This window comes from Dietzia sp. 111N12-1 (assembly GCF_001658045.1).
GTDB classification, from domain to species: domain Bacteria; phylum Actinomycetota; class Actinomycetes; order Mycobacteriales; family Mycobacteriaceae; genus Dietzia; species Dietzia kunjamensis.
This window is the reverse complement of sequence record NZ_LSSV01000013.1, coordinates 57,244-113,231: the sequence shown is the minus strand read 5'-3', so window position 1 is coordinate 113,231 and position 55,988 is coordinate 57,244. Positions and strand designations below refer to the sequence as shown.

The window sequence follows — 55,988 nt, the reverse complement described above, 5'->3', positions numbered from 1 at the left end:
CGCCTTGATCTTCCTCACCATTGGGTACTGCTCCTTCCGCCAGGTGCCCGTTACACCCAGCGGAAGGAGCCTAAGAAGGTGGCTCTCAAGCCGAATAACGATGGCTCCGACGCCGTCCAAGGCGTCAAGCAGCCACCGGCTCCCAGACCCAATACGACTGCCCCCCAGAACAACGAATACTCAGTTCCGGCTCGCGCGCGGAGTCACCAAGTGCAGTGTCGACCCAGGTGCGAGCGCTCGGCCGCCTGACTCAGCGACTCCACGCGCCGGCCGGGCGACTCCACGCGCCGGCCGCGGGGGTGGTGCCAGCAGACCTCAGCCGCGCTCGGCGGCGACCCTGCCCATCCGCACGAACGCCTCGGTGAGCAGCTCCTCGGAGCAGGCAAAGTTCACCCGGGCGAAGCCCCTGCCCTGGGAGCCGAACGCGGGGCCGGGGCTCAGCGCCACCCGCCCCTCGTCGAGGAACGCGGCGGCCGGGTCGTCGCCGAGGCCCGGGCAGGCGCGCAGGTCGATCCACGCCACGAACCCGGCGTCGGGCCGCCGCCACCGGGCACGGGGCAGGTGCTCGGCCAGCAGCGTCTCCATGAGGTCGAGGTTCGCGGCCAGCGCGGCGTTCATGTCCTCGAGCCAGTCCAGGGACCCGGTCAGCGCTGCCACCGCGGCCAGTGCACCGAAGTGCCCCACGGCGCCCGACAGCGCGGAGCGCCGCACCTCGAACCGCTCCGGGTTGCCGCTGACCACGAACGCGCACTTGAGCCCGGCCAGGTTGAACGCCTTGGACGCCGACGAGATCGCGAGCCCCACCTCGCGCGCGGTGTCGGAGGCGGCGAGGAACGAGGTGAACTCGACCCCGGGCATGGTCAGGGGCGCCCAGATCTCGTCGGAGACCACCACGGCGTCGTATCGCGCAGCCAGCTCGGCGAGCTCGGCCAACTCGGCCTGCGAGTGGAGGATTCCCGTGGGATTGTGGGGGTGACTCAACAGCACGGCCCGGGCCCCGTCGGCCAACGCACGCTCGATGCCGGCCAGGTCCAGGCGCGGGTCCTCGCCGTCGTGGTCTACCAACGGCACCGCGATCGGGGACATCCCCACGCGCCGGATCCACGGCCCGAACGGCATGTACACGGGCGGCGTGTACACGACGCCGCTCCCGGCCGGCAGGATCCGGGCCAGTGACTCGCGCACCCCCACGCCCACGTCGTTGACCGGGACCACCGAGTCCGCCGGCACCTCGTAACCGAACCGCGAGTAGTAGCGGGCGCACACCCCTGACAGGTGCTCGATCTCGGCGAAGTACCCGGTGTCACCGTCGGCCACCGCGGCGGCCAGGCGCTCCCGGATCGCCGGGGCCAGCAGGACGTCGGTCTCCGCGACGAACAGCGGCAGGACGTCCTCCGGGTACGCCACCCACTTCTGGCTCCGCCGCCTACGCAGCTCGGACTCGGGGACATCCAGGGGAAACGGCACGGCTACGGATCCTTTCGGCCGGGGTGGTCGGGACCCAGGCTAGTTCGACGCCGTGCGCGGTCAGCTACCGGGAAGGAACCCGGGGGCCACCCACACATCGGCGTCGGCGGAGTCGCCCCCCAGCGGCATCATGGTCGAGTAGGTGGTACCCGATCCGGTGGGCACGTGGATTCCGCCCGAGTTGCAGTCCCAGCCCCGGTCGATGGCGAGCTGGTACCCGGCCCGGTAGGCGTCCTGTCCCCAGGGCGCGGACGAGCCGTCCCACAGGTCGCTGGCGAAGGAGATCCGGCGCAGTTCGGTGGCCTGCCCGTCCGGCCCCACCTGCCAGCACCGATGCCCGGGTCTGCTCCAGTAGCCGCTGCACCAGGTGGGTGAGTCGACGGGCGCCGGGGAGACTACCCGCATCTTCAGTGGTCCGGGCACCCAGAACGCCGGGTCGCCGGCGTCGACGGTGGCCTGTCGGTCCACGAACGTCACATCCGCGGGGATGGGCGCGGGCGGCGGGAACGGGGCCCTCCACGTCTGGACGGGTTGCGCCGAGGCCGCGGGTGCGAGGCCCGCGGCGAGTGCGGCGGCGGCGACGACGCCGAGGACGCGGGGTGGTGAACCGGGGTGGTCGGGACCCAGTTCACCACGGCCGCAGGCCCCTCACAGTCCGAATCGCTATACGTGAGTACACCGTGACGGGACCGTCACGACGGGTAGCGCGAGGGAAACAGCGGATTCCTACGATTGCGTGGCACAGGGTGCCGAGGGGGCACCCGTTAGCCGGGGAGGGGCCAAAGAGATGACACGCTCACACGTGATCGAGAACTGGGATCCGGAGGATGACGCGCAGTGGGAGTCAGGCGGCAGAAAGACCGCCATGCGCAACCTCTACTGGTCGGTGTTCGCCGAGCACGTGGGGTTCTCGGTGTGGACGCTGTTCGCGGTGATGGTGCTGTTCATGCCGGAGGACGTCTACGGGCTGGACGCGCCGGACAAGTTCCTGGTCTCGGCGGTGGTCACCCTCACCGGCGCCTTCCTGCGCATCCCGTACACGCTGGCCACGGCGACGTTCGGCGGTCGAAACTGGACCATGTTCTCCGCGTTCGTCCTGCTCATCCCTGCCGGCGCGATGCTGTGGATCATGGCCAACCCCGGCCAACCCCTGTGGCTGTACCTGGTGGTGGGCGCCCTCGCGGGCCTGGGCGGCGCCAACTTCGCCTCGTCCATGACCAACATCAACGCCTTCTTCCCGCAGCGCATGAAGGGCTGGGCGCTGGGCCTCAACGCGGGCGGCGGCAACCTCGGCGTGGCCACCATTCAGGTGGTCGGGCTGCTGGTGATCGCCGTGGCCGGTAACCGCTCCCCGCACTGGGTGATCGCGGTCTACCTGGTGCTGCTGGTGGTCGCCGGCATCGGCGCGGCGCTGAAGATGGACAACCTCGAGCACCACAGCGTCGACGTGGCGAGCATGAAGGACGTGTCCACCGATCGCGACGGGTGGGTCCTGTCGCTGCTCTACATCGGTACCTTCGGCTCGTTCATCGGCTTCAGCTTCGCCTTTGGCCAGATGCTCACGATGACCTTCACCGGCAACGGGCAGTCCCCGGCCGACGCCGCCCTGCACGCCGCGCAGATCACCTTCCTCGGCCCGCTGCTGGGATCGCTGACCCGCATGATGGGCGGGCGCCTATCCGACCGGTTCGGCGGCGCCCGGGTCACGTTGGTGACGTTCCTCGCCATGGCCGTCACCACGGTGGCGTTGATCGTCACCTCGAGCATCCAGGCGGCCGACGGGGGCCGACTCTCGGGCGGGGCGCTGGTCCTGTTCTTCGTGGCCTTCCTGACGCTGTTCGCGCTCACCGGGATGGGCAACGCGTCGGTCTACAAGATGATCCCCAGCGTCTACGAGGCCCGCAGCCATGGGTTGGACCTGCCGGAGGCGGCCCGCGCGGCGTGGTCCCGTGCGCACTCGGGCGCGCTCATCGGGGTGGCCGGCGCGGTCGGCGCCTTCGGCGGTTTCCTCATCAACATGACGCTGCGCAGCTCCTACCAGTCGTCCGGGTCCGCCACCTCGGCGTTCGTGGTGTTCACCGTCTTCTACGTGGTGGCCGCCGTGATCACGTGGACGGTCTACTTGCGGCGCCCGACCGCGGCCAAGTCCGGACCGGTCCGTGCGACGGTGGCGGGCGGAGCGGCGCCGGAGAAGACCCGGGCCGGGGCCGGTGGCGCCGAAGCCGGTGGCGCCACGGAGGAAGCGGTACCCACCGCGCGCTGACCGGTGGACACGAGGGGCGACGACGACGAGGAGACCACCATGACGACCGTCCGCAGCAGCCCGGCGCTGCCGAACCTGACGACGGTGCAGGAGCCGGCGGTGACCGGCCCTACCGAGGCCATCCCCGCCGAGGCCGGCCTTGACGAGGGACGGCCCACCGGCGGAGGGCCCGGCCACACCCACTGCCCCTACTGCGCGCTGCAGTGCGCCATGACGGTGACGCCAGTGGCCGACGGCACCACCGAGGTGGCGCCCGCGTGGTTTCCCACCAACCGCGGCGGGATGTGCCGCAAGGGATGGACGGCGGGCGAACTCCTCGGCCACCCTGACCGGCTCACCACTCCGCTCGTCCGCCGCGACGGCCGCCTACAGCCCTGCGACTGGGACACCGCCCTGGACCGGGTCGTCGAGGGGATCCGCCGGGCCCAGGACGCCGGCGGGCCGGACGGCGTGGCCGTGTTCGGCGGCGGCGGGCTGACCAACGAGAAGGCCTACCAGCTGGGCAAGTTCACGCGACTCGCGCTGGGCAGTCGGCTCATCGACTACAACGGCCGCTGGTGCATGTCCAGCGCCGCGGCGGCCGCGAACCGCAGCTTCGGCCTGGACCGCGGGCTGCCGTTCCCGGTGACCGACCTCTCCGACGCCCGGGCCGTCCTGCTGATCGGCGCCAACCCGGCCGACACCATGCCTCCGTTCCTCCAGCACCTCGACACCGCGGCGCGCTCCGGCGGGCTCGTCGTGGCCGACCCCCGGCTCAGTGCCACCGCGCGGCGCGCCCTCGACGGGGGCGGCGTGCACCTGCGTCTGCGTCCCGGCACGGACGCCGCACTCGCCCTGGGGCTGCTGCACCTCGCCGTCGTCACCGGCGCGGTCGACACGCAGTACATCGCCGAGCGCACCAGCGGATTCGAGGACGCGTGGGCGCAGGCCGCGGCCTGGCTGCCCGACCGCACCGAACGCGTCACCGGCGTCTCGGTGGCACAGCTCGAGCAGGCGGTGACGCTGCTCGCCGCCGCGCGCGACGCCGGGGCGGGCAGTTACATCCTCACCGCCCGCGGCGCCGAACAGCACGCCGACGGAACCGCCGTGGTGGGCGGGGTGATCGCCCTGGCCCTGGCGCTCGGACTGCCCGGCCGGCGGGGGAGCGGCTACGGCACGCTCACCGGCCAGGGCAACGGGCAGGGCGGGCGCGAACACGGCCAGAAGGCCGACCAGCTGCCCGGGTACCGCTCCATCAGCGACCCCGCCGCCCGCGCGCACGTCGCCGCGGTGTGGGGCGTCGACCCGGCGCAGATCCCCGGCCCGGGCCTGTCAGCGTTCGAACTGCTCGACTCGCTCGGGCAGCCGGACGGTCCGACCGCGATGCTGCTGCACGCATCCAACCCGGTGGTCTCCGCACCCGACGCCGACCGGGTCGCACAGCGGCTGCGCGCGCTGGACACGCTGGTCGTGGCCGACTTCGTCCTCTCGGAGACCGCGGCCCTGGCCGATGTCGTGCTGCCCGTGCCGCAGTGGGCGGAGGAGGAGGGCACGCTGACCAACCTCGAGGGCCGCGTCCTGCGACGTCGCCGGTCGATCACCCCGCCCGCCGGGGTGCGCGACGAACTGTGGATCTGGCACGAGCTCGCCCGCCGCCTGGACCGCGGGCCCGAGCGGTTCCCGACCGATGCGCGCGAGGTGTTCGGCGAGCTCACCCGCGCCTCCGCGGGCGGCAAGGCCGACTACTCCGCGATCGATTGGGACCGGCTCGACTCCGGCGAGGCACTGCACTGGCCGTGCGGCGCCGACTCGCCGGGGGGCACGCCGCGGTTGTTCCTCGACCGCTTCGCCACCGCCGACGGGCGCGCCCGGTTCGTCGTCGACGAACCGCGGTCGCCCGCCGAACCACCCGACACCGCGTTCCCGCTGCTCGGCACCACGGGCCGCCTACTCGCGCACTACCAATCCGGGGCCCAGACCCGGCGGGTCGTCGAACTCGACGCCGCCGAACCACGGATGTGGGTGCAGGTCCATCCCGTCGTGGCGCGCTCCGCCGGACTGGCGGACGGAGATCCGGCGCTCGTGGTCTCGCGGCGTGGCTCGGTCGCAGCGGTGGTGCACTGCGACGAGGACATGCGCACCGACACGGTGTTCCTGCCCTTCCACTTCGGTGATGACGGCCGGGCGAACCTGCTCACCCTGCCCGAGCTCGACCCGCACAGCCGGATGCCCGAGTTCAAGGTGTGCGCGGTCCGGCTGGAGGCGGCGTGAGCGCGCGCCGTGTCGTGATCGTCGGCGCCGGGATGGCGGCCGCCCGCCTCGCCGAGGAGCTACGTGTGGGCGAGCCGGACCCGCAGCGGTTGTCGGTGACCGTGCTGGGCGCCGAGCCGGAGGAGCCGTACAACCGGATCATGCTCTCCCACGCCGTCGCGGCTCCCCCGGCGGGCCCGGCGGGGACCTCTGCGGCAGGCCCGACGGGGACCTCTGCGGCAGGCCCGACGGGGACCTCTGCGGCAGGCCCGACGGCGGCCCCCCCGGTTGCGTCGGCGGTGGCCCGGCTCAAGCCGGCGGGCTGGTGGGCGCGCAACCACATCGAGGTGCGCACCTCTACGTCCGTCGCGGGCATCGACCGGGCGACCCGCGAGGTGGAACTCGCCGGCGGCGAACGCGTGGCCTACGACCACCTGGTCCTGGCCACCGGCGCCGCACCCCGCGTCCCGCCAGTAGACGGCATCCGCGGCCCCGGCGGCAGCCTGGCGCCCGGGGCGTTCACCCTCCGGGACGCCGCGGGTCAGCGAGAACTGACCTCTCATCTCGCGGCCCACCCCGGCCCCGTCGCCGTGGTCGGTGCGGGCTTCATCGGCCTGGAGATCGCCTGCGCTCTCGCCGCGTCGGGGCGCGACGTCGTCGTCGTCCACCCCCGCGACCGGCCCATGAACGCCTGCCTCGACGTCGGCGCCGGCGCCGTACTGGTCCGGGCGCTGGACTCGCTCGGGATGCGGGTGGTGACCGGCGCGCGCGCCACAAGGTGGGACGGGAGCACCCTGACGCTCGACGACGGCGAGGTGCGCTGCCGAACGGTCGTACTCACCGCCGGGTCCGCGCCCAGGTCGGACCTCGCGCGCGACGCCGGACTGGAGGTGGGCCACGGCGTGGTCATCGACGACGAGCTGACCACCAGCGACCCCGAGATCTCCGCGATCGGCGACTGCGCCGAGCACCGGGGCGTCGCCAGCGGGCTGGTCGCGCCAGCGTGGGACCAGGCGGTGGTGTTGGCCGCCCGGCTCAGCGGCGCGGACCCCGACGCCCGGTACCTCGGCGGCACCCAGGTCACCAGACTCAAGGCACACGGGATCGACGTGGTGGCGCTGGGTTCACTCGCGGCGGACGTCTACGGTTCGCGCTGCCCCGACACCGGCGCCCAGATCGAGGTCACGACGCTCTGCGAACCCGCCCGCGGCCGGTACGCGCGCGTCGACGTGGCGGGCGGCCGCGTCGTGGGCGCCGCGCTGATCGGCCACCCGGAGCCGGTCGGGATGCTCACCCAGATGTACGAGGACGCCCTGCCGGTGCCCGACGACGTGGTGTCGGTCGTGCTGGGCCGGGCCGAGGCGGTGGCCGCGCAGACGCCGTCGACCATGCCGGCCGCGGCAGTGGTGTGCCGCTGCAACGGCGTGAGCAAGGGCGACCTGGTAGCGGCGTGGACCGACGGGGCCCGCGACCACAGCGCGCTGTCCGAGCGGACCCGCGCCGGGACGGGCTGCGGCGGGTGCTCGCCGGCGGTCGACGGGATCTGCGACTGGCTACAGGAGGCCGGATGACGCAGGACGGACGGACACAGGAGGCGGCATCGGCCGCGGCCGACGCGAAGAAGGGAAACCTGCCGGACACACGCCTCGGCCATGATGGGTGTGTGACCGACTCCGACGTGACCACCTCCGGCCCCGACCTGCCGCTGCTCGGACGCACCGTCGCCGTCACCGCCGCCCGACGGGCATCCGAACAGCGCACACTCCTCGAGCGACGCGGGGCGACCGTCCTGCACGCCCCCGCGATGCACATGATCCCCATCGCCGAGGACACCGTGGTGCGCGAGGCCACCGAGAGTCTGCTCGCCGCGCCCGCCGACCTGATGGTGCTCACCACCGCGGCCGGGGTGCGCTGGTGGCTGCAGGTGAGCGAGGAATGGGGCCTGGCTGACGACCTGCTCGCGCTGATGGGCCAGACCCCGCTGTACTCGCGCGGGCCCAAGACCACGGGCGCGATCCGGGCCGCCGGCCTGCGCGAGCACGCCTCCGCCAGGAGCGAGGCCAGCCCCGAACTGCTGGCGATGCTGCTCGAGCGCGGCGTGGAGGGCCTGACGATCGGCGTCCAGGTGCAGGGCGCCGGCGCCGGGTGGAACCCAATGGCTGTGCTGCTCGACGGGCTGCGCGATGCGGGAGCCGACGTGATCGAGGTGCCCGTCTACCGCTGGGAGCTTCCTGAGGACCGCGCAGCACTCGACGAGCTGGTGTGCACCATCGCCCGACAGGGTGTCGACGGCGTGACGTTCACCGCGGCGCCGGCGGTGGTGTCGGTGCTCGAGCGGGCGCAGGCGCTCGGCGTGTACGACGACCTGCTGGACGCGCTGCGCGGGCCCGTCGCCGCCCTGTGCGTGGGGCCGGTGACCGCGGCGCCGCTTGCCGAACTCGACGTGCCCTTCACCAGCCCGGATCGCATGCGGCTGGGATCGCTCATGCGGCACGTGACCGACGAGCTCGCCGCCCGAACCGCACCGATCGACGTGGCCGGGCACGAGCTGACCGTGTGCGCGGCGGCGGTGCTGGTCGATGGCCGGCTCGCGGAGGTGACCCCGGCCCAACTCGCGCTGCTGCGGGTCCTCGCCCGGCGCCCCGGGGCCTGCGTGAACAGGGATGACCTGCTGGCGGCGCTGCCCGGCGACGGCACGGACCCGCACGCCGTCGAGACCGCGATGGGTCGTCTGCGGCGTGCACTCGGGGTGCCGGACCTGGTCACCACCGTGGTCAAGCGCGGGTACCGGCTCAACGTCTGAGGCACCCGCGGTCTCGGCCAGCGGCCACTGTCATTCGGCCCCGCGTCGGGCAATTCGGACCCTGCGGCTGGTGGCTGCGGTCGGCATCCGCGGTCAGCGGGCTCGGTCGGCCGCAGTTCGTCGCCGCGGGCTCAGCGGGCCTCGGCCGGGCGGCCGTCGGGCGGGGTGGGCATTCGGCCAGCGCATGTGCCGCCGGATGCGCTGGCTCTTTGGCTTGCGCGCCCGGAGTGGTCCATTTTCCCGGCGTAACCCCGATCTGAGTGTGGATTCGGGCATCGCAAACCAAAGGGGCAGCACATCCGAGAGCGGGTGTGCTGCCCCTTTGTCAGGTGCGGGCTGGACGCGGCCCGGGCGGGCCCGGCGGCGGGCTGCTCGAGCCCGGCGGCGGCCGGTTCGGACCGGGCGGCGGGCGGATGGGGCCCCGGCGGCGGCGGGTTCGGACCGGGCCGCGGCGGCGGCGGGCGGATGGGGCCCGGCGCCTAACCTAGGCTGCGGTCACACGGGCGTGGCGGAAGGCGGGCTCGGTGGCCACGAACACAGTGCCGTCGGCGTCGACCCAGGCCGGGAACACCGAGATGCCGCGGGCGGGGTCGTCGAGTCCGCGACCGTCGGCCAGCGCGTAGGCCTGCTTGCCGATCGGCGAGATCACAGCGGGTTCGCCGGCGCGGTCGCCCACCAGTCCGCGGCTCATCACGGCCGCGCGGGCGACGGGATCGATGTTGCAGACGGCGCGTACCTCGTCGTCGTCGATCCTGTACACCGCCACCTGGCGGCCGTCGGGCAGCAGGGCGGCGACCCCACGCCCCGGGATGAGGCGGCCGACCGGGCAGACGGCGATCTCGGCGGGGCGCGCGGCGCCCGATGCGGGAGCGGGGCGGGTGGCGGTGAACAGCTGGGTGGTGGTCATGACGGATCTCCTCCTGGTGGGCGGAACTGGTGAGCGGAAGTCGTGGGCGGAAGTAGTGGGCGGAGCTGGTGAGCAGGAGTCGTGGGCGGGGTGGCCGGCAGAGCTGGCCGGTGTCCGGCGCGGGACCGTCAGACGCGGGCCGGCATGGACGGCGAACCGAGCAGGACCGGCACCTTGCGGCCGTCGCGCTCCTCGAACTGCACGGTGGGGTCGGGCGCCTCGGGGGCGTTGATGAAGGAGACGAACCGGCCGAGCTTGTCGGGGTCGTCCAGGACGGCCGCCCACTCGTCCACGTACCCCTCGACATGCGATTCCATCCGGCCCTCGAGCTCGGCCGCGAGCCCCAGTGAGTCGGAGCAGACGACCTCACGAAGGTGGTCGATGCCGCCTTCGAGCGACTCCAGCCACGGTGCGATCCGCTGCAGGCGCTCGGCGGTGCGGACGTAGAACATCACCGTGCGGTCGATGTAGCGGATGAGCTGGTCGTCGGTGAGATCCCCGGCCAGCAGCTGGGCATGCCGCGGCGTCGCGCCACCATTGCCACCGACGTAGAGGTTCCAGCCGGTCTCGGTGGCGATCACCCCGACGTCCTTGCCGCGCGCCTCGGCGCACTCGCGGGCACAGCCGGAGACGCCCATCTTGATCTTGTGCGGCGCCCGCAACCCGCGGAACCGGGTCTCGAGCAGGACCGCCATCCCCACGGAGTCCTGCTGGCCGTAGCGGCACCACGAGGTACCCACGCAGCTTTTCACCGTGCGCAGCGACTTGCCGTAGGCGTGACCGGACTCCATGCCCGCGTCGACCAGGCGTCGCCAGATCTGCGGCAACTCCTCCACACGCGCGCCGAAGAGATCGATCCGTTGGCCGCCGGTGACCTTGACGTACAGGTCGTGGTCGCGTGCGATCTCGCCGATCACGATGAGCTGATCGGCCGTGACCTCCCCGCCGGGCATCCGCGGGACCACCGAATAGGTGCCGTTCTTCTGGATGTTGGCCAGGAAGTGGTCGTTGGTGTCCTGCAGCGAGGCCTGCTCGCCGTCGAGAACATGGTCGGAGCTGGTCGAGGCGAGGATCGAGGCGACGGTGGGCTTGCAGATGTCGCAGCCGGAGCCGCGGCCGAAGCGCCCGATCAGGCCGGAGAAGGTCCGGATCCCGGTGACGGTGACGATCTCGAACAGCTCCGAGCGGGACTGGTCGAAGTGCTCGCACAGTGCCGTGGACTGCTCGACGCCCTCGGCCTCGAGCACCTGACGCATGAGCGGCAGGCACGACCCACACGAGGTGCCGGCGCGGGTGCACGCCTTGAGTGCCGGGACGTCGCACGCCCCGCCGCAGATCGCGTCGCGCAGCGTGCCCTTGGTGACGGCGTTGCAGGAACAGATCTGGGCGTCGTCGGGCAGCGACTCGACGCCGACACCCCCGCCGTCCGCCGCGGCGCCGGGAGTGATGAGGGACAGGGGATTGGACGACGGCAAGGTGCGCCCGAGCAGCGGCTTGAGCAGCTGGTACGGGCCCGCGTCCCCGACGAACACCCCGCCGAGCAGGGTCAGGGCGTCGTCGCTGAGGACGAGTTTGGAGTAGGTGCGCGTGACGGGGTCGTCCACCACCAACTCGAGGCAGCCGGGCGTGCGCCCGTGGGCGTCGCCGAAGCTGGCCACGTCGACCCCCATGAGCTTGAGTTTGGTGGCGAGGTCGGCGCCGGTGAACTCGGCGTCGGCGTCCGGGCCGTCGCCCAGCCGGGCGGCGACCACCTCGGCGGAGGCGTACCCGGGCCCGACCAGGCCGTAGCAGGTGCCCTCGATGGCCGCACACTCGCCGATCGCGAACACGTGCGGGTCCGAGGTGCGGCACGCCCGGTCGGTCAGCACGCCGCCCCGCTCGGCCAGTGCCAACCCGGCCCCGCGGGCGAGCTCGTCACGGGGGCGCACACCGACGGAGAACACCACGACCGCTGCCTCGACCGCGGTCGTCTCGCCGTCGTCGGAGGTCAGGGCGACCCGCACCCCGCCGGTACCGTCAGCACGGTCCCCCTGCTCGATCACCGTCTCGGTCACGCTCAGGTGCACGTCGATCCCGCGGTCGCTGATGAGATCGCGCAGGAGCGCGCCGCCGCGAGCGTCGACCTGGACGGGCATCAGCCGGTCGCTGCGCTCCACCACGTGCGGGGCGAGCCCGAGCATGCTCAGCGCGTTGGCGGCCTCCAGTCCCAGCAGCCCGCCGCCGATCACCACGCCGCGCGCCCCGGCCCCGGCGCGCTCGGCGGCGGAGCGGATCGCGTCCAGGTCGTCGAGCGTGCGGTAGACGTGACAGCCGGGCAGGTCGTGACCGGGCACGGGCGGGACGAACGCGCGCGAACCGGTGGCCAGGACCAGCGTGTCATAGTCGATGCGCTCGCCGGAGTCGAGTTCGACCTGCCGCGCGGCGCGGTCGATCGTGGTGACCAGGTGGCCGGAGCGGACGGTGACGCGCGGATCGCCCGAGTGCCGGGCGTCGTCGAGGTGCAGGGCCCCGCGTTCCCAGGCGCCGACGTAGGCAGACAGGCCCACGCGGTCGTAGGCGGGGTCGGGTTCCTCGCCGATCACCGTGACGGTCAGGTCGGCGTCGGCGTAGTGCGAGCCGAGGGTGGAGACGAAGCGGTGGGAAACCATTCCGTGCCCGACGACGACGATGTGCTCAGTCATTCCTGGACCTCCTTCGAGCCTGTACCGAACAGGTTAGGAAGGCGGTGTTGCAGGGCTGTGGCGTCGGATCACGGTCCCGTGACGCTTAGTTCACACGGGACCCGGCGGCGGGTGAGGCCGCGGACGGGCTACGGGTGCGGGCGTGCCGAGGGCGCGCGGATGCCGGGAACCGGGTGAGGGCGGTCGCTTGCGCAGATGCCGGGGGAGGGGGGCCGCTCAGTCGAGGGGGAGCAGGCTCGTCGGCGTGGCCGAGACCTCGTCCACCCGGTCGAGGTTCTGGCGCACCCGCTCCCACTCGCCGGAGGGGATCTCCTTCTCGAGTCGGCGCAGGACGGCCTTGTCGGAGGTCGCCCATGCAACGGGCATGGGTGAGATGAACTGGTACAGGTTGTCGCCGCCGCGGGCGCTGCGGTTGCCGACCACGGCCACGCACGGCACGCGCTCGCCCACGCGGACGTCGTGACCCGGGAGCTTCTCGCAGCTGCGGACGGCCAGTGCGGGGAGCTTTCCGGCGGAGCGGTCGACGGCACGGTCGACCAGCGCCAGGAGGGTCAGCCCGCGGGGGCGCACCTCGGCGATGATGGCCGGGACGAGTTCCGAGGTGGCGTAGGTGCGCTGCATCGAGCCCATCTTGCGCGGGATGTACCCGATCATCGCCAGGCATCCGAGAGCGAAGACCCCGGCCAGCGCGGCGACGATCCAGGCCCAGGCCTCGAAGCCGGAGTAGATGAGCAGGCCCACGGTCGCGCCCAGGACGAGCACACCGAGGATGCCCGCGGACCACTGCAGCCGCCGCACCTCGGCGAGGCTCTCGTTGTGCTTGCGGACCCAGGCGTCGTCGACGGGGATGTCGGCGAGGCGGTACTGCTCGTGCGGGGCGCGGGGGGTGCGATCGGCGGCCATGGGTCCAGTATCCCAGGAACCGTCCGGACCGGACCCGCGGGTGGCCGCCGGCGTCAGCCGACCTCGGGGATCGGCGGCCCCAGCAGGTCGTCGGCGTCGATGATCCGGTAGGCGTACCCCTGCTCGGCGAGGAACCGCTGCCGGTGCGCGGCGTACTCGGCGTCGAGGGTGTCGCGCGAGACCACCGAGTAGAAGTGTGCCTGGCCACCGTCGTGCTTGGGCCGCAGCAGCCGGCCCAGCCGCTGCGCCTCCTCCTGCCGGGAGCCGAACGTCCCCGACACCTGCACGGCCACACTGGCCTCGGGCAGGTCGATCGAGAAATTGGCGACCTTGGACACCACGAGCGTGGAGATCTCCCCGGCGCGGAACGCGTTGAAGAGCTTCTCACGCTCTTTGTTGGAGGTGGAGCCCTGGATGACCGGGGCCTCGAGCTCGTCGCCGAGCTCCTCGAGCTGGTCGAGGTAGGCACCGATCACCAGGGTCGGGGCGCCGGCGTGCTTGGCGAGGATGCTCTTGACCACAGGGATCTTGGTCCGTGCGGTCGAGCACAGCTTGTACTTGTCCTCCGCCTCGGCGGTGGCGTAGAGCATCCGTTCGTTCTCCGTGAGCGTCACCCGTACCTCGACGCAGTCGGCCGGGGCGATCCAGCCCTGCGCCTCGATGTCCTTCCACGGGGCGTCGTACCGCTTGGGTCCGATGAGGGAGAAGACGTCACCCTCTCGGCCGTCCTCGCGCACCAGGGTGGCGGTGAGCCCGAGCCGGCGCCGGGACTGCAGGTCCGCGGTCATCCGGAACACCGGCGCGGGCAGCAGGTGCACCTCGTCGTAGATCATCAACCCCCAGTCGCGGGAGTCGAACAGCTCCAACGCCCGGTGGACGCCCTTGGTCTTGCGGGTGACCACCTGGTACGTGGCGATGGTGACCGGGCGGATCTCCTTGCGCTCGCCGGAGTACTCGCCGATCTCGTCCTCGGTCAGCGTGGTGCGGGCCAACAGCTCCCGCTTCCACTGCCGACCGGCGACGGTGTTGGTCACCAGGATGAGCGTGGTGGCCTTGGCCTTGGCCATCGCGGCCGCCCCGACCATCGTCTTGCCCGCGCCGCAGGGCAGCACGACGACACCCGAGCCGCCCGCCCAGAACGAGTCGGCGGCCATCTGCTGGTAGTCGCGCAGCTCCCAGGGCTCGGTCTCGGTGGACAGGTCGATGTCGTGGGCCTCGCCGTCGACGTACCCGGCCAGATCGTCGGCGGGCCAGCCCACCTTGAGCAGCTCCTGCTTGAGGCGGCCGCGCTCGGACGGGTGCACCACGACGGTGTCGGTGTCGATGTCGGCGCCGAGCATCGGGGCGATCTTCTTGTGGCGTTTGACCTCGGCGAGCACTGCGGAGTCCAGGGAGACCAGGGTCAGTCCGTGGACCGGGCTCTTGACCAACTGGAGCCGGCCGTAGCGGGCCATGGTCTCGGCGATGTCCACCAGCAGCGGCTGCGGGACGGGGAAGCGGGAGAAGTTGACCAGCACGTCGACCACCTGCTCGGCGTCGTGGCCGGCGGCCCGGGCGTTCCACAGCGCCAGCGGCGTGATCCGGTAGGTGTGGACGTGCTCGGGGGCGCGCTCCAGCTCGGCGAACGGGGCCAGCGCCTGGCGCGCGTCGTTCGCCTGCTCGTGGTCGATCTCCAGCAGCACGGTCTTGTCCGACTGGACGATCAGCGGTCCACCACTCACTTCGGCCCTCCTCGGGGTCTCACCGGACCCGCGTGGGTCCGACCCTCCATTGTCCAGGAATCCGGGTCAGCGGGTCGGGTCGACGTCGGAGACGGAGATCACGCGGTGCAGCGGCAGGGTGACGGGCTCGGCGGAATCCGGCTCGATCCCCTCGATCCGACCCCCACCGACGGAGGCCGGCACGAGCAGTCGCGCGGTGGACCGGCCCTGGGCGTCGACGACCGAGACGGTCACGGCGGTGCCCGTGCTCGCCGCGTCGTGCAGGCGGGCGATGGCGGCCTCGCCGGTGTACGCGCCCCCGGAGGCGCCCCGCGCCGAGCGCACCCGGTCGGCCGAACGCATCGCGGCGACGGCCGCCCGCAGTTCGGAGGGGGTGGCCGTGCGAGTGGGGACGCGGGGCGCGCGGGTGATGCGGCTCTCCCGGACACGGGCCACCGGCCGGGACAACGCGACGACGGCGCCGGTCGTGTCCTCGACGACGGGGGCGAACCCGTGCTCGCGCAGGGCCTCCACCAGGTCCAACGGCCGGGCCTGGGAGATGAGGACGGTAGGCGCGACGGTCCGCAGTGCGCAGTTCTCGGCCACCGGGGAGCTGAGCACCTGGGCGACCAGAGACGGGTCGTCGCACCGGACGAAGGACAGGGCGGTACCCACCCGCAGCCGACCGTGACGACGGGCCACGTCCTCGATGAGGTAGTCCAGCGACTGCGGGACGGGGGTGACGGAGGTCCGGGCGAGCAGGTCCCGGATCCCCGCCGCCGTGCGCCCGGCGTCGAGTGCGCGACGCACGGAGGTCTCGGTGACGCGGTAGGTGGTGGCGGCGCCGGCCGACTCGACGTCGGCCAGGAGCGCGAACTCCGCGGCGAGCTCGGGCACGAGCGGGCCGGGGGCGAGGATCGTCAGGTCGGCCTGGACGATGACCTCCGAGACCGGGTCTGGCAGGGCGGCGACGAGGACCGGTTCGAGGTCCTCGACGCCGGGGGCGGGGGTGCCGTCATGGGTGGTGGCGGTGTGGGTGGCGGCTCCGGCGACGGGTGCGTGGGTGTCGCCGGCGAGGGCCCTGGCCGCGCTGGTGGCGGTGGTCCCGACGACGAGTCCCATCAGGCGCGCCTCCGCCACGGTCTCGGCCACGGGCCGGGAACCCGCACGCGAGAACCACACCGGCGAGGACCAGCGCACCACCTCCGTCAGCAGTGTGGCGTCGGGTTCCGCTGCGGGGTCCAGGGCGGCCAGCGCCTTCAGGACCCGGACCCGTTCTGTGGGACCGGGCGGGCCGATGGGCTCACCCAGTGCCGGCACGGTGCCGCCGCCCTCGATCTCGGACCCGACCCTCCAGGGAGTCCGCGGCATGGACCACCACGCGAGGACGAGCTCGGCCCAGCGGCGTGCGGGTTCGCGGGCCGACCACACGTCGGCGGCCTCGGTGGGGGCCCACACCGAATCGAAGGCCACGTCGCCGACATCGGCGTCACCGACAGCGATGAGTCCCGCGGCCGCGAGGACCTCGAGCAGCAGGGGGAGCTCGCCCTCGACGAGACCGGCGGCGCGGGCCACCCGCCGCAGTTCGCGCACCCCGACACCGCCCGCCTTGAGGGTGGCGGCCGGGGCGGTCGACAGAGCGGAGAGGACCGAGTCGCAGCGGTGCAGCAGTTCGAGGGCCGCGACACCGCCGGAGGCGTCGACCCGGCCCGCCCCGCCCGACGCCGCCCCGGCCCTCGGGGCGGCCCACGCAGGGGCGTGGAGCAGCGACGATCCCTCGTCCCGGGCGCCGTGGCGGGCCCGGTCCAGCGCGTGGGCACGGGGGACGACGACCTCGCCGTCGTCCCCACCGGTCACCTCCGCGAGTCCCGCGCCGGCCAGCTCGGTCGCGGCGGCACGCACCGGCTCCGACGCCCCGGCTCCGAGAGCCCCGACGGGGGTGCGCCCGCGGGCGATCGCCTCGAGCACCCCGACCGCCGCAGCCGACAGACCGCCCCAGGCGACGTCGAGGTCGGCGCCCGCGGGCTCGCCGGGGTGCGGCGCCACCACCGGGGCCGACCGGACGGCCACCGCCGTGACCGGCACCATCCGGACATGACCCTCCCCGCCCCAGAGCAGGGTGAGGTCGCGGAGACGGGCGACGGCGGCGTGGAAGACGGGCTCGTCGTCGTCGACACCCAACCGCCCCGACACCGCACCCAGCGGCACCGTCCCGGAATCGGCACCCACCGCGGCGGCGGTGGACAGGACCACGAGCTCCGGCCACGTCAGGGTCCCCAGCGCGCGGGCGGTGGACGCCGGCAACCGCAGCCTCGACGCGAGCACGTCGACCGAGGCCGGGGGAGGGGTGGCCACATCCGGACGCAACTCGCACACGCGGACGAGCGCGTCATCGGACAGCCCGGCCAGCCACGCGGGGAAGTCCGGTTCGTCGCCGGCGGCACCGGGGGAACCAGCACTGCGGGGGGCGACACGGCGGGAGGAGGCTCGGGAACTCGGCATGATCCGTCCCAGCCTAGTGAGATCGCGGCGGCGGTGAGGACCGTCCGGGTCCGATACGACCCGGATGCTGACGGGACGCCCGCGAGGTGAGACACTGGACACGTGGCTGCCAAGAAGAATCTGACCCATGACAACCCGGGATGGCCCGACGCCTCGTTCGGCGAGCACCCGGTGACCGAACTCGCCGCGCTGGTCGCGGGAGGCCTGTCCCCTTTCGGGCAGGAGACCTTCCCGCTGCCGCAGCATCGGCTGGGCTACCTCCACCCGGAGACGGTGGTCAACAGGACCGTCCGCACCCGCTGAGCGCGACGCACTCACACACCGCGACGCACTCACACACGAGGAAGGGCCGCCACTCCCTGCAGGGGGTGGCGGCCCTTCCTCGTGGTCCGTGGACCGGGGCTGCGCGGGTGACGCGTCAGTTGGCCAGGTAGGTGGCGAAGAAGCCGTCCACCAGGTCCTGGTTGCCGGCGTAGGCGGCGTCGACGGCGTCCCGGTTGGCCTCGTAGGTGTCGGCGATCGGCAGCACGATGCCGCGGCCCTCGGCGAAGGAGGACAGGGTCGCCACGTGATCGGCGGCGGTGACCGCCTCCGGGGCGGCGGGCGCGGCCGGGGCGTGGGCACGCGGGGCCGGCGCGGGCGCCGGGTTGGACAGGTCGCGCGGGGTCGGCGCGGAGTTCAGGCCCAGCTTGGCCGAGCAGGCGGGCCAGGCGCCCCAGCCCTGACCGGCGAGGGTCTTCTCGGCGATCGCGATCTGCTGCTCGCGCGTGGCCTGGTTGGCCGTCGGGGCGTACTGCGTACCGCCGTAGGCGGCCCAAGTGCTCGGCGAGAACTGCAGGCCGCCCTGGTAGCCGTTCCCGGTGTTGATGCCCCAGTTGCCGCCGGACTCGCACTGGGCCAGGCGGTCCCAGTCGGAGTCGGGGGCGGCGTTGGCGGCCGGCGCGAGGGCCAGGCCGGCGGCGGAGAACGCGGTGCCCGCGAGGACGACCTTCACAGCGTTCCTGGGCGCTGAGGAGGCGGCGGCACGGTGGCGTCCGGTGTAAGAGGTCATGTCGTCAGTCCTTTTCACTCTGTGCCTACGGGGTGAGCTGTCGGGTTCGGACGAGTGCGTCCGGCCGCCGGTGGCGGCTTCACCCCAAGGCGACCATCGGTCGCCGGGCCGTGGTGGGCCCTGTCGGGTCCCCCGTCCCCGCCCGGGTAATGGTCACTGTGGCATCGGCCGCTGGGCGGGGTTCGGTAGGTGCGTCCGATGCCGACTCGCTGACGAGTCTGCTACGAAACTGTAGCGGTCCGATGCCGGATCGTCACCATTCTGAAATAAACCGAGGCAGTCTGGGTCTGACGTGCGTGCCGTTATCGGCTCGTTACCAGCGGTGTTCGCGGGAGGGTGTGGTTGATCACACCGAGGGCGGTCGCGAGCCGAGGATGGCGTAGAGCAGCCCCAGTAGGAACCCGACCGGCGTGAACAGCATCGCGCCGAGATACAGGAGGGTCGGCGCGTCGCGGCCGAGCACGAACGGGGTCAGCGCCGCCGCGACGGTGAACAGCACCCCGATCGTGAAGATGACGAGCGCCGTCACGAACAGGCCCCGGCGTCGTGGCCGCACGGGGTCGGCTGCCCGGGTGGACGCCGCGGCGTCAGGTGTCCAGGGGTCGTCGGCGGGGCGTCGATCGTCGGCGGTCACACGGGGAGGTTACCGCTAGCCTCGCGGTGGGCACCAACGCGCACGAGGGTAGTCTCGGGGCATCAGTCATGGTTGTCGGTCGCGTATGCCGCGTCCGGTCGGAAGGTGGTTCGCGGTGCCCAGCGGCAAGGTCAAGTGGTACGACGCGGAGAAGGGCTTCGGCTTCCTGTCCCAGGAGGGCGGCGAGGATGTCTACGTGCGCTCCGAGGCGCTCCCCGCAGGGGTCGAGACGCTGCGTCCGCGCCAGCGCGTGGAGTTCGACATGGTCTCCGGGCGCCGCGGCCCCCAGGCGTTGCGCGTGGTGGTCCACGACGAGCCGACGGTCGCGGAGGAGCGGGCCCCGAGGAGCGGGCCCCGACGTTCGGCGGACGAGCTGCACGGGATGGTCGAGGACATGATCAAGGTGCTCGAGTCGACCGTCCAGCCCGAGTTGCGCCGTGGTCACCGTCCGGAGGCCAAGGTCTCGGGCCGGGTGGCGTCGGTGCTCCGCGCGGTCGCGCGCGAGCTGGACGCCTGACCCACGGATCAGTCGGCGTAGGTGAAGCGCACCGACCACTCGCCGTTGAGGATCGACTCCGACCCGTCAGCGGCATAGACGATCGCGACCGCACGGATGGCGAGGCCGTCGATCCGGCCCTCCTCCGGGGTGGTCACGGGCACCAGCAGCTGGCCCGGCCCGCCGGCCTCGACGGTGTAGTCGCGGGAGCCGTCGGCGCGGATCTCGTAGACGTCCATCGTCGACGCACGCAGCTCTCCGGGCAGCCGGACGGTGAGGACGTCCTCATCCTGCACCCGGAACTCGCCGACCGGATTGGTGAAGGTGTTCCCGTCCAGGTCGGTCGCGGTGAACGGCAGCACGGTCACCTGGCTGCGATCGCTCGCGACGGTCACCTCGGGTAGTGCACCGTATCGGGCCTCCGAACCCTGCCAGGCGCCGACGATCGCGGCGATCATGATGATCATCCACGCCGCGATCGCCCAGGTGATGGGACGGATACGGGAGCCGGTCGACGGGGTCTCGTTGCGGGAACTCACTCCCTCATTCTGCCGAGGGGCCGGGTGTCGGCCACACCCGGGTCGCGCGGCGGGCCCGGGAAGCGCGGCCTGTTGCCGCCTAGGCCGGGGACGAGGGTCGACCCGCGGCCGGTCAGGTGCGATTGCGCGAACATCAGGGCGCCGACCACGGCGATCACCGAGAACCCCACGGTGAAGTCGGTCGGCAGGAGGACGCCCAGTGCTCCGCCGAGGACCCACGCCACCTGCAGGGCGGTCTCGGAGCGACCGAAGGCCGAGGAGCGTGCGGCGTCCGGGATGTCCGTCTGGACCGACGCGTCGAGGGCGACCTTGCCCAGGGCGCTGCACACCGCCGCGACGAGCGCGAGGACGGCCGCGGCCCAGATGGTCCCGAGGAACGCGGCGACGACGGCCGTCGCCAGGGCCGCCCCCGCGGCCGTGCCGGCGATCCGGTCGGGCCGGCCCAGCGGGAGCCGCGCACCGACGGCGTTGCCGGTGAAGGTACCCAGCCCGCCGGCGGCGCCCGCCATCGCCAGGAGGCCGGCCTGCTCGATCGCGGTGGCGTCCTCCTGGGCCTTGGCCATGAACGCCAGGAACAGGGTGAGGAAGCCGGTCATGAAACGCAGGAGCGACACCGCCCACAGGTTCGCCAGGACGTTCCTGCCCAGCGGCCGCGTGAGGACCGCCCGGAGGTCACCGGTCAGACTCGGGCCCCGCTCCATCCGCAGGGTGGCGGACTCCTCGTCCCGGGACGCCTCGGCGTGCGCGGGGATGGTCACGGCGACGTAGGCCGCGACGAGGGCGACCGCTGCGAGCAACCACAGGGCGGCGTCGGAGTCCCACAGCCATGCCACGGCGCCGGCTGTCGCCCCTGCGATGAGGCTGCCGCAGACGTGCCCCAGCACGGTCAGGCGGGAGTTGGTGCGGACCAGGTCCAGGGTCGGGGGCAGCACGTGGGGGGTGATGGACGCCTTGACGACGCCGAACGTCTTGGACAACACGAGCATGCCCAGCGCGAGGGGGTACAGGAGCCAGGAGTCGAAGTTCAGCGCGAGGACCACCGCCAGCACCGCACGCAGGGTGAACGTCAGTGAGACGGTGAGACGTCGGCCCCGGTGGAGGCGGTCCAGGGCGGGGCCGATGACCGGCGCGATCAGCGCGAACGGCGCGACCGTGACCAGGAGGTACAGCGCCACGCTGGCGCGGGACTCCGCGGTCGCGGCGGAGAAGAACAGGGTGTTGGCCAGGGCCACGGCGAGAATCGCGTCGCAGGCGAAGTTGGCGACCGTGACGTAGCTGAGCGGAGCGAGTCCCGAACGGTCCGCGCCGTCGGCGTGGAAGACCCGGCGCACGCCCCGTCCGGCGGAGGAGGCGGCGCGGCGCGCGGGACCGGCGGTACGCTCACCCAACGAGGCGCACCTCGTACATGGTCGGCCACAGCTTGCCGGTGAGCAGGACGTTCCCGGAGTCCGGCAGTGCCGCGATCCCGTTGAGCACGGCATCGGGGTCGGCGGGCCGCGGTTGCTGGAGCTGCCCGGCGTCGTAGATGGCGGTGACCTGCCCCGTGGCGGGGTCGATCCGCACGATCTCGTCGGTCATCCACACGTTCGCGAGGACCGAGCCGTCCGCACATTCCAGTTCGTTGAGCCGGGTGACCGGCGTGCCCCCCGAGGTCACCGACACGCGTCCGGTCGGCTCGAAGGTCGTCGGGTCGCGGAAGGTCAGGGTGTCGGAGCCGTCGCTCATCACCAGCGCCGTGCCGTCGGAGCACAGGCCCCAGCCCTCGCCCTCGTACGGGACCTCGGAGCGCACCTCGAGGGTCTGCGGGTCGCGGTTGTGGGCGATGCCCTTCTGCCAGGTGAGGGTCCACAGGGTGTCGGGGGTGACGGCCAGGCCCTCGCCGAACTCGTCCCCCGCCATGGCGACGGTCACCGCGGGCTCGCCACCCCCCAGCGGTCGACGCTGGACCACGGAACTGCCGACCCGCCCCGTCGACTCGTAGATCTCGTCGCCCACCACCTGTAGCCCCTGGGTGAACAAGGACGGGTCGTGCTCGAGCGTGCGCACGACCTCCACCGAGCCGCGCGCGGGTTGCGGGTCCGACGGCCCGACCGGCACCCGGGGGGCCGCCGAACTCCCGGCGGCCGAGCCGGCGGGGACGCTCGACGAGGCCAGGGAAGCGCCGGCGGTGGTGGCGGGCGGTGCTCCTCCGTCGTCCGAGGAACACGCCGTGAGTGCGGCGACGAGGCTCAGGGACACGACGAGGGGGCCGACCGGGCCGAGGGCGCTGCGCATGCCCCCCAGGATGCCGCACGACGGGCCGGGCCGTGACCTCCACGCGGAGATGCGCATAATGGGAGGGGTGAACACCGAGGTAGGCACGGATCAGGGGTCGGATTTCGACGGCGCGCTGCGTGAGCGGCTGGCCTCCGGCGTCGACGTGGCCCGGTCGGCGGTCGAGGAGTTCGCCGCGGAGGGTGTGGGGGAGCACCTCGGCAGCACCGTCGAGGCGGAGTTCACAACCACGCACCGGTTCGCCTCCGAGCTGCCCGGGTACCGAGGTTGGTACTGGGCCTGCGTCCTCGCGCTCGTGCCCGGTGGTGACCTGACCGTCGACGAGATCGCGCTCCTCCCGGGAGCGGACGCGCTGGTCGCCCCCGAGTGGGTGCCGTGGGATCGGCGCATCCGGCCCGGGGACCTCGGCGCCGGGGATCTGCTCCCGCCGCCCGAGGACGACGACCGGCTCGTCCCCGGCTACACGCTGAACGGCGACGACGAGCTGGACGACGCCGCGGGGCCGATCGGTCTCGGCCGACCGCATCGCCTGAGCTGGGAGGGGCGGGCCGCCGCCGCCGACCGGTGGACGGTCGAGCGCGGACCGGACACCGAGATCGCCCGGGCCGCCAAGCACCACTGTGGGACCTGTGGGTTCCTGGTGCCCGTGGCCGGGTCCCTGGGCGCCCTGTTCGGCGTCTGCGCCAACGAGTTCTCCGCCGACGGGCAGGTCGTCCACCTCGAGTACGGCTGCGGCGCCCACAGCGAGGTCGAGATCCCCTCCGACACCGGGCCGGCTGTTGCCTACGCGTACGACGACGCCGCCGTCGACGTGGTGGTCCTGCCCCAGCAGCTCGCCGCGACCGCACGTGCCCGCTCCGCCGCCGATGACCGCACGGACGATCAGGCCGCGTCCGGCCACCCCGCGTCCGGTGCGGCCGCCCCCCACGAGGGTGGGGACGCCGAGACGTCTGTCGACGAGCCCACGTCCGCGGACTGACCCGCTCAGTCCAGGTCGTAGTCCAGGCCCTGTTGGGCACCCGCGCTGCCGCGTAGTACGGCCCGGCGCTGCAGTGCGTAGACGATCGTGCCGACCGCCCCGACGCCGACGCCGACCGCGCCCAGGATGACCGAACGCATGTCGACCTCCTCCATGAGCATGTGGGCCAGGAGGGCCAACGTCCACGCCAGGGTGCCGATGATGACGACGGGTCGGGGGTCCAGCAGGTAGGCGGGAATCCGGGGGACCCCCGGGTCTGTCGACTCGTCCGTCATGACCGCGACGCTACCGCAGGCGGCGGGGCGGTTACTCTATGACGGTTCCTCACCCACAGCTCAGGAAGGTCACCAGATGTCGCAGAGCACCGGGGCCCCGTCGCAGCCCCCCACCAAGGTCGGGGCGCTCGATCGCTACTTCAAGATCAGCGAGCGCGGCTCGACGGTGTCCCGCGAGGTCCGCGGCGGGCTCGTCAGCTTCTTCGCGATGGCCTACATCATCATCCTCAACCCGCTGATCCTCGGCTCGGGCACCGACGTCGAGGGCAACCAGCTGTCGATCGTCGAGATCGCCGCGGTCACCGCCTTCACGGCGGGCGTGATGACCATCGCGTTCGGTGCGATCGCGCGGTACCCCTTCGCATTCGCCACGGGCCTGGGGATCAACTCGCTCGTCGCCGTCACCATCGCGCAGCAGGTGACCTGGGCCGAGGCCATGGGCCTGGTGGTCATCGAGGGCATCATCATCGTGATCCTCGCCGTCACCGGGTTCCGCACCGCCGTGTTCAACGCGGTGCCCGGCGAGCTCAAGGCGGCCATCGCCGTCGGCATCGGCCTGTTCATCGCGATGGTCGGTGTCGTCGACTCCGGTTTCGTCCGCCGCCTCCCGGACGCGGCCGGCACCACCGTCCCGGTGGGGCTCGGCATCAACGGGTCGATCGCCTCGTGGCCCACCTTCGTCTTCGTCGTCGGTCTCCTGCTCTGCGGAATCCTCGTCGCACGCCAGATCCGCGGCGGCCTGTTCATCGGCATCGTCGTCACCGCGGTCTTCGCGGTGATCGTCGAGGCCCTAGCGGACGCGGGCCCGTCCTTCGTCGACGGTGAGCCCAATCCGACCGGCTGGGGCCTCGCGGTCCCCGGCATCCCCGATTCTCTCGGGGGCATCCCGAACCTGTCGCTGATCGGCCAGGTGGACCTCATCGGCGCGTTCGTCCGCATCGGGCCGCTGGCCGCGGGCCTGTTCGTCTTCACCCTGCTGCTCGCCAACTTCTTCGATGCCATGGGCACTTTCACCGGCCTCGGCAAGGAAGCCGAGCTCATGGACGACAAGGGCAACCTGCCCAACATGAAGGCCGCGCTGGTCGTCGAGGGATTCGGTGCCGTCGCCGGCGGTCTGACCTCGTCGTCGTCGAACACGGTGTTCCTCGAGTCCGCCTCCGGCATCGCCGAGGGAGCCCGGACGGGCCTGGCGAACGTCGTCACGGGCGGGTTGTTCCTGCTGGCGATGTTCTTCACCCCGCTGTACGAGGTCGTCCCGGTCGAGGCCGCCGCGCCCGCGCTGGTGATCGTGGGTGCGCTGATGATCTCGCAGATCAAGGCGATCGACCTGACCAACTTCGCGGTCGCGCTACCGGCGTTCCTCACGATCGTGGCGATGCCGTTCACGTACTCCATCGCCAACGGCATCGGGATCGGTTTCATCGCCTGGGTCGTCATGGCAACGGCCACCGGCAAGGGCCGCACCGTGCACCCGATCCTCTGGATCGTCGCGGTCGCGTTCGTCGTGTACTTCGCGATCGGTCCCATCACCGACGCGCTGGCCTGACCGGCCGGCGGGAGGAGCGACCGAACCGTGCACGTCGTCGACGTCTCCGACCCCGCCGACCCCAGGCTGGACGACCTCCGCGACCTCAACAACTCCGACCGGCGGCCCGACCTGCCCGGCGGGCGGGGACTGGTGATCGCCGAGGGCACGTACGTCGTGGGCCGCATGCTGCTCTCGCGCTTCCGGCCACACGTCCTCCTGGGTACCGACGCGCGGTTGCACCAGTTGCGCAGGGAGGCCGCCGCCGAGGGGTGGGACGCCGACGAGCGCGCGGGCGACGCGGTGTATCTGCGCACCACCAAGGACGTCCTCAGCGAGGTGATCGGCTTCCGGTCCAGCCGCGACATCCTCGCCGCCGCGGACCGGCCCGCACCACTGCCGGTCGAGGAGGTGCTGGACGGCGCGCGGACGCTCGTCGTGCTCGAGGGCGTCAACGACCCCGAGAACCTCGGCGCGATCTTCCGCAACTGCGCTGCCCTCGGGGTCGACGGCGTGCTGTTCGGGGCGGCGGCCGGGGACCCGCTCTACCGGCGGGTCGTGCGGGTGTCGATGGGACACGTGCTCCGCCTGCCGTTCGCCCACCTGCCCGGCACGCCCACCACCTGGCAGCGTTCGCTCGAGGACCTGCGGGAGCGGGGCTTCCGGACCGTCGCCCTGACGCCGTCCGCCGACACCCCGCTGTCCCGGGCCGTCGACGCCGACAGGGTGGCGTTCGTGCTCGGCGCGGAGGGCCCGGGGCTCACCGAGCACGCGATGCGTGCCTGCGATGTGCGGGCCGCGATCCCCATGACCGACGGCACGGATTCGCTCAACGTCGCCACCGCCGCGGCGGTCGCGTTCTACGAGCGGTCCCGCCGGGACTGACCCGCTCGCGACGGGCCGCGTCGACCCGCTAGCGGGATCCGCCGTCGCGACGGCGGCGGGACACCGAGTCCGCGCCCCGGCGCACGGCGTCACCGACGAGGCCGGCGATGCTCCGTATCCGGCCGCCGCGCGCACCCCCGCCCGGCCCGCGGGATCCGGAGGGGAGCCGCTCGTAATCGTCGTCGGCGTAGGGGGAGGGCCCGCCGGCGGCGCTGTCGCCATCGGCGTCCGTGTCGGACCCGACGCCGGCGGCACGCCTCGCGGCCGCGTGGAGCTCGGCGCGGCCCGGCATCCCCACGACGTGCAGTGCCGGCCCGGAGAGCGGGGTGTGCTGGCGTACCTCGCGGCGACCGTCGGTGGCGAACCCGTGGACCGGCACGTCGAGACCCCCCGGCTCCAGGTCGAAGCCGAGCCAGTCGCGGTGGGCGGCGTGGAGGAGTGACGACGGCGAGAACGGCAACGCCAAGGGGGTGTCGGTCGCCGTGTCGAGCGGGAACTCGCCGGCCCAGTAGGGCCTCTCGAACGGCAGGGGCATGCCCTCGTCCTCGACGATCCGGTCGTCGGCCCCGGCGAACGCCCGCACGAGCCGCCCCGACTCCCACCGGGCGAATCCGCTCACCCCGTCCTCCGCATCCTGGGCGAACAGCAGGATGGTGGGCGCCTCGACCAGTTTCAGCCACGACTCCGGGGTGGCGGACGGCGTGATGGGCCCCTCCATCGGGATCTGGACGACGGTGAGTCCCGGGAACGAGCCCACGTAGATCTCCCCCGGCCCGGCCGAGGCCGAGCGGTTGAGCGGGAACGCGCCCAGGGACGCCACCGTGACCGTGGGGAACAGCCGCGACAGCAGACGTCGCGCGAAACCGGGGTCGGACGGCTGTCCCGCCCGGATCGGTGCGGCGGGATCGTCCGTGGCCAGATACCAGAAGGTTGCGACGTGGTGTCCCATGACCGGACTCAGTCGTCCTTACCGCGGACCCCGAGCAGGACGTCCTCCCACGAGGGCATCGTGGGATGACGGCGCGAGGGGCGTCGTTCGGGTTCGGTGGGCGTGGGCTGGAGGAAGTCCTCGTTGTCGGTGTTGTCGTCGTCGTCGTTGTCGTTCCCGCCTCGCACCCCCGCGGGGCGCGAGGCGCCGGACGTCGGCTCCGACCGCCCGGACGACACCGGTCCCGTCCCCGCGGGAGGGGCGGATGCGGCGGGGGTGGACGGTCCGGCTGGTGTCGACGATCCGGCTGGGGTGGCCGGCGCGGCGGACGGCGCGGGGACCGCGCGGATCGGCGGCGGGCCCGGCGGCAGCGGGGGAGGAGACGAGACCGAGCGCAGCGCCGTCGCGCGCGAGGGGTCGAGGATGTTCTCCGCCTCGTCGTCGAGGGCCCGGGCCGAACCGCCGTGCGAGTCGGGGACGAACGACCACGTCGCACTGGCGTCGTCGGACAGGCCCGCCGGCCAGGAGGTACGGACGACCCACCCACCGGACCGGTCACGCCAGGCGTCCCAGACGACCAGGTCCGGGTCCACGCCACGGCGGTCGAGGGCGGCACCCACCCGGTCGGCGAGCGTGTTGAGGGCCGGGCCGTCCGGCAGCACCGGATGGGCGCCCTTGGCCATGTCGGCGGCGTTGGCGCGTTCCAACAACACCGGCACGGCGAACCCCTGGATCCGCGACAGTGACACGCCGGCGTCGGCGGCGACCTCCTCCGGGGAGGCGCCGTGCCGGATGCGGTCCTGGATCTCGCGGGGGCGCAGCGTACCGGTCACGGGAGCCCGACCGGACCCACCACCGGGCACGAACTCACCACGGGCGGCCGCCCGCAGACGATCATCGAGTGGGAGGGAGAGCTTCTCGCCGGAGTCCGGGACCTCGCATTCGACGACCGACGACTCGGTGTCCACACCGACGATCCTCAGCTTCCGCATGCCGCCTCCTCGACTCCTCGCGGTCCCGTGGGCGGCTCGAGGGGTCGAGTGGCGCGCACCCGGGTCCTGGGCGTTGATCCACATGGTAGGTCAGCACAGCCCACCCGGCGCGCGGACGGGCCGGGTGGGCTGCGGAAAACTGCAGACGATGCTGCGCGGGTGGCCCCGGAGGACGCCGATCAGGCGAGCTGGCCGACCACGTGGTCGATGCAGCGGGTCAGCTGCGTGACGTCCTCCGGCTCGATCGCCGGGAACATGCCGATGCGCAACTGGTTGCGGCCCAGCTTGCGGTACGGCTCGGTGTCGAGGATGCCGTTGGCGCGCAGCGTCTTGGCGACCTTCGCGGCGTCGATCTTCTCGTCGAGGTCGATGGTGCCCACGACCTGCGAGCGGTGGGCCGCCTCGGTGACGAACGGGGTGGCGTAGTCGCTGGCCTCGGCCCAGTCGTAGAGGCGCGAGGACGAGTCCTTGGTGCGCGCGACGCACCAGTCCAGACCGCCCTGCGAGTTCATCCACTCGATCTGCTCGGCGAACATGATCAGCGTGGCCACGGCCGGGGTGTTGTACGTCTGGTTCTTGCGCGAGTTGTCCACCGCGGTCGGCAGGGACAGGAAGTCCGGGCACCAGCGGTCGGTGGCGGCGATCTCGTCGACCCGCGCGAGCGCGGCCGGGCTCATGATCGACACCCACAGGCCACCGTCCGAGGCGAACGACTTCTGCGGGGCGAAGTAGTAGACGTCGGTGTCGGCGATGTCGACGGGCAGCCCGCCGGCGCCGGAGGTGGCGTCGATCGCCACCAGCGCGTTGTCCGAGCCGGCCGGACGGCTCACGGGGAGCATGACGCCGGTCGAGGTCTCGTTGTGGGCCCAGCCGATGAGGTCGACCGACGGGTCCGAGGTCGGCTCGGGGGCCGAACCGGGCTCGGCGGAGATGACGATCGGGTCGGCCAGGAACGGCGCACCGCCGGTGACCTTGGCGAACTTGGAGGAGAACTCACCGTAGGTCAGGTGAAGCGACTTCTCGCGGACCAGTCCGAAGGCGGCGGCGTCCCAGAACGCGGTGGTGCCGCCGTTGCCCAGCACGACCTCGTAGCCGTCGGGCAGGGAGAACAACGAGGACAGGCCGTCGCGCACGCGGCCCACGACATCCTTGACCGGGGCCTGCCGGTGACTGGTGCCCATCACGGTGGTGGCGGCGTCGGACACGGCCGCGATCTGCTCGGGACGGACCTTGGACGGGCCGCAGCCGAAGCGGCCGTCGGCGGGCTTGAGGTCGGCGGGGATGGTGGGCAGCTGATCGCTCATGCTCTTGGGGTGCCGTTCGGTCGGGGTGTGGGACGTGGTCCATCGTAGTCCGGCCCGTCCGTGGCCCGGAGTACCGTCTGGGTCATGGAGGAACCCGCCCTGGAACCGGCCGATTTCGACGTGATGCGGGTCGGGTACGGCCTGCATCCGCGCTTGGACGTCGCCGACCTGGACGACGGGTGGCTGCCGCTGTTCACCGCGTGGTTGGAGGAGGCGGGGCGCCGAGGTGTCCGTGAGCCCAACGCGATGGTGCTCGGCACCGTCGGTGCCGACGGCCGGCCCTCGACCAGGACGGTGCTGTGCAAGGGCGCCGACGAGCGGGGGGTGACGTTCTTCACGACGACGACGTCCCGCAAGGGCACGCAGTTGGCGGAGACCGGGTACGCGTCGGTGACCTTCCCGTGGTTGGTCGCCGAGCGTCAGGTCCACATCGAGGGTCCGTGCCATCCGGTTGACCGGGCGGACAGCCTCGACTACTGGCGCACGCGGCCCCGGGGGTCGCAGGTCTCGGCGTGGGCTTCGGAGCAGTCCCGACCGGCCGAATCCGTCGAGGAGCTGGAGTCGCTGTACGCGACCGCGGAGCGGCGACTGGCGGGCGTCGACGAGATCCCCATGCCGGACAGATGGGGCGGGTTCCGGCTGGTGCCCGAACGGGTCGAGTTCTGGCAGGGCGGTCCGGACCGCTTCCACGACCGCGTCGAGTGCCTCCTGGCGGGGGAGACGTGGACGGCCCGCAGGCTCCAGCCCTGACCACCCGCGTCCAGACAGGCTGTGGGGCCGTGGGGGGGAGCGTCTGAGAACTCCCTTCGAACCGTGGTCCGCCCTCACGGTAGGGTGTGGCACAGCACATTCGTGGCGGGATTCAGGCCGCCGGGACCAGTCGTCGGAGAGGGAATCGCGTGACCGCAGGCTCGAACGGTTCGGACCGCAATGCAACACTGTCCTACCCCGGCGGTGAGCTCGAACTCGATGTGGTGGAAGCGACCTGCGGAAGCGACGCGGTGCAGCTGGGTTCCCTGCTGGCGAAGACGGGGATGACGACCCTGGACGTCGGGTTCGTCAACACCTCCGCCTGCACCTCCTCGATCACCTACATCGACGGCAACGAGGGCATCCTCCGTCACCGCGGGTACCCGATCGACCAGCTCGCCGACAACGCGTCCTTCCTGGAGGTCTCGTACCTGCTCATCTACGGTGAGGACCCCACGGAGGCCCAGCTCGCCGAGTTCACCGAGAAGGTGCTCGCCGAGACGACGCTGCCCGGCCAGATGATGCCGCTGCTGCAGGCCTTCCCCCGGGACACCCACCCGATGCCCGTCCTGTCGGCCGGCGTGAGCCTCTTCGGGACCCACGGTGACGACCTGGACATCGACGACCCCAAGGCCGTCGACCTGGCCACCGCCCGACTCCTCGGACGCGGCCCGACCCTGGCCGCCGCGATCGAGCGCATCCGGGGCGGCAAGAACGCCATCGACCCGGACCCGTCGCTCGGGTACGTCCGCAACTTCCTGCGGATGACGTTCGGCCCGGACTACGAGGTCACCGACGAGGTCGCCGACGCCCTCGACATGCTCCTCGTGCTGCACGCCGATCACGAGCAGAACTGCTCCACCTCCACCGTCCGCATGGTCGGTTCCTCCGAGGCCCCGCTCTACGCCTCGATCACCGGGGGCATCAACGCGCTGTACGGTCCGCTGCACGGTGGCGCCAACCAGGCCGTGCTGGAGATGCTCGAGCGGATCGACTCGGAGGGCGGCGACGCCACCGACTACATGGACCGGGTCAAGAACAAGGTCGACGGCGTCAAGCTGATGGGCTTCGGCCACCGCGTCTACAAGAGCTACGATCCGCGCGCGCAGATCGCCAAAAAGCACGCGCACGCGCTGCTGTCGCAGAGCAACGACCCGCTGCTCGAGATCGCGCTCAAGCTCGAGGAGACGGCGCTCGCCGACGACTACTTCGTCGAGCGCAAGCTCTACCCGAACGTGGACTTCTACACCGGCCTGATCTACCGCGCGATGGGCTTCCCGACGGAGATGTTCACCGTGCTGTTCGCGCTCGGCCGTATGCCCGGGTGGATCGCGCACTGGCGCGAGATGCGCGAGGATCCGTCCACCAAGATCAACCGCCCGCGTCAGGTCTATACCGGCCCGGCCGAGCGGAGTTTCACCCGGATCAGCCAGCGCTGAACCCGGGAACCTGACTCCAGGAGGAGACACCATGGACAAGCCCGAGATCGACATGCCGACGGGCCCCGCGCCCACCGACCTCGTCGCCGAGGACATCACGGTGGGGGACGGTGCCGAGGCGGTCGCCGGCGGCAACGTCACCGTCCACTACGTGGGGGTCGACTACGAGACCGGTGAGCAGTTCGACTCCTCCTGGGACCGCGGCGAGTCCATCACCTTCCCGCTCAACGGCCTGATCCAGGGTTGGCAGGAGGGGATCCCGGGGATGAAGGTCGGCGGTCGCCGCCAGCTGGTGATCCCGCCGGACAAGGCCTACGGCACCTCCGCGGCGCTGCACCCGCTCGGCGGCAAGACCCTGGTGTTCGTCATCGACCTGCTCAACGCCTGAGCCCTCCTCCCGTAGCCGGGAGACCCGATCGCCCCGTCCTCCCCACGGAGGGCGGGGCGATCGGCGTCGGTAGGGGGGCCGGCAGGGCGGAGATGGCGGGGCGGACGTCGCACGCCTCGCCCGGGCTGACGCGCACCGTGGGGAGCCCGGGGTGTGTGCCCGTTCTGCCCGCATAGACGGGGGCTACGCGCCCGGACTGGTCCCAGGCGGACGCGCACCCCCGCGCAGCCGTGCAGAACCGGCGCGTAGGTCCGGGTTACTTCCTCGGTCGCAGGAAAGGCGCCAGCGCGTCCAACACGGCCGGGTCCTCGATCGTCGAGGGCACCACCACGTCCTGCTGGCCGTCGGCGATCTGCCGCATGGTCTTGCGCAGGATCTTGCCCGACCGGGTCTTGGGCAGCCCCTGGACCACCGTGCAGTCCCGGAACGTGGCCACCGCCCCGATCTCGTCACGCACCATCGCCACCAGCTCGGCCCGCAGCTCCTCGGGGTCCCGGACCTGGCCGGACTTGAGGACCACGTACCCGACGGGCCGCTGGCCCTTCAGCTCGTCCCTGACCCCGATCACGGCGGCCTCCGCCACGGCGGGGTGGGTCGCGATGACGGCCTCCATCGACCCGGTCGACAGGCGGTGGCCGGCCACGTTGATCACGTCGTCGGTCCGGCCCATCACGTAGACGTAGCCGTCGGAGTCGATGTACCCGCCGTCCCCGGTCGAGTAGTACCCGTCGAAGACCGACATGTACGAGGAGACGAACCGTTCGTCGTCCTCCCACAGCCCCGCCAGCGTCCCCGGTGCCATGGGCAGCTTGATCGCGAGATTGCCTTCCTCGCCCGCGGGCAGCGGGTTGCCCTCGCCGTCGAGAACGTGCAGGTCGTACCCGGGCACGGCGACGGTGGGCGAGCCCGCCTTGATCGGCATCGGCTCCAGACCGCGCAGGTTGGACGCGATCGGCCACCCTGTCTCGGTCTGCCACCAGTTGTCCACCACCGGCGTGCCGAGCTTGTCGGTGGCCCACTGGTAGGTGTCGGGGTCCAGGCGCTCACCCGCGCAGAACAGCGTGCGCAGGGAGGACAGGTCGTACTTGTCGACCTCGGCGCCCTCCGGATCCTCCCTGCGCACCGCGCGGACGGCGGTCGGGGCGGTGAAGAGCGCGGTGGCACGGTGCTCGGAGATGACCCGCCAGAAGGCACCGGCATCCGGCGTGCCGACCGGCTTGCCCTCGTAGATGATGGACGTCGCACCGATCAACAGCGGTGCGTAGACGATGTACGAGTGGCCGACCACCCAGCCCACGTCCGAGGCGGTCCACCACACCTCACCCGGCCGGACCCCGTAGACGTTCCACATCGACCACGCGAGCGCGACCGCATGGCCACCGTTGTCCCGCACGACGCCCTTGGGCAGGCCCGTGGTACCGGAGGTGTAGAGGATGTACAGGGGGTCGGTGGCCTTGACGGGCACCGGGGCCGCCCGCTCGGACGCGGCGACGGCGTCATCCCAGTAGCTCCAGGTGGTGCCCGGCGTCTCCGGGAAGGCCTCGTCGGGGAACTGCTCGTGACGCGGGGCCACGATCACGGCGCCGGGGGTGTGCCGGGTGAGTTCGAGAGCCTTGGTCACCATGGGGAAGTACGGCACCTTGCGGGTCGGCTCGATCCCGCCGTGGGAGGTGACGATGACCTTCGGGCGCGCGTCGTCGATACGAATCGCCAACTCCGGGGCGGCGAAGCCCCCGAAGACGACGGAGTGCACCGCACCGAGCCGGGCACACGCGAGCATCGCGACGGCCGCGCGGGGAACCATGGGCATGTAGATGACGACCCTGTCGCCCCGCCCGACGCCCTCGGCGGCCAGCGCTCCGGCGAACTCCTCGACCCGGTCCAGCAGCTGGGCGTAGGTGATGGTCTCCTTCACCCCGGTCACGGCGGAGTCGTAGATGAACGCGGCCTGGTCCCCCCGGCCCGCCTCGACGTGGCGGTCCACGCAGTTGTAGGAGGTGTTCAGCTCCCCGTCCGGGAACCAGCGGTAGAACGGCGGGCGAGAGCGGTCGACCGCCGTGGTCGGAGGCGTGGTCCAGTCGATATCCGCCGCGACGTCGAGCCAGAACGCGTCGGGATCGCTGATCGAGAGCCGGTGGGCGGCGGCATAGGACGAGGCGGTGGAGTCCGACATCGGGAGTTCCCCTCACAGGTGGCAGCGTGCCCGCCGGCCGGGCCGACGGGCTGTGACAGGACTCACTCTAGTGGCAGGCCGAGCTCCCGATACCTCATCATCCGCTCGGCATACCTCCGCTCAGGGGGGCGCCTGCGGACCTCGAGGAGGGCCGCGGCGACGGCATCGGCCATCCGGTCGCAGAAGGAATCCGGTTCGTCGGCGGCGTCGGGCCTCTCCGGGACCACCACGTCCACGATCCCGGCTCCCAGCAGGTCGGCGGAGGTGATCCCCTGCGATCGGGCGACCTCCGGCGCCCGGGAGGTCTCGTGGTGGAGGATGGCGCTGGCGCCCTCGGGCGGGAGCGGTGCGAGCCACCCGTGCCGTGCACACAGGACCCGGTCGGCCGGGAGCAGCGCGAGGGCGGCCCCGCCGGTGCCCTGGCCGAGTATCACCGAGACGGTCGGGCTGGACAGCGTGACCAGGTCCGCGAGGCTCCGGGCGATCTCGCCCGCGAGGCCGCCCTCTTCCGCCTCCCGGGACAGCGCGGCCCCCCGGGTATCGATGAGCAACACCAGCGGAACGCCCATCTCCGCCGCGATCCGCATCCCACGGCGGGCCGACCGCAACGCGGACGGACCGAGCGGGCTCGTCTCGTTCTCCGCATCGCGGTCCTGGGCCAGGACGACCGCGGACTGGCCCCGGAAGCGCGCCAGGGAGAGCAGGAGGGACCCACTGTCCTCTCCCTGCCCCGTCCCCGACAGCGGGACGCGGGTGGGTGCGACCCGGTCGAGGAAGGCGCGGGCGCCCGGGCGGTCGTGCCGGCGGGACCGGGTGATGGCGTCCCAGGCGTCGGGTGGGGTGCCGTCGTCGGGCTCCGGCTCGGGTACGGGGCCGGGCGGTGGGGCCGGCTCGTCGTGGGAGGGCGGGTCCTGGCACAGCACCCGCAACGCCCGCGCGGTGAGGTCCCGCAGGCCCTCGGGAGGGAGGACACCGTCGATCATCCCGCGGCGTGCGAGGTTCTCCGAGACCTGGACGCCGTCGGGGAAGGGGGCGTCGTAGAGGGCCTCGTACACGCGGGGTCCGAGGAACCCGATGAGTGCTCCGGGTTCCGCGACGGACACGTGCCCCAGTGAGCCCCAGGACGCGAACACGCCGCCGGTGGTGGGGTGCCGCAGATAGACGAGGTAGGGCAGGCCAGCGGTCTTGTGTCCCGCCACCGCGGCCGAGATCTTGACCATCTGCAGGAATGCGATCGTGCCCTCCTGCATCCGGGTACCACCGGAGGTGGGGGAGGCGAGGATGGGCAGGCCCTCGGCGGTCGCCCGTTCGATCGCCGAGACGATCCTCTCGGCGGCGGCGATCCCGATGGAGCCGGCGAGGAAATCGAACTCGCATGCGATGAGCACCACGCGTCGACCCAGCAGGGTTCCTTCGCCGGTGATGACGGACTCGTCCACTCCCGATTTCTCCGCCGCCCGCCGCAGGGAGTCCTCGTACCCGGGCACCGAGTCCACGTGGGGCGGGCGTACCGGAGCGCCGTCCCACGGTCGGAACGAACCGTCATCGAGGACCAGGTCGAGGATCTGCAGTGCTCCCGTTCGCGCCATGACCGCATCGTACGGTGGGGGCGACTACCAGCCGGTATCCTCGGCGCAGGGGTGCGCCGCCGCACCCCCCGTCCCGCAGAGGAGGCCCCGTCGCCATGATCGTCACCCGCAGGGACGGCGCAGTCGTCGTCGTCACCATCGACCGTCACGAGACCCGCAACGCCCTGGACGCCGAGGTGTGTACCGCGCTGCGGGAGGCCGTCGAGGCCGCCGGGGTTGAGGCCGAGTCCGAGGATCCGGTCCGGGCGATCGTCATCACGGGCGCGGGAACCGCGTTCTGCGCCGGGGCCGACCTGTCCGGCGGGGTGTACAACTCGAACTTCTACGACTGCCACGCCGGGATGCTCCGGGCCGTCGAATCGGCTCCCGTGCCGGTCATCGCAGCCGTCAACGGACCGGCCGTGGGCGCCGGTGTGCAGCTCGCGCTGGCCGCGGATCTCCGGGTGGTGGCACCGGGCGCGGTCTTCGCCGTCCCGGTCGTCAAGGTGGGGCTGGCGCTCGACAACTGGACGATCAAGCGGCTCGCCAACGTCGTCGGCGGCGGGCACGCCCGCTCGGTCCTCATGACCGCGCGCCCCGTCGGCGCGGAGGAGGCGGCCCGGATCGGCCTGGCGAACGAGATCGGTGACATGGATTCGGCGATGGAGCTCGCGGCGGAGCTCGCCCGCTCGGCGCCGCTGAGCCTGCGGCACATCAAGACCGTCATCAACGACGACGACGCCCGGCTGCTCCCGCGGGACGAGCACACCGAGCTCCAGCTCCGGGCCTGGGGCAGTGAGGACATGGCCGAGGCCCGGGCCGCGCGCGCCGAGAAGAGGCCCCCCGTCTTCCGCGGACGCTGACGCGCCACACCAGCGGTGGGGCGCGCCGCGGCGGCTCCCACGTGTCGGCCCCACGTGGACCCCGGCCCGGGTACGATTCCAGCGCCCGACCCGGATCCGCCTGACGTGGGCGTCTGGCACGGCCCCGGGTAAATGACATCCAGGGGGAACGCCAGCGATGGCCAGGCACAGTGCGTCGCCGCAGAGTGGGAATCCGACGGCCCGCAGGGTCGTCCTCGTGGGAGCCGCACTCCTCGCGGTCGTGCTCGTCGCGGTATTGGTGCTCGCCGGGCTCTCCCGGGCTGGTGTCGGCGGATTCTGTGGGGACGACATCCGGATCAGTGTCGCCGCCGAGCCCGACATCGCCGACCACGTGGATGCCCTGGCCGAGGGTGCTGACGGGTGTTACTCCTTCGATGTCGTCCCGGTCTCGTCGGCTGACCTCGCCTGGCGTGTCGCCTCCCGTGAGGCGCTCCCCGACATCTGGGTCCCGGACTCGTCGGTGCGGCTCGCGCAACTGTCGCGGGACGTGCAGATCCCCTTCGACACGGTGGTGAACTCGCTCGCGTCCACCCCGGTGGTCATCGCGTTCCGCGACACCCCGGTCGACATGTCCACGTGGACCTCCGCCCTGGCGGCCCCGGGACTGATGATGGGCGATCCCGTCCGGTCCGGGATCGCGGATGCTCCGATCCTCGCCGCCACGGCCGAGGTGGAGATCATGCGGTCGACCTCGGAGGCGCTGGGCGCGTCCATGGCGATGCTGGCGCAGGGGCAGATGAGCCGCATGGAGGTTCCCCCGAGCTCGCGCGAGATGCTCGACCGGGTGGTCTCCGGGGGCGGCGCGACGATCGTGACGGAGCGTGAGGCGGTGCTCGCCCGGCGTGAGGCCCCGGACGCGGGGCTCGAGATCGCCGCTCCCGCAACCGGGGCGGTGTTCCTCGGGTACCCGCTGGCGGTGACCACCCAGGACCCGACCCGGCGAACCGAGGTCGCCGGTGCCGCCGAAGCACTCCGCGACGCCACGGCCTCGCCCGACCACCGCGATGGTCTCTCGGCGGACGGCTTCCGGAAGTCGGACCGCGCGCCCCTCGCGGACGGGGCAGGGGTGGGCGAGATCGAGATGCTCGTCGTCCGCGACCCCGACCGCCTCCACGGAGCCCTCCAACGGTGGCGAGTGTTGGCGATGCCCGGGCGGTCCCTGGTCCTGGTGGACACCTCGGGATCGATGGGTTTCGGGATACCGGGCACGGACCGGACCCGGATCGAGGCGCTGGTCGCCACGGCGGGCGCCGGCCTCGGACAGTTCCCCGGCGACGCCGCTCTCGGGCTGTGGGCGTTCGGCGGGGCCGCCGGCCGGGATGGCGTGCCCTACGCGGAGGTCGCGGCACTCCGACGACTCGACGAGGTCGGCGCCGACGGTTCGCACCGGGAGGCTCTCGGCGACGCGCTGGCAGCCCTGCCCGGTCTGGTGGGCGGCGGAACCGACCTGTACCGGTCCGTGCTCGACGCCTACGCCCTGGTGCGTTCCGACTATGACCCCAACATGGTCAATTCGATCATCGTGATCTCCGACGGGGCCGACGACGCCACCTCGGACCTCGACGAAGGGGAGTTCCTCGCCCGACTACGCGGCATGGTCACCCCGTCGCGCCCGGTGATCGTCGTGACGATCAGTCTGCTCGACGACGCCGCGTCGGGCACCCTGGCGGAGATCTCCCGGGTGACCGGCGGCAGCAGCCACGTCGCGCGGACGCCCGACGAGATCGTGCGGGTGTTCGCCGACGCGGTGGGCCGTCGCGGAGCGGCGCCCGGCGCCTGACTCCCTTAACCCCGGATAGAGGTAGCTGCCCCCTCGGATGGGGGTGCGGCATCCTCCGGTTTCCAGGGAATCGACCGCGTTGCCTGAGAGTCTCCGCCGAGAACTTGTGTTACGTGTCACACTTCCTCCGTCACTAGCTGTGAGGCGCATCACTACAGGGGTGCGCTGATGAGAACCCGAAACGGAGGACCTCCGTGTCCCAACCAACTGATCCGCCGACGGGGGGCGCATCGCGGCGAACCCCGGGAACGGCGGAGTTCACGGCGATGCAGTCCAGCCCCGCCTTCCAGGAGTTGCGCAGCAAGTTCCGGGCGTTCGTCTTCCCCATGACCGTCGCCTTCCTCATCTGGTACTTCCTCTATGTCATCCTCGCCGTCTACGCCACGGACTTCATGGCCACGAAGGTCTTCGGAAACATCACCTGGGGCCTGATCATCGGGCTGGGGCAGTTCGTGACCACCTTCCTCATCACGTTCCTCTACATCCGGTTCGCCAACCGCGTGATCGACCCCCGTGCGGAATCCATCCGCCTCGAGCTGGAAGGTGAGGCTGTCTGATGGATTGGCTACTCAACATCAATGAACTCACGCCGGGTGAGCAGGTCGGCAGCACGCTGCTCAACATGGTCGTGTTCGGCATCTTCATCGTCATCACGATGACGCTCGTCCTGAGGGCGTCCAAGTCCACGAAGTCGACGAAGGACTTCTACACCGGTGGGTCGAGCTTCACCGGTCCGCAGAACGGGTTCGCGATCGCCGGTGACTATCTGTCGGCGGCATCCTTCCTCGGTATCGCCGGGGCCATCGCGATCAACGGCTACGACGGTTTCCTCTACTCGATCGGATTCCTCGTCGCCTGGCTCGTCGCCCTGATGCTCGTCGCCGAGCTGATGCGCAACACCGGCCGGTTCACCATGGCCGATGTGCTCAGCTTCCGCCTCAACCAGCGGCCCGTCCGGATGGCGGCAGCCCTGGCCACCCTCGCGGTGTGCCTGTTCTATCTCATCGCCCAGATGGCAGGCGCGGGTGGCCTCGTCGCCCTCCTGCTGAACATCAACGACTCCACGGGGCAGGCGATCGTCGTCGCGGCCGTGGGGCTGCTCATGATCGTCTACGTGCTGGTCGGCGGCATGAAGGGCACCACGTACGTGCAGATGGTCAAGGCCGTCCTGCTGGTCAGTGGCGTCCTCATCATGTGCCTCATGGTTCTCGTGGCCGCGCGCGGCAACTTCTCCGCGCTCCTGGGGGAGGCCGTCGCCAATTCGGGCAAGGACCTGTTGCAGCCCGGTCTACAGTACGGCGCCACCGAGACCAGCAAGCTCGACTTCGTCTCCCTGTCGATCGCACTCGTCTTCGGTACCGCCGGCCTCCCCCACGTGCTCATGCGCTTCTACACGGTCCCCACCGCCAAGGAGGCCCGTCGGTCCGTCACCTGGGCGATCGCCCTCATCGGCGGCTTCTATCTGTTCACCCTCGTGCTCGGCTTCGGTGCCGCGGCGATGGTCGGTCCGGAGGTGATCGAGGCGGCGCCCGGTGGCGTGAACTCGGCGGCACCGCTACTCGCATTCGCCCTCGGCGGTGAGATCTTCCTCGGCATCATCTCCGCGGTCGCCTTCGCGACGATCCTGGCGGTGGTGGCCGGGTTGGCGATCACGGCGTCGGCATCGTTCGCGCACGACATCTACAACGGCGTGATCAAGCACGGCAAGGCCACCGAGAAGTCGCAGCTCCGGGTCTCGCGGATCACGGTCGTCGTGATCGGGCTCCTGTCGATCGTCATGGGTATCGGCGCCATGGGGCAGAACATCGCCTTCCTCGTCGCCCTGGCCTTCGCGATCGCCGCATCGGCGAACCTGCCGACCATCCTGTACTCGCTGTTCTGGAAGCGGTTCAACACCACCGGCGCACTGTTCTCGATGTACGGCGGGCTCATCAGCACCCTGGTGCTGATCGCGCTCTCGCCGGCGGTCTCCGGTGGCGAGAAGTCGATGATCACCAGTGTCGACTTCTCCCTGTTCCCGCTCTCGAACCCGGGCATCGTGTCGATCCCGCTGGCGTTCCTGCTGGGCATCGTCGGCACGTTCATCGGGAAGAAGGACGAGTTCCCGGAGAAGCGGGTGGAGATGGAGGTCCGTTCCCTCACCGGTGTCGGTGTGGAGAAGACCATCGCTCACTGACGTCTCCTCGGCGGGCCCACCACCACAGGCCCCCGCCGGGTCCGCCCGGTCGTCCTCGGACGACCGGGCGGACCTCGTCGTGGGCCGGGAGGGACTACCCTCAGTGGGCACCACACCGATTCGGAGGCGGTAGAGATGTATCCCGGACAGGACGACCAGACCCGACGCATGGGGCAGCAGCCCGACTCGCGTGCCTACTCGCGGATGGGCGACGACCAGGCCTACGACCCCGCCTATGACGACGGCTACGGAGCCGACGGGGGATACGCCGCCGCGCCCGCGGCGAAGCGCCGTGGCCCCGCCCTCGATGTGGGCAAGTTCGCCGGCAGCGTGGTCGCGACCGCCCTTGTGGCGGCCATCGCCGGATGGCTGATCGCATGGATCGTGGAAGCGGTGTTCGCGCGTTTCGGCCACCAGTGGGCCAACGGCGGGAACACGCCCACGATGTACGCGGTCTACGGGGCCGTCGCCGCGCTCCTCGCCGGGCTGCTCTGGTACCTGCTGCTCGTCGGCACGGCCAACCCCCAGCAGTTCTACTCCTGGACCGTCGGGCTGCTCATCGTCGCCGCCGTGGCGCTGCCGCTGCTGGTCACGGTGCCGTTCCTCGACGGCCTGGCCGCCGCGATCGTCCACCTGTTCATCGGGTTGCCGATCCTGGCGCTGACCAGCGCATTCTCCGCCACTCTCCGGCGATGACGCGCCTGCGGCGGCCGTGACGGCCGGCCGCTGTGGGTGGTGCCCCCGAGAGGAATCGAACCTCCGACACCGGCTTTAGGAGAGCCGTGCTCTATCCACTGAGCTACGAGGGCGGGAACCGGGGAGAGTCTAACCGATGGGCAGGGGATCGTGATCGCCGACTTGGAGAGAGTGGTCCCGGCCGGTAGTCTTGACCGTCGGCGTCCATGTCGTCCCCTGGTGGGGCGGTGGACCACCTCGCGCGGGTCACCACCGGCCGCCGTTCGAGGGGGAGGGCGCCCGCCCGGCCGGCAGCCCACTAGACAGACAGAGGTATCGCCTGTGTCCACGTACACCCCCAAGCCCGGGGACGTGACGCGCGCCTGGTACGTCATCGACGCCACTGATGTGGTTCTCGGTCGACTCGCCGTCCAGGTCGCCAACATCCTCCGTGGCAAGCACAAGCCGCAGTTCGCCCCGAACGCCGACACCGGCGACTTCGTCATCATCATCAACGCCGACAAGGTCGCGATCTCGTCCAACAAGCGTGACCGCGTGGTGCAGCACCGCCACTCCGGTTTCCCGGGCGGCCTGAAGTCGCAGACCCTGGGCAAGGCCATGGACACCCGTCCCGACCGCGTCGTCGAGAAGGCCGTCAAGGGCATGCTGCCGAGCAACAAGCTCGGCCGTGCCGTCGCCTCCAAGCTCAAGGTGTACGCGGGTCCCGATCACCCGCACGCCGCCCAGCAGCCCGTGCCCTTCGAGATCAAGCAGGTGGCCCAGTGACCGACGAGAACATCACCCCCGAGGCCGAGGTCGCCGACGACGTGGTGGCGGACCTCGCCGCCGAGGTCGCCGAGGACTACAGCGAGGCCGACTACGCCGGTGGCACCGACTTCGTCGCCGACGCCGACGCCCAGCTGGGGTCGACCGTCACCTCCGGTCCGGCCCAGGCCGTCGGACGTCGCAAGGAAGCCGTCGCCCGCGTGCGCCTGCTCCCCGGTTCCGGCCAGTTCACCCTGAACGGCCGCACCCTCGAGGAGTACTTCCCGAACAAGGTGCACCAGCAGCTCGTCAAGTCGCCGCTGGTCCTCGTCGAGCGCGACGAGCAGTTCGACATCGTGGCACTGCTCCACGGTGGCGGCCCCTCGGGTCAGGCCGGCGCGCTGCGTCTGGCCATCGCCCGCGCGCTCATCCAGTACTCGCCGGACGACCGCCCGGCGCTCAAGAAGGCGGGCTTCCTCACGCGCGACGCCCGTGCCGTCGAGCGCAAGAAGGCCGGCCTCAAGAAGGCCCGTAAGGCCCCGCAGTACTCGAAGCGCTGATCCACCCGGGTCGCGTCACCGGAGCAGGCCCCTGCGTATGCGGGGCCTGCTCCGGTCCATTTGCCCACTGCACTGTCGGTCGGGGTTATCCTGACCCGGCCATTCACGCCCACCGTCCGCGGCGGGGCGAACCACCACCCCCGGAGGACCACACGATATGACGCGACTGTTCGGCACCGACGGGGTCCGCGGACTCGCCAACCGGACCCTCACCGTCGACCTGGCCGTGCGCCTGGGGGCGGCCGCCGCGGCGGTCCTGGCGACCGAGGTCGAGCCGTCGCCCCGCCGGGCCGAATCCCGGCCCGTCGCCGTCGTCGGCCGTGACCCCCGTGTCTCCGGGGAGATGCTCGAGGCCGCCCTGGCCGCCGGCCTGGCGAGTCAGGGCGTCGATGTCCTGCTCGTGGGCGAGTTGCCGACCCCGGCCGTCGCCCACCTCACGGCCCAGCACGAGGCCGAGCTGGGTGCCGTGATCTCCGCCTCGCACAACGCGATGCCGGACAACGGCATCAAGTTCTTCGCCGCCGGGGGCCACAAGCTGGCCGACGAGGTGGAGGACCGTGTCGAGGCCGCCCTCACCGACGGTGCCATCACCGGACCGACCGGCTCAGCGATCGGCCGTATCTCGCGGGCGACGCAGGAGGACGCCCTGGACGGCTATGTCCGGCACCTGCTCGATGCCACGCCGGGCCGGTTGGACGGGCTCGTCGTCGTCGTCGACTGCGCCAACGGCGCCGCCAGCGCGGCGGCCCCGCGTGCCTACCGCGAGGCCGGCGCCACGGTGATCGAGATCCACGCCAGCCCCGACGGCTACAACATCAACGACAACTGCGGTTCCACCCACCTCGACGACGTCCGCGCCGCGGTGCGCGCGCACGGCGCCGACCTGGGCCTGGCGCACGACGGCGACGCGGACCGGTGTCTGGCCATCGACGCCTCCGGCGAGGTTGTCGACGGCGACCAGATCATGGCGATCCTGGCCCTGGCGATGCGCGACTCCGGGGAGCTCGTCGGCAACACACTGGTGGCCACCATCATGAGCAACCTGGGGCTCAAGGTCGCCATGCGGGAGGCCGGGATCGAGATCACCGAGACCAAGGTGGGCGACCGCTACGTTCTCGAGCGTCTGCGCGAGGGTGGGTACAGCCTCGGCGGCGAACAATCCGGGCACCTCGTGCTGCCCGCCCACGCCACCACCGGTGACGGCGTGCTCACCGGGTTGCGCCTCATGGCCCGCATGGCGGAGACCGGCAAGTCGCTGGCCGAGCTCGCCGGGGTCATGACCGTGCTGCCGCAGGTCCTCGTCAACGTGCCGGTCGAGGACAAGGCCGCAGTCGTGGCATCCGGGGCGGTCTGTGACGCCGTGGTGGGGGAGGAGCGCAGGCTCGGCTCCACAGGCCGCGTGCTTCTGCGTCCCTCCGGCACCGAGCAGCTCGTCCGCGTGATGGTCGAGGCGGAGGACGCGAACCTGGCCGGCGAGGTCGCCGAGCGCCTGGCGGGCGTGGTCGCCGCCGTGTGACCGTCCGGGCCCGTGCGCTCTCCGGCGCCGGGCCCCGGCGACCGGGCCCCGGCGACCGGGCACCGGAGGGCGATCAGCCGCCCGTGAAGGACTTGACCAGCTTGAGCATCGGCGGGGCGCTGGCGAGCAGGTCGTCGGCCTCCTCGTCGAGCATCTCGTGGGTGACCGTGACGGTGCCCTTGAACTCCGCCTCCGGATCGGCGAACGCGGCATAGGTGTCGTCGTCGGTCAGGGTGGCCAGCAGGTACCCCGCCAGCAGCGGGCGCACGGCCCGATGGGTGCGGAGGTCGGGGTCCGCCAGCCCGACCCGCTCGAGAAGCGGGTTGCGCTCAACCAGACCCGTCTCGATCGCCTTCTCCAGGCGTCGGTGTACCAGGTCGCCGCGCCACAGGCGCTGCAGTTCGCGGGCGTCCTCGGAGTGGACCCCGCCCGCACCCGAGAGCAGCAGGGCGGGGGCGTCGACGGTCATCGCCCGATCGGCGGCCGAGGGCACGGTCTCGGTGGGGAAGACCATGACCACCCCGTCGATGTCGGTGCGCTGGGAGGCCAGCAGCGCGGCGACCCCGCCGCCGAGACCGTGCCCGGCCACGGCGATCCGGTGTGGATCGGCCCGGACGGCCCCGCGGCCCAGGGTCGCCTGGAGGACATCCTCCAGCGCGGCCGACAAGTGATCCGCGTAGTGCTGGTGGTTCGGCCTCAGGCCGCGGTCCGAGGCGGGCGCCACCACCACGAACCCCCACGACGCGAGATGCTTGAGGGTGTCGACGTAGTGCTCGGGCCCCCTGGTCCAGTCGTGGGCCCAGCCCACGAGCGGGGCCGGCGACGGAGCGCCGCGGGGGACGAACACGACCCCCGGCGTCCCGGTGAAACCGAGGTCGCCCCTGTCGACACCGTAGGGGCCGCGTCGGGACACCCGGGCGAGCAGTTCCTTCGTCTTCTTGGCCACGATGGCCACAGTATCGCCTCGGGGGCGACGAAGGGGCGAGGGTCCCCGGACTGCGTGGCTACACTTAGCGGCCATGTGCGGAATCGTCGGATATGTCGGGCACAGGCCCGCCCTCCCTGTCGTCGTCGAGGCCCTGCGGCGGATGGAGTACCGCGGCTACGACTCGGCTGGTGTCGCCGTGCTCGACGGCGCGGGCACCTCCCGGGTCGAGAAGAAGGAGGGCAAGCTCGCCAACCTCGAGGCGGAGCTCACGGCGGCGGGCGGGGACGGGTTCCCGGGTACCACCGGCATCGGCCACACCCGCTGGGCCACCCACGGTCGCCCGAGCGACCGGAACGCCCACCCGCACGTCTCGGGCGACGTCGCGATCGTGCACAACGGCATCATCGAGAACTTCGCCCCGCTGCGCGCGGAGCTCGAGGCCGCCGGGGTCGATCTGGAGTCCGACACCGACTCGGAGGTGGCTGCCCACCTGGTGCGGTGCGAGATGGAGTCGGGCCGCAGCGGCGGTGACTTCGTCGCCGCGTGCCGCACCGTGCTCCGCCGCCTCGAGGGCGCGTTCACCCTGGTCTTCAGCCACGCGGCCCACCCGGACGTCCTGGTGGCCGCGCGCCGCTCGACCCCACTGGTGCTGGGCGTCGGCGAGGGCGAGATGTTCCTCGGTTCCGACGTCGCGGCGTTCATTGAGCACACCCGCGAGGCGGTCGAGCTCGGCCAGGACAACGTCGTGGTGTTGCGGGCCGACTCCTACGAGATCACCGACTTCGCCGGAGAGCCCAGCGAGGGGCGCCCCTTCCACATCGACTGGGATCTCGCCGCCGCCGAGAAGGGCGGTTACGACTACTTCATGCTCAAGGAGATCGCCGAGCAGCCGCAGGCGGTCGCCGACACGCTGCTGGGCCATTTCCAGAACGGCCGCATCGTGTTGGACGAGCAGCGGATGACAGACCAGGACCTGAGGGACATCGACAAGGTGTTCATCGTCGCCTGCGGCAGCGCCTACCACTCCGGCATGGTCGCCAAGTACGCGATCGAGCACTGGACGCGCCTGCCATGCGAGGTCGAGATCGCCTCGGAGTTCCGTTATCGCGACCCGGTCCTGGACCGTTCCACGCTGGTGGTGGCCATCTCCCAGTCCGGCGAGACCGCGGACACCCTCGAGGCGGTCCGCCACGCCAAGTCCCAGAAGGCGCGCGTCCTGGCCGTGTGCAACACCAACGGCTCGCAGATCCCGCGGGAGGCCGACGCCGTCCTGTACACGCACGCCGGTCCCGAGATCGGTGTCGCGTCGACGAAGGCGTACCTGGCGCAGATCACCGCCAACTACCTCGTGGGCCTCGCGCTCGCGCAGGCCCGCGGCACCAAGTACCCGGACGAGGTGGCCGCCGAGTTCCGTCAACTCGAGCAGATGCCGCACGAGATCCAGAAGGTCGTGGACTCCCTCGACCCGGTCCGTGGGATCGCCCGGGAGCTCGCCGGCGCCAAGTCGGTGCTGTTCCTGGGGCGCCACGTCGGCTACCCGACGGCCCTCGAGGGCGCGCTCAAGCTCAAGGAGCTCGCGTACATGCACGCCGAGGGCTTCCCGGCGGGCGAACTCAAGCACGGGCCCATCGCGCTCATCGAGGAGGGCCTGCCGGTCTTCATCGTGATGCCGCCGGTCGAGGGCCGCGGGGTGCTGCACTCGAAGCTGGTGAGCAACATCCAGGAGATCCGGGCCCGCGGCGCGCGGACCATCGTGATCGCCGAGGAGGGTGACGACGTGGTCCGGCCGCTGTCGGACTACTTCATCCCGATCCCGGCGTCGACCACGCTCCTGCAGCCGCTGCTGGCCACCATCCCGTACCAGGCGTTCGCGGCCGAGGTCGCGGCGGCGCGGGGGTACGACGTGGACAAGCCGCGCAACCTCGCCAAGTCCGTCACGGTCGAGTAGGACGGCGGGGGCCACGGCAATGAGGCGCGCTCACCCGGTCGGGCAGATCAGGGATGCCGAGCGCCCGCTCATCGCCGCCGCCGCAGCCTCCGGGGACCCGGATGCGGTGATGCGCCGTGCCGCGGCCGGGGTGGCCCACCACACCGCCGTCCTCCTGAGGGAGCGCACCGGGGGCCTCTATGGCCGGACGGTGCAGTTGCTGGTCGGTGCCGGCGACAACGGGGGCGACGCGCTCTACGCCGGCGCGATGCTCCGGGCCCGTGGCTGTCGCGTCGACGCCGTGATGCTCGACCCGGTCCGCGCACACTCTCGCGGCCTGGTCGCCCTGCGCCGTGTCGGCGGGCGGATCCACGACACGGAGTCGGTGGGCTCTCGTCTTCCGGTCCCGGATGTCGCCGTCGACGGCGTGGTGGGCCTGGGCGGACGCGGACCGCTGCGCCAGCCGGCCGACCGGATCGTCGACGGCCTGGCCGCGGCCGGGGTTCCGTGGGTGGCAGTGGATCTGCCCAGCGGGGTCGACGCCGACACCGGCACCGTCCACGACGCCCACGTTCCCGCCACCCTCACCGTGACGTTCGGGCTGCTGCGGCGGGCCCACTTGCTGGCTTCGCCGGTGTGCGGCCGCGTCGAGGTGGTGGATATCGGCCTCATCGATCCCACGGATCCCGTGCAGGCGCGTCGTCTGCAGATGCAGGAGCGCGTGCCGGACTATCTGAGCGCCGGTCCGGACACTGTCGTCGCCCACTCCCGCGCCGAGGTGGGGCGCACGTGGCCGGTGCCCGGCCCGGCCGACGACAAGTACACCCAGGGCGTCGTGGCCGTGCGCGCTGGATCCGACCGGTATCCGGGGGCAGCGGTGCTGTGTGCGTCCGCCGCCGTGGCGGCGACGTCGGGGATGGTGAGGTACGTCGGATCCGCCGCGGGGGCGGTGCTCGCGGCCCGACCGGAGGTGGTGTGCCACCCGACGGTGGCCGAGGCCGGCACCGCCCAGGCGTGGGTGGTGGGGCCGGGCGGCGGGACGGGGACCGACGCGGTGGCCGACATCGACGCGGTCCTGTCGACGGGACGGCCCACCGTCCTCGACGCCGACGCCCTCACCTGCATCGCCACCCACCCCGTGCTGCTGCGCAGCGCCACCGCGCCCGTACTGCTCACCCCGCATGCCGGCGAGTTCGACCGCCTCACCGGTGGATGGGACCGCGGGGACCGCCCCGGCGCGCTGCGCCGCTTCGTCGCGGGTCTGCGCGAGCGCGGGATCGGGGCGACGGTGCTGCTCAAGGGGCGGGTCACCCTGATAGACGACGGCGAGACGACGTTCGCCGTGGATGTCGGTTCCTCGTGGGCCGCGACAGCGGGTTCGGGCGATGTCCTGGCCGGGATGGCGGGCGCGCTGCTGGCGAGCGGCATGGGTGTCGGTGGCAGGGGGGTGGGCGGTTCCGTTCCCGGGGAGTCGTTGGCGTGGCCGGCGGTCGCGGCCGCGACGGCGCACGGGGAGGCCGCACGGCGGGCCGCGCACCGCCAGGGAGTGGCGGGTGCGCCGATCGGGGCCTCCGATCTACTGGCAGCAGTGCCGGGAGCGATCTCCGCCCTGCGGGGGGCGTGAATCGCCCACCGGTGGTGGTTTTTGGCAGTATTGACGAAATGGGTCCAGTTGTCCCCCCGGCGCCGTGCCGCGCCGAGATCGATCTGGACGCGATCGAGCACAACAGTCGCGTCCTGGTCCGAGCTGCGCGCGGGGCGCGGGTCATGGCCGTGGTCAAGGCGGACGCCTATGGTCACGGGGCCGTCCCGGTCTCACTGGCCGCACTGCGGGGTGGCGCGCACGCCCTCGGCGTGACGACCATCGCGGAGGCGACGCAGCTGCGGTCGGCGGGGATCGGGGCCGAGATCCTGGCGTGGCTCTACTCGGCGTCCGATGACGTCCGGTCGGCCCTGGAGGCCGACATCGACCTCGCCGTCCCGAGCCCGGGTCACCTCGACACCGTTCTCGAGGCCGCCCGACGTACCGGCCGCCGCGCGCGGATCACCCCCAAGATCGACACGGGTCTCGCCCGGTCGGGCATCGCGTTGGAGGACTGGCCGGCCGTGCTCGAGCGGCTGGTCGCGGCGACCGCCGGCGGTCTCGTCGAGGTGACGGGGTTGATGGCGCACTTCGCCCACGCTGATGACCCGGGCAACCCGGTGATCGACCTGCAGGTGGCCCGGCTGCACGAGTGCGTGTCCCTCGCGCGTGCCGGGGGGCTGGAGTGCCCGGTCAACCACCACGCCAATTCGGCGGCGACCCTGACCCGCCCCGAGGACGGCTTCGAGATGGTCCGGCCGGGGATCGCGCTCTACGGTCTCAACCCGGTCGAGGGCCTGGAGGCCGACCTGGTCCCGGCCATGACGTTCTCGGCGGAGGTCCTCCTGGTGAGGCGCGTGGCCGCCGGTCAGGGCGTGAGCTACGGGCACACGTGGCACGCCCCCCACGACACCACCGTTGCCCTGATCGCTGCCGGTTACGCCGACGGGGTGTGGCGGCTGCTGTCGGGCCGGATGGACGTCACGATCGGCGGACGCCGGTATCCGAACGTCGGCCGCGTCTGCATGGACCAGTTCGTCGTCGACCTCGGCCCGGAGCCCGCCACGCCGGTCCGGGTGGGGGACACCGCGGTGCTGTTCGGGAACGGGGCCGACGGCGGCCCCACGGCCGCCGAGTGGGCCAGGACGGTCGGCACCATCCACTACGAGGTGGTCACCGCGGTGCGGGGGCGAGCCGAGAGGCACCACGTCCTTCGTGCGTCACACGGTGCCGACCGGGGGCGGGAGGCCGCGATATGAGCGAGGACGACGACGACGGCGAGGTGACCGGTCGCAGCGGAAGGCCCCGGATCCGTCTGCCCAGACGCCCGGCCCGGTCCGCGGCCGAGGAGCCGGTGGAGATCCGACCACCCGAGGTCGTGGGGGGCGCGCCCGGGGATCTCGAGGCGATCAGGGAGCATATCCGGACCCCGGGAGGGCTGCGTGCGGGCCTGGGAGCCCTCGGTGCGGCCACGCTCGGTTCGGTGGTCACGCTGCTGCCCGGTCGACGGGCCAACGACCCGTGGGCAGGCGAGGACATGTGGGAACTCGGAGTGGACCGTGGCTCCATGGTCGCCGCCTCCGACGGTGTGCCGCTCGCGGTGCGGGAGGCCGGCCCCACCGATGCGCCGATGACCGTCGTGTTCGCCCACGGCTACACCCTGTCGATGGACAGCTGGCACTTCCAGCGGCGCCATCTCGCGGACCGGTTCGGCTCGGAGATCCGGATGGTGTTCTACGACCAGCGTGGACACGGGCTGAGCGGGATGAGTTCGAGGAAGAACTCCACCATCGACCAGCTGTCCCGGGACCTCGACACCGTCATCTCGGCGACAGCACCCACCGGTCCGGTGGTGGTGATCGGGCATTCCATGGGCGGGATGACCGCGATGGGCTATTGCGCCCGCCACCCGGAGGCCGTGCGGGAGCGCGTCCTGGGGGTCGGGCTGGTCGCCACCGCCATGGCCGAGCTCTCCGAAGCGGGGCTCGGCGCGGTGCTCGACAACAAATCCGTCGCGCGGCTCGCCGGTCTCGCGGGCCGGAGTCCCGGGGTGTTCACCAACGGCCGGCGGGCCCTCGGGGCGCTCATCTCACCGTTCATCTACGGCGGTTCATTCGGTGACCCCGCAGCGATGAGCCCGACCGTCGCCCGGTTCGTGGACAAACTCATCGGCTCGACCGACGTGCTGACCATCGCCAACTTCTTCGAGACCCTCACCCAGCACGACGAGTCGGCCGCCGTGCCCGTCCTGCGGGACGTCCGCACGACCGTCCTGTGCGGTGACCGCGACCTGCTCACCCCGCTCGACCGGTCGGTCGACATCGTCGAGGAACTGCCGGACGCCGAGTTCGTGGTGGTCCCGGGAGCCGGGCACATGGTGATGCTGGAGGAGCCCGCCCACGTGTCCGAGGTTCTGGGGGACCTGGTGGCCGACGCGATCATCGAATGGCGGGAGAGGGAGCGTCGCGCCGGCGGCGTGGGCCGCGGCGCCACGCCCCCGCCGGACCGGGACGCCGGTGGGGAGACGGCCCCGTCCACCGACCACGACCGGGCCTCGTGACGATCCGCGTCCCCGGGGAGCGCGACCTGCCGACGGTGGAGGACACCCGAGCACTGGGCGCCGAGCTCGCCGGCCTGCTCCGGGCCGGCGACGTCGTGGTCCTCGACGGGCCCCTCGGCGCCGGCAAGACCGCCCTGACCACCGGGATCGCCGCCGGCCTGGGGGTACGCGGGCGCATCACCTCGCCGACCTTCGTCATCGCCCGTCGCCACGCCCCGGCGACGCCCGGCCGTCCGGGGCTGGTCCACGTCGACGCCTACCGACTGCTCGGCGGCCAGGACCCGGACGGTCCGCAACCGACCAGGGCCGACCTGGCCGACGAACTGGAATCGCTCGACCTCGACACGGCACTCGACAGCGACGTGGTGGTCGTCGAGTGGGGCGCCGGATTCGTCGACTCCCTCGTCGAGGCGCCACTGGTCGTCACCCTGCGTCGGCCCGACGGCACCGACGGCACCGACGTCCGGACGGCGAGCTGGCGCCGGGACGCCTCGGACGGTCCCGCACCCGGCCCGGCGGTACCCTGACCCCGTGCTCGTCCTCGCCGTAGACACCTCCACGCCCTTCGTCACCGCAGGGGTGTGCCGACTCGTGCCCGGCGACCGGGACCCGCAGGTGGATGCACTGGCCACGCGGGTCACCGAGGACGCCCGCGCCCACGCGGAGCTGCTCACCCCGCACATCCTCGAGTGCCTCACCGCCGCGGGCCTCACGCCGCGCGAGCTCGACGCCGTGGTCGTGGGCATCGGTCCGGGACCGTTCACCGGCCTGCGCGTCGGGATGGCGACCGCAGCCGCATTCGCCGACGCCATCTCCAGGCCGGTCCACGGGGTGTGTTCGCTGGACGGGCTCGCGGCCACCGCGCGCGCCGCCGGGGCGACCGGAGACCTCGTCGTCGTCACCGACGCCCGCCGCCGGGAGGCCTACCACGCCCGCTACTCCGCGGACGGCGCACGGACCTCGGGCCCCATGGTGGGCCCCGCCGCCGGGATCGACTCGGACGGCGTCGACCACCTGGTCGGCGACCCCGTACGCCTGGGAGAGGTCACCGCCGCCGGCCACGCCGCCGCGGGGATCCTCGAGGCGGTCACCGCGCCCGACCCCGCCGGCCTCGTCGCCGTCGCGGCCCCCGACCTCCTCGCGGGCACGGCCCCGGCGCCGCTGGAACCGCTCTACCTGCGTCGGCCCGACGCCGTCCCGCCCCGGCGCGCCGCACCCTCGACCGCGCTGCGGGGGGTCCGGCGGTGACCGGGACGCCGCCGGACGCGATCGTGCACGACCATCTGGTCGCCGACGACGCCATGCGCTGCGCCGACCTCGAGAGGGTGCTGTTCCCCGCCGACGGTCCGTGGTCGGCGGCGGCGTTCCTGTCGGAGATCGGCTCCCGGCACACCCACTGCTTCGCGGCGCGGGCGGACGGGGTCCTCGTCGGTTACGCCGTGCTGGCCGTGCTCGGACCCGAGGGGGACCGTGAGTACGAGGTGCACACCATCGGGGTCGATCCGGCCCACCAGGGGCGGGGGATCGGGCGCACGCTGCTGCGCCGCATGCTCGACGTGGCGGACGCGGACGCGGCGCCGGTGGTGCTGGACGTGCGGACCGACAACGTCCCGGCCCGCACCCTGTACGAGGCCCACGGGTTCGAGGTGGTGGGGCTGCGTCCCCTGTACTACCGGCCCAGCAGGGCCGACGCGCACCTCATGGTGCGGCCGGCGGGAGCGCGAGGACAGAACGACGGAGGGAAGGTGAGCGACCGGTGAGAACCGTCATGGGGATCGAGAGCTCGTGCGACGAGACGGGGGTCGCCGTCGCGCGCGTGCACGACGACGGCCGCGCCGAGTTGCTGTCCGACGTGGTCGCCTCGTCGATGTCCGAGCACGCCCGGTTCGGCGGGGTCGTCCCGGAGATCGCCTCCCGCGCCCACCTCGAGGCGCTCGTGCCGACCGTTCGCGCCGCCCTCGCCGAGGCGGGGCTGGAGCGGCCGGACGCCGTCGCCGCCACCATCGGACCCGGCCTGTCCGGGGCGCTGCTCGTGGGGTCGTCCGCCGCCAAGGCCTATGCGGCCGCGTGGGGGGCCCCGTTCTACGCCGTCAACCACCTCGTCGGCCACGTCGCCGTCGCGGGCTTCGACGGTGACCCGCTTCCCGAGTGCGTGGCCCTGCTGGTCTCCGGTGGGCACACCCAGCTGCTGCACGTCCGCTCGCTCACCGAGCCGGTCGTCGAACTCGGGTCGACCGTCGACGACGCGGCCGGGGAGGCCTACGACAAGGTGGCCCGGCTGCTCGGCCTGGGGTACCCGGGCGGGCCCGTGATCGATCGGCTCGCGGGCACCGGTGACCCCACGGCGATCGCGTTCCCGCGCGGGATGACCGGACCACGCGACGCCCGGCACGACTTCTCCTTCTCCGGGCTCAAGACCTCGGTCGCCCGACGCATCGAGGCCGCCGAACGCGACGGCGAGAAGCTCGACGTGGCGGACGTCGCGGCCTCGTTCCAGGAGGCGGTGGCCGACGTGCTCACCATGAAGGCTGTCCGGGCCTGCACCGACCTGGGCGTGGACACCCTGCTCGTGGGTGGCGGGGTCGCCGCCAACTCGAGGTTGCGTGACCTCGCCGCGAGCAGGTGTGCCGACGCGGGCCTGACCCTGCGCGTCCCGCGGCCGCGGTTGTGCACCGACAACGGCGCGATGGTGGTGGGGGTCGCCTCCGCGCTCCTCGCCGCGGACGCGGACCCCAGCCCCCTGACCGTGGCGGCCGACCCCGGGCTGCCGGTCGAGGTCACCCAGGTCGCCTAGTAGCCGAGGAGTGCCATCCCCACGGTGGTGAACGTGAACGCCATCAGCAGGAACGCGGCGACCGCGGCCAGGCAGAGGTAGCCGATCACGAGGGCGGACACGGCCATCTCCCTTCCGGCCTCGCCGCTGCGGGTGATCTGCCTGAGGGACGTGTGTCCGATCGCGACCACGACGACCGCGACGGCGGCCGGGACCAGCGGCACGAACAGGCCGAGGAACGAGCCGAACACCACGTTCGCGACGGCGATCACGAGGGCGACGACGGCCAGTGTGTTGGTCCCGGGAGGGTGGAACGATCCCGGCGTGCTGTCGGACCCGGTTCGGCGGCGCGGCCCGTCGGGCCGATCCCCTGGCTTCTCGGGTGGGTGCATACGAGGAGGTCACTCCCGGGGTGGGTTGGGATGGCCCGCCGGTGCCCCGGGGGAGCGGTCGACCCGCGTCCGTTGCGCGAAGTACAGTCCCAACCCCGCTAGGGTGATCCCGCCGATGAAGTTACCGACATGCACCGGGATCTGGTTCCACAGCAGCCAGTCGGCGATGCTCACATCGGCCCCGAGCATCATGCCCGCGGGGATCGTGAAGTGGTTGACGACCGCGTGCTCGTAACCGAGGGCGAAGAACGTGAGGATCGGCAGCCAGATGGCGAGGATCTTGCCCGAGGTGCTCGTGGAGGAGAACGACATGATCACGCCGAGCGCGACCAGCCAGTTGCACAGCACGGCGCTCAACGTCACCCAACCGAGTCCGGTGACGACGCCGGCCTCCTTGTAGGCCACCGTCTTCTCGACAGCGAGGTCCACCAGGCCCTGGGCCCCGGTGGCGTCGGGTTCGGTCCCCATCCCGGTGAGCACGGAGGTCAGCATCCACGCCGCCGCGAGCCCGCCGACGGTGTGCCCGAGGATCATCCAGCCGAAGATCCGTAGGCAGTCGCGCACCCGGATGCGGCCCTCCATCGCGGCCAGCGGGACCAGCCCGTAGGCGCCGGTGACGAGTTCCCAGCCGAGCAGGACGACCATGGTGAGGCCCAGTGGGAAGAGCACGGCGCCGAGGATCGCCACTCCGGTCGCCTCGGTGGCCACGACGGCCAGAAGGGTGGCCGCTCCGAGCAGGTAGACGGCGAGGAAGCCGCGGAGGGCCAGTTGCCACCCCGGGGCGTCGGCTTTCGCCTCCCCGCCCTCGACTGCGGCGGTGACGATGTCCGGGGGCGCGACTGCGGTCATTTCTGGGCCTCGCTGTACTCGATCGGGATCGGGTCGGGCAGAGGGGGTGGTCCGGTTGATGTCCGTGCGGTGCGGGTGAGCCTACCCGCGGCGCAGGCCCGCGCCGAGCGTTCTCCGATCTCCGTCGGACCCCGATGGCGGCGAACCCGCACGCGGTTTCCTTGAGTGCTGGCACTCGCCTGTGTAGAGTGCCAATAGACACGGAGCTCCGAGGGCACCACCCGCGACGGTGCACGCGGCAGCCCGGGTCGTACATAAACCACGGGCCGCCTACCGGCGTCCCGATCTGTCCAACCACACTCCGAGTCGCCCGGCATCCGGGCGGCCACACCCCATACGGGAGGATCATCGTGGCGATCAAGCCGCTTGAGGACAAGATTCTCGTCCAGGCCCTCGAGGCCGAGACCACCACGGCGTCGGGTCTCGTCATCCCGGACACCGCCAAGGAGAAGCCCCAGGAGGGCACCGTCGTCGCGGTCGGCCAGGGCCGCTTCGACGAGGACGGCGACCGCATCCCCATGGACATCAAGGAGGGGGACAAGGTCATCTACTCGAAGTACGGCGGCACCGAGATCAAGTACGAGGGCAAGGAGTACCTGATCCTCTCCTCGCGTGACGTCCTCGCGGTCATCGACTGACGTGAGCTGTTGACCCCCGCCCCGGCGGCGCCGGCCAGAGCCAGGCACCACCGGGGCGGAGGTGTCTCACCCCGCGGTACCCGCCCGTCACGACCACCCACTTCCCTCCAGGAGTTCCATCGATGTCCAAATTGATCGCGTTCGACGAGGAGGCCCGCAAGGGCATGCTCGCCGGTGTCGACGAGCTCGCCGACACAGTCAAGGTCACGCTCGGCCCGAAGGGCCGCCACGTCGTGCTCGCCAAGGCCTTCGGCGGGCCCACCGTCACCAATGACGGTGTCTCCATCGCCCGCGAGATCGAGCTCTCCGAGCCGTTCGCGAACCTCGG

At 72.0% G+C, this 55,988-nt stretch carries 51 protein-coding genes, 1 tRNA gene and 1 riboswitch (1 of these 53 running past the window's edge); of the genes, 30 read left to right on the top strand and 22 right to left on the bottom strand.

Annotated elements, in window-relative coordinates; genetic code table 11:
* Positions 1-315 precede the first annotated feature (315 nt).
* Positions 316-1,467, bottom strand: a complete 1,152-nt coding sequence (locus AYO52_RS02490) for a MalY/PatB family protein (RefSeq protein ID WP_067712714.1) — start codon at positions 1,465-1,467, stop codon at positions 316-318.
* Positions 1,468-1,527: 60 nt separating this feature from the next.
* The gene (locus tag AYO52_RS02485) at positions 1,528-1,935 is read right to left on the bottom strand and encodes a hypothetical protein (protein ID WP_156523498.1); all 408 of its coding nucleotides are present in this window, start codon (positions 1,933-1,935) and stop codon (positions 1,528-1,530) included.
* A 268-nt stretch (positions 1,936-2,203) separates the two neighbouring features.
* Between AYO52_RS02485 and AYO52_RS02480 the strand changes: the two genes are divergently transcribed.
* From AYO52_RS02480 to AYO52_RS02465, 4 genes are all read left to right on the top strand, one after another.
* The gene (locus AYO52_RS02480) at positions 2,204-3,730 is read left to right on the top strand and encodes a nitrate/nitrite transporter (protein ID WP_371517167.1); all 1,527 of its coding nucleotides are present in this window, start codon (positions 2,204-2,206) and stop codon (positions 3,728-3,730) included.
* A gap of 39 nt (positions 3,731-3,769) precedes the next feature.
* Positions 3,770-5,980 carry a molybdopterin oxidoreductase family protein gene (locus tag AYO52_RS02475; protein WP_082923712.1) on the top strand — a complete coding sequence of 737 codons (2,211 nt, stop codon included), beginning with the start codon at positions 3,770-3,772 and terminating at the stop codon, positions 5,978-5,980.
* Entirely contained in the window at positions 5,977-7,530 is a 1,554-nt protein-coding gene (locus AYO52_RS02470; RefSeq protein WP_253701779.1) for an FAD-dependent oxidoreductase, read from the top strand. The genes AYO52_RS02475 and AYO52_RS02470 overlap by 4 nt, the downstream gene beginning before the upstream one ends.
* Positions 7,531-7,637: 107 nt before the next feature.
* On the top strand, positions 7,638-8,762 hold the full coding sequence (locus AYO52_RS02465; RefSeq protein ID WP_067712777.1) for a uroporphyrinogen-III synthase: 1,125 nt from the start codon (positions 7,638-7,640) through the stop codon (positions 8,760-8,762).
* Positions 8,763-9,246: 484 nt separating this feature from the next.
* Here AYO52_RS02465 and nirD read toward each other — a convergent pair whose 3' ends face one another.
* The 5 genes from nirD to AYO52_RS02440 form a co-directional block, all read right to left on the bottom strand.
* Positions 9,247-9,669, bottom strand: a complete 423-nt coding sequence (nirD, locus tag AYO52_RS02460; protein ID WP_082923707.1) for a nitrite reductase small subunit NirD — start codon at positions 9,667-9,669, stop codon at positions 9,247-9,249.
* A gap of 128 nt (positions 9,670-9,797) precedes the next feature.
* Complete coding sequence (gene nirB, locus AYO52_RS02455; protein WP_067712703.1) at positions 9,798-12,350, bottom strand: nitrite reductase large subunit NirB; 2,553 nt, start codon at positions 12,348-12,350, stop codon at positions 9,798-9,800.
* Between the two features lie 216 nt (positions 12,351-12,566).
* Positions 12,567-13,253, bottom strand: a complete 687-nt coding sequence (locus tag AYO52_RS02450; protein ID WP_067712701.1) for a DUF3239 domain-containing protein — start codon at positions 13,251-13,253, stop codon at positions 12,567-12,569.
* 53 nt (positions 13,254-13,306) lie between these two features.
* On the bottom strand, positions 13,307-14,974 hold the full coding sequence (locus AYO52_RS02445; protein ID WP_067712698.1) for a DNA repair helicase XPB: 1,668 nt from the start codon (positions 14,972-14,974) through the stop codon (positions 13,307-13,309).
* Positions 14,975-15,040: 66 nt separating this feature from the next.
* Positions 15,041-17,455 carry a helicase-associated domain-containing protein gene (locus tag AYO52_RS02440; RefSeq protein ID WP_067712695.1) on the bottom strand — a complete coding sequence of 805 codons (2,415 nt, stop codon included), beginning with the start codon at positions 17,453-17,455 and terminating at the stop codon, positions 15,041-15,043.
* Positions 17,456-17,557: 102 nt separating this feature from the next.
* On the opposite strand from AYO52_RS02440, the gene AYO52_RS02435 reads away from it, so the two are divergent.
* The gene (locus AYO52_RS02435) at positions 17,558-17,758 is read left to right on the top strand and encodes a hypothetical protein (RefSeq protein ID WP_067712692.1); all 201 of its coding nucleotides are present in this window, start codon (positions 17,558-17,560) and stop codon (positions 17,756-17,758) included.
* Between the two features lie 115 nt (positions 17,759-17,873).
* On the opposite strand, the gene AYO52_RS02430 is transcribed toward AYO52_RS02435, so the two are convergent.
* Both AYO52_RS02430 and AYO52_RS02425 read right to left on the bottom strand, forming a co-directional pair.
* A complete protein-coding gene (locus tag AYO52_RS02430) occupies positions 17,874-18,506 on the bottom strand; it encodes a transglycosylase family protein (RefSeq protein WP_067712689.1) in 633 nt (210 codons plus the stop codon).
* A gap of 8 nt (positions 18,507-18,514) precedes the next feature.
* Positions 18,515-18,671, bottom strand: a riboswitch (cyclic di-AMP (ydaO/yuaA leader).
* Positions 18,672-18,852: 181 nt separating this feature from the next.
* Complete coding sequence (locus tag AYO52_RS02425; RefSeq protein WP_067712686.1) at positions 18,853-19,140, bottom strand: hypothetical protein; 288 nt, start codon at positions 19,138-19,140, stop codon at positions 18,853-18,855.
* Between the two features lie 115 nt (positions 19,141-19,255).
* Here AYO52_RS02425 and AYO52_RS19165 point away from each other — a divergent pair, with 115 nt between their 5' ends.
* Positions 19,256-19,657 carry a cold-shock protein gene (locus AYO52_RS19165; RefSeq protein WP_067712771.1) on the top strand — a complete coding sequence of 134 codons (402 nt, stop codon included), beginning with the start codon at positions 19,256-19,258 and terminating at the stop codon, positions 19,655-19,657.
* Positions 19,658-19,665: 8 nt separating this feature from the next.
* Here the strand turns inward: AYO52_RS19165 and AYO52_RS02415 are convergent, their stop codons facing one another.
* The 3 genes from AYO52_RS02415 to AYO52_RS02405 are packed head-to-tail and all read right to left on the bottom strand — an operon-like array spanning position 19,666 to position 22,449.
* On the bottom strand, positions 19,666-20,175 hold the full coding sequence (locus tag AYO52_RS02415; RefSeq protein ID WP_067712684.1) for a DUF2771 family protein: 510 nt from the start codon (positions 20,173-20,175) through the stop codon (positions 19,666-19,668).
* A complete protein-coding gene (locus AYO52_RS02410) occupies positions 20,172-21,563 on the bottom strand; it encodes an MFS transporter (RefSeq protein WP_067712682.1) in 1,392 nt (463 codons plus the stop codon). The genes AYO52_RS02415 and AYO52_RS02410 overlap by 4 nt, the downstream gene beginning before the upstream one ends.
* On the bottom strand, positions 21,556-22,449 hold the full coding sequence (locus tag AYO52_RS02405) for a glutaminyl-peptide cyclotransferase (protein ID WP_067712679.1): 894 nt from the start codon (positions 22,447-22,449) through the stop codon (positions 21,556-21,558). Before AYO52_RS02405 ends, AYO52_RS02410 begins: the two co-directional genes overlap by 8 nt.
* Positions 22,450-22,507: 58 nt before the next feature.
* On the opposite strand from AYO52_RS02405, the gene AYO52_RS02400 reads away from it, so the two are divergent.
* The gene (locus AYO52_RS02400; protein ID WP_082923706.1) at positions 22,508-23,428 is read left to right on the top strand and encodes a DUF3027 domain-containing protein; all 921 of its coding nucleotides are present in this window, start codon (positions 22,508-22,510) and stop codon (positions 23,426-23,428) included.
* Positions 23,429-23,433: 5 nt separating this feature from the next.
* Here the strand turns inward: AYO52_RS02400 and AYO52_RS02395 are convergent, their stop codons facing one another.
* Complete coding sequence (locus tag AYO52_RS02395) at positions 23,434-23,703, bottom strand: DUF2530 domain-containing protein (RefSeq protein WP_067712676.1); 270 nt, start codon at positions 23,701-23,703, stop codon at positions 23,434-23,436.
* Positions 23,704-23,779: 76 nt separating this feature from the next.
* Between AYO52_RS02395 and AYO52_RS02390 the strand changes: the two genes are divergently transcribed.
* Both AYO52_RS02390 and AYO52_RS02385 read left to right on the top strand, forming a co-directional pair.
* Entirely contained in the window at positions 23,780-25,249 is a 1,470-nt protein-coding gene (locus tag AYO52_RS02390) for an NCS2 family permease (RefSeq protein ID WP_067712674.1), read from the top strand.
* 27 nt (positions 25,250-25,276) lie between these two features.
* Positions 25,277-26,113: an RNA methyltransferase gene (locus AYO52_RS02385; RefSeq protein WP_067712671.1), complete on the top strand. Its 837-nt coding sequence runs from the start codon at positions 25,277-25,279 to the stop codon at positions 26,111-26,113.
* A gap of 28 nt (positions 26,114-26,141) precedes the next feature.
* Here the strand turns inward: AYO52_RS02385 and AYO52_RS02380 are convergent, their stop codons facing one another.
* The 3 genes from AYO52_RS02380 to serC all read right to left on the bottom strand — a co-directional run bounded on the left by AYO52_RS02380 (position 26,142) and on the right by serC (position 29,337).
* Positions 26,142-27,062: a hypothetical protein gene (locus AYO52_RS02380; RefSeq protein WP_067712668.1), complete on the bottom strand. Its 921-nt coding sequence runs from the start codon at positions 27,060-27,062 to the stop codon at positions 26,142-26,144.
* An 8-nt stretch (positions 27,063-27,070) separates the two neighbouring features.
* The gene (gene sepH / locus AYO52_RS02375) at positions 27,071-28,033 is read right to left on the bottom strand and encodes a septation protein SepH (protein WP_067712665.1); all 963 of its coding nucleotides are present in this window, start codon (positions 28,031-28,033) and stop codon (positions 27,071-27,073) included.
* A 179-nt stretch (positions 28,034-28,212) separates the two neighbouring features.
* Positions 28,213-29,337: a phosphoserine transaminase gene (gene serC, locus AYO52_RS02370; RefSeq protein WP_067712662.1), complete on the bottom strand. Its 1,125-nt coding sequence runs from the start codon at positions 29,335-29,337 to the stop codon at positions 28,213-28,215.
* 84 nt (positions 29,338-29,421) lie between these two features.
* Here serC and pdxH point away from each other — a divergent pair, with 84 nt between their 5' ends.
* The 3 genes from pdxH (at position 29,422) to AYO52_RS02355 (ending at position 31,914) form a co-directional block, all read left to right on the top strand.
* Entirely contained in the window at positions 29,422-30,087 is a 666-nt protein-coding gene (gene pdxH / locus AYO52_RS02365) for a pyridoxamine 5'-phosphate oxidase (RefSeq protein ID WP_082923705.1), read from the top strand.
* 149 nt (positions 30,088-30,236) lie between these two features.
* Positions 30,237-31,526: a citrate synthase gene (locus tag AYO52_RS02360; protein ID WP_067712660.1), complete on the top strand. Its 1,290-nt coding sequence runs from the start codon at positions 30,237-30,239 to the stop codon at positions 31,524-31,526.
* A 31-nt stretch (positions 31,527-31,557) separates the two neighbouring features.
* On the top strand, positions 31,558-31,914 hold the full coding sequence (locus tag AYO52_RS02355; RefSeq protein ID WP_067712656.1) for an FKBP-type peptidyl-prolyl cis-trans isomerase: 357 nt from the start codon (positions 31,558-31,560) through the stop codon (positions 31,912-31,914).
* A gap of 256 nt (positions 31,915-32,170) precedes the next feature.
* Here AYO52_RS02355 and AYO52_RS02350 read toward each other — a convergent pair whose 3' ends face one another.
* Complete coding sequence (locus AYO52_RS02350) at positions 32,171-34,087, bottom strand: propionyl-CoA synthetase (protein ID WP_067712651.1); 1,917 nt, start codon at positions 34,085-34,087, stop codon at positions 32,171-32,173.
* A 62-nt stretch (positions 34,088-34,149) separates the two neighbouring features.
* A complete protein-coding gene (locus AYO52_RS02345) occupies positions 34,150-35,676 on the bottom strand; it encodes a carboxyl transferase domain-containing protein (protein ID WP_067712648.1) in 1,527 nt (508 codons plus the stop codon).
* 95 nt (positions 35,677-35,771) lie between these two features.
* Between AYO52_RS02345 and AYO52_RS02340 the strand changes: the two genes are divergently transcribed.
* From AYO52_RS02340 to AYO52_RS02320, 5 genes are all read left to right on the top strand, one after another.
* Positions 35,772-36,518 carry an enoyl-CoA hydratase gene (locus tag AYO52_RS02340; RefSeq protein WP_067712646.1) on the top strand — a complete coding sequence of 249 codons (747 nt, stop codon included), beginning with the start codon at positions 35,772-35,774 and terminating at the stop codon, positions 36,516-36,518.
* 217 nt (positions 36,519-36,735) lie between these two features.
* Entirely contained in the window at positions 36,736-38,319 is a 1,584-nt protein-coding gene (locus AYO52_RS02335) for a substrate-binding domain-containing protein (RefSeq protein ID WP_253701776.1), read from the top strand.
* A 266-nt stretch (positions 38,320-38,585) separates the two neighbouring features.
* Positions 38,586-38,876 carry a DUF485 domain-containing protein gene (locus tag AYO52_RS02330; protein ID WP_067712641.1) on the top strand — a complete coding sequence of 97 codons (291 nt, stop codon included), beginning with the start codon at positions 38,586-38,588 and terminating at the stop codon, positions 38,874-38,876.
* Positions 38,876-40,495, top strand: a complete 1,620-nt coding sequence (locus AYO52_RS02325; RefSeq protein ID WP_067712638.1) for a cation acetate symporter — start codon at positions 38,876-38,878, stop codon at positions 40,493-40,495. The genes AYO52_RS02330 and AYO52_RS02325 overlap by 1 nt, the downstream gene beginning before the upstream one ends.
* A gap of 135 nt (positions 40,496-40,630) precedes the next feature.
* The gene (locus AYO52_RS02320) at positions 40,631-41,191 is read left to right on the top strand and encodes a hypothetical protein (RefSeq protein ID WP_067712632.1); all 561 of its coding nucleotides are present in this window, start codon (positions 40,631-40,633) and stop codon (positions 41,189-41,191) included.
* A gap of 37 nt (positions 41,192-41,228) precedes the next feature.
* On the opposite strand, the gene AYO52_RS02315 is transcribed toward AYO52_RS02320, so the two are convergent.
* Positions 41,229-41,304, bottom strand: a tRNA-Arg gene (locus AYO52_RS02315).
* A 208-nt stretch (positions 41,305-41,512) separates the two neighbouring features.
* Here AYO52_RS02315 and rplM point away from each other — a divergent pair.
* From rplM to glmM, 3 genes are all read left to right on the top strand, one after another.
* Positions 41,513-41,956 (top strand): 50S ribosomal protein L13, encoded by a 444-nt coding sequence (gene rplM / locus AYO52_RS02310; RefSeq protein ID WP_007627425.1) that lies wholly within the window; start codon positions 41,513-41,515, stop codon positions 41,954-41,956.
* Positions 41,953-42,495 (top strand): 30S ribosomal protein S9, encoded by a 543-nt coding sequence (rpsI, locus tag AYO52_RS02305; protein ID WP_069389715.1) that lies wholly within the window; start codon positions 41,953-41,955, stop codon positions 42,493-42,495. The genes rplM and rpsI overlap by 4 nt, the downstream gene beginning before the upstream one ends.
* A gap of 157 nt (positions 42,496-42,652) precedes the next feature.
* A complete protein-coding gene (gene glmM / locus AYO52_RS02300; RefSeq protein WP_067712629.1) occupies positions 42,653-44,011 on the top strand; it encodes a phosphoglucosamine mutase in 1,359 nt (452 codons plus the stop codon).
* A 73-nt stretch (positions 44,012-44,084) separates the two neighbouring features.
* Here the strand turns inward: glmM and AYO52_RS02295 are convergent, their stop codons facing one another.
* Positions 44,085-44,957: a dienelactone hydrolase family protein gene (locus tag AYO52_RS02295; RefSeq protein WP_240341445.1), complete on the bottom strand. Its 873-nt coding sequence runs from the start codon at positions 44,955-44,957 to the stop codon at positions 44,085-44,087.
* 73 nt (positions 44,958-45,030) lie between these two features.
* On the opposite strand from AYO52_RS02295, the gene glmS reads away from it, so the two are divergent.
* The 8 genes from glmS to tsaD are packed head-to-tail and all read left to right on the top strand — an operon-like array spanning position 45,031 to position 53,802.
* Complete coding sequence (gene glmS / locus AYO52_RS02290) at positions 45,031-46,887, top strand: glutamine--fructose-6-phosphate transaminase (isomerizing) (protein ID WP_067712623.1); 1,857 nt, start codon at positions 45,031-45,033, stop codon at positions 46,885-46,887.
* 19 nt (positions 46,888-46,906) lie between these two features.
* Positions 46,907-48,490: a bifunctional ADP-dependent NAD(P)H-hydrate dehydratase/NAD(P)H-hydrate epimerase gene (locus AYO52_RS02285; protein ID WP_067712620.1), complete on the top strand. Its 1,584-nt coding sequence runs from the start codon at positions 46,907-46,909 to the stop codon at positions 48,488-48,490.
* A 29-nt stretch (positions 48,491-48,519) separates the two neighbouring features.
* Entirely contained in the window at positions 48,520-49,707 is a 1,188-nt protein-coding gene (gene alr / locus AYO52_RS02280; protein ID WP_371517170.1) for an alanine racemase, read from the top strand.
* A complete protein-coding gene (locus tag AYO52_RS02275; protein WP_253701774.1) occupies positions 49,704-51,008 on the top strand; it encodes an alpha/beta fold hydrolase in 1,305 nt (434 codons plus the stop codon). Before alr ends, AYO52_RS02275 begins: the two co-directional genes overlap by 4 nt.
* Positions 51,005-51,535 (top strand): tRNA (adenosine(37)-N6)-threonylcarbamoyltransferase complex ATPase subunit type 1 TsaE, encoded by a 531-nt coding sequence (locus tag AYO52_RS02270; RefSeq protein ID WP_067712614.1) that lies wholly within the window; start codon positions 51,005-51,007, stop codon positions 51,533-51,535. Before AYO52_RS02275 ends, AYO52_RS02270 begins: the two co-directional genes overlap by 4 nt.
* Positions 51,536-51,539: 4 nt before the next feature.
* Positions 51,540-52,256, top strand: a complete 717-nt coding sequence (gene tsaB, locus AYO52_RS02265; RefSeq protein ID WP_067712611.1) for a tRNA (adenosine(37)-N6)-threonylcarbamoyltransferase complex dimerization subunit type 1 TsaB — start codon at positions 51,540-51,542, stop codon at positions 52,254-52,256.
* Between the two features lie 53 nt (positions 52,257-52,309).
* A complete protein-coding gene (gene rimI / locus AYO52_RS02260; RefSeq protein ID WP_067712759.1) occupies positions 52,310-52,768 on the top strand; it encodes a ribosomal protein S18-alanine N-acetyltransferase in 459 nt (152 codons plus the stop codon).
* Between the two features lie 8 nt (positions 52,769-52,776).
* Complete coding sequence (tsaD, locus tag AYO52_RS02255; protein WP_067712762.1) at positions 52,777-53,802, top strand: tRNA (adenosine(37)-N6)-threonylcarbamoyltransferase complex transferase subunit TsaD; 1,026 nt, start codon at positions 52,777-52,779, stop codon at positions 53,800-53,802.
* Here the strand turns inward: tsaD and AYO52_RS02250 are convergent.
* On the bottom strand, positions 53,799-54,173 hold the full coding sequence (locus AYO52_RS02250; RefSeq protein ID WP_082923703.1) for a DUF4190 domain-containing protein: 375 nt from the start codon (positions 54,171-54,173) through the stop codon (positions 53,799-53,801). The genes tsaD and AYO52_RS02250 overlap by 4 nt on opposite strands.
* Positions 54,174-54,182: 9 nt before the next feature.
* Positions 54,183-55,022 carry a formate/nitrite transporter family protein gene (locus AYO52_RS02245; RefSeq protein ID WP_067712608.1) on the bottom strand — a complete coding sequence of 280 codons (840 nt, stop codon included), beginning with the start codon at positions 55,020-55,022 and terminating at the stop codon, positions 54,183-54,185.
* Between the two features lie 350 nt (positions 55,023-55,372).
* On the opposite strand from AYO52_RS02245, the gene groES reads away from it, so the two are divergent.
* On the top strand, positions 55,373-55,660 hold the full coding sequence (gene groES / locus AYO52_RS02240) for a co-chaperone GroES (RefSeq protein ID WP_067712606.1): 288 nt from the start codon (positions 55,373-55,375) through the stop codon (positions 55,658-55,660).
* A gap of 122 nt (positions 55,661-55,782) precedes the next feature.
* A protein-coding gene (groL, locus tag AYO52_RS02235) for a chaperonin GroEL (RefSeq protein ID WP_067712603.1) crosses the window boundary here: on the top strand, positions 55,783-55,988 show its start. The gene runs 1,417 nt beyond the window's last position; 206 of the gene's 1,623 nt are visible here — the first part of the coding sequence; its start codon is at positions 55,783-55,785; the stop codon falls past the right edge of the window.

What these genes read in the sequence shown, in the direction of transcription:
- AYO52_RS02325 (WP_067712638.1), top strand. Translation starts at nt 38,876, where the DNA reads ATGGATTGGCTACTCAACATCAATGAACTCACGCCGGGTGAGCAGGTC.
- AYO52_RS02285 (WP_067712620.1), top strand. Translation starts at nt 46,907, where the DNA reads ATGAGGCGCGCTCACCCGGTCGGGCAGATCAGGGATGCCGAGCGCCCG.
- AYO52_RS02390 (WP_067712674.1), top strand. Translation starts at nt 23,780, where the DNA reads ATGTCGCAGAGCACCGGGGCCCCGTCGCAGCCCCCCACCAAGGTCGGG.
- AYO52_RS02330 (WP_067712641.1), top strand. Translation starts at nt 38,586, where the DNA reads ATGCAGTCCAGCCCCGCCTTCCAGGAGTTGCGCAGCAAGTTCCGGGCG.
- AYO52_RS02400 (WP_082923706.1), top strand. Translation starts at nt 22,508, where the DNA reads ATGGGAGGGGTGAACACCGAGGTAGGCACGGATCAGGGGTCGGATTTC.
- AYO52_RS02350 (WP_067712651.1), bottom strand. Translation starts at nt 34,087, where the DNA reads ATGTCGGACTCCACCGCCTCGTCCTATGCCGCCGCCCACCGGCTCTCG.
- AYO52_RS02355 (WP_067712656.1), top strand. Translation starts at nt 31,558, where the DNA reads ATGGACAAGCCCGAGATCGACATGCCGACGGGCCCCGCGCCCACCGAC.
- AYO52_RS02320 (WP_067712632.1), top strand. Translation starts at nt 40,631, where the DNA reads ATGTATCCCGGACAGGACGACCAGACCCGACGCATGGGGCAGCAGCCC.
- sepH (WP_067712665.1), bottom strand. Translation starts at nt 28,033, where the DNA reads ATGCGGAAGCTGAGGATCGTCGGTGTGGACACCGAGTCGTCGGTCGTC.
- AYO52_RS02450 (WP_067712701.1), bottom strand. Translation starts at nt 13,253, where the DNA reads ATGGCCGCCGATCGCACCCCCCGCGCCCCGCACGAGCAGTACCGCCTC.
- AYO52_RS02380 (WP_067712668.1), bottom strand. Translation starts at nt 27,062, where the DNA reads ATGGGACACCACGTCGCAACCTTCTGGTATCTGGCCACGGACGATCCC.
- AYO52_RS02405 (WP_067712679.1), bottom strand. Translation starts at nt 22,449, where the DNA reads ATGCGCAGCGCCCTCGGCCCGGTCGGCCCCCTCGTCGTGTCCCTGAGC.
- serC (WP_067712662.1), bottom strand. Translation starts at nt 29,337, where the DNA reads ATGAGCGATCAGCTGCCCACCATCCCCGCCGACCTCAAGCCCGCCGAC.
- rimI (WP_067712759.1), top strand. Translation starts at nt 52,310, where the DNA reads ATGCGCTGCGCCGACCTCGAGAGGGTGCTGTTCCCCGCCGACGGTCCG.
- AYO52_RS02395 (WP_067712676.1), bottom strand. Translation starts at nt 23,703, where the DNA reads ATGACGGACGAGTCGACAGACCCGGGGGTCCCCCGGATTCCCGCCTAC.
- AYO52_RS02430 (WP_067712689.1), bottom strand. Translation starts at nt 18,506, where the DNA reads ATGACCTCTTACACCGGACGCCACCGTGCCGCCGCCTCCTCAGCGCCC.
- AYO52_RS02245 (WP_067712608.1), bottom strand. Translation starts at nt 55,022, where the DNA reads ATGACCGCAGTCGCGCCCCCGGACATCGTCACCGCCGCAGTCGAGGGC.
- nirD (WP_082923707.1), bottom strand. Translation starts at nt 9,669, where the DNA reads ATGACCACCACCCAGCTGTTCACCGCCACCCGCCCCGCTCCCGCATCG.
- glmM (WP_067712629.1), top strand. Translation starts at nt 42,653, where the DNA reads ATGACGCGACTGTTCGGCACCGACGGGGTCCGCGGACTCGCCAACCGG.
- tsaD (WP_067712762.1), top strand. Translation starts at nt 52,777, where the DNA reads ATGGGGATCGAGAGCTCGTGCGACGAGACGGGGGTCGCCGTCGCGCGC.
- pdxH (WP_082923705.1), top strand. Translation starts at nt 29,422, where the DNA reads ATGGAGGAACCCGCCCTGGAACCGGCCGATTTCGACGTGATGCGGGTC.
- AYO52_RS02275 (WP_253701774.1), top strand. Translation starts at nt 49,704, where the DNA reads ATGAGCGAGGACGACGACGACGGCGAGGTGACCGGTCGCAGCGGAAGG.
- AYO52_RS02440 (WP_067712695.1), bottom strand. Translation starts at nt 17,455, where the DNA reads ATGCCGAGTTCCCGAGCCTCCTCCCGCCGTGTCGCCCCCCGCAGTGCT.
- AYO52_RS02340 (WP_067712646.1), top strand. Translation starts at nt 35,772, where the DNA reads ATGATCGTCACCCGCAGGGACGGCGCAGTCGTCGTCGTCACCATCGAC.
- AYO52_RS02345 (WP_067712648.1), bottom strand. Translation starts at nt 35,676, where the DNA reads ATGGCGCGAACGGGAGCACTGCAGATCCTCGACCTGGTCCTCGATGAC.
- AYO52_RS02475 (WP_082923712.1), top strand. Translation starts at nt 3,770, where the DNA reads ATGACGACCGTCCGCAGCAGCCCGGCGCTGCCGAACCTGACGACGGTG.
- glmS (WP_067712623.1), top strand. Translation starts at nt 45,031, where the DNA reads ATGTGCGGAATCGTCGGATATGTCGGGCACAGGCCCGCCCTCCCTGTC.
- AYO52_RS02250 (WP_082923703.1), bottom strand. Translation starts at nt 54,173, where the DNA reads ATGCACCCACCCGAGAAGCCAGGGGATCGGCCCGACGGGCCGCGCCGC.
- nirB (WP_067712703.1), bottom strand. Translation starts at nt 12,350, where the DNA reads ATGACTGAGCACATCGTCGTCGTCGGGCACGGAATGGTTTCCCACCGC.